General features: G+C 55.9%; 42 protein-coding genes and 1 tRNA gene. 21 read left to right on the top strand and 22 right to left on the bottom strand.

Going from position 1 to position 57,671, the window contains the following annotated elements; all coding sequences use genetic code 11:
- Positions 1-485: 485 nt before the first annotated feature.
- Complete coding sequence (locus PSR63_RS03095; RefSeq protein ID WP_274330650.1) at positions 486-1,742, top strand: DUF4912 domain-containing protein; 1,257 nt, start codon at positions 486-488, stop codon at positions 1,740-1,742.
- A gap of 99 nt (positions 1,743-1,841) precedes the next feature.
- Positions 1,842-2,783 carry a sugar phosphate isomerase/epimerase family protein gene (locus tag PSR63_RS03090; protein ID WP_274330649.1) on the top strand — a complete coding sequence of 314 codons (942 nt, stop codon included), beginning with the start codon at positions 1,842-1,844 and terminating at the stop codon, positions 2,781-2,783.
- Positions 2,784-2,876: 93 nt separating this feature from the next.
- Here the strand turns inward: PSR63_RS03090 and larE are convergent, their stop codons facing one another.
- The 10 genes from larE to PSR63_RS03040 all read right to left on the bottom strand — a co-directional run bounded on the left by larE (position 2,877) and on the right by PSR63_RS03040 (position 19,498).
- Positions 2,877-3,713: an ATP-dependent sacrificial sulfur transferase LarE gene (gene larE, locus PSR63_RS03085; protein ID WP_274330648.1), complete on the bottom strand. Its 837-nt coding sequence runs from the start codon at positions 3,711-3,713 to the stop codon at positions 2,877-2,879.
- Between the two features lie 90 nt (positions 3,714-3,803).
- Positions 3,804-4,736, bottom strand: a complete 933-nt coding sequence (locus PSR63_RS03080; RefSeq protein ID WP_274330646.1) for an ADP-ribosylglycohydrolase family protein — start codon at positions 4,734-4,736, stop codon at positions 3,804-3,806.
- A gap of 120 nt (positions 4,737-4,856) precedes the next feature.
- Positions 4,857-4,930: transfer RNA gene (locus PSR63_RS03075), tRNA-Arg, on the bottom strand.
- A gap of 190 nt (positions 4,931-5,120) precedes the next feature.
- Positions 5,121-6,911, bottom strand: a complete 1,791-nt coding sequence (locus PSR63_RS03070) for a DUF4340 domain-containing protein (RefSeq protein WP_274330644.1) — start codon at positions 6,909-6,911, stop codon at positions 5,121-5,123.
- 62 nt (positions 6,912-6,973) lie between these two features.
- Positions 6,974-9,934 (bottom strand): Gldg family protein, encoded by a 2,961-nt coding sequence (locus PSR63_RS03065; protein ID WP_274330642.1) that lies wholly within the window; start codon positions 9,932-9,934, stop codon positions 6,974-6,976.
- Between the two features lie 71 nt (positions 9,935-10,005).
- The gene (locus PSR63_RS03060; protein WP_274330640.1) at positions 10,006-10,788 is read right to left on the bottom strand and encodes an ABC transporter ATP-binding protein; all 783 of its coding nucleotides are present in this window, start codon (positions 10,786-10,788) and stop codon (positions 10,006-10,008) included.
- 180 nt (positions 10,789-10,968) lie between these two features.
- Positions 10,969-12,606, bottom strand: a complete 1,638-nt coding sequence (gene nadB, locus PSR63_RS03055) for an L-aspartate oxidase (protein ID WP_274330638.1) — start codon at positions 12,604-12,606, stop codon at positions 10,969-10,971.
- A gap of 108 nt (positions 12,607-12,714) precedes the next feature.
- On the bottom strand, positions 12,715-16,575 hold the full coding sequence (locus PSR63_RS03050) for a hypothetical protein (RefSeq protein ID WP_274330636.1): 3,861 nt from the start codon (positions 16,573-16,575) through the stop codon (positions 12,715-12,717).
- Between the two features lie 224 nt (positions 16,576-16,799).
- Positions 16,800-18,194, bottom strand: coding sequence for a leucine-rich repeat domain-containing protein (locus tag PSR63_RS03045; protein WP_274330634.1), 1,395 nt, complete (start codon positions 18,192-18,194; stop codon positions 16,800-16,802).
- Between the two features lie 218 nt (positions 18,195-18,412).
- On the bottom strand, positions 18,413-19,498 hold the full coding sequence (locus tag PSR63_RS03040; RefSeq protein WP_274330632.1) for a hypothetical protein: 1,086 nt from the start codon (positions 19,496-19,498) through the stop codon (positions 18,413-18,415).
- 148 nt (positions 19,499-19,646) lie between these two features.
- Between PSR63_RS03040 and PSR63_RS03035 the strand changes: the two genes are divergently transcribed.
- On the top strand, positions 19,647-21,203 hold the full coding sequence (locus PSR63_RS03035) for a UxaA family hydrolase (protein ID WP_274330630.1): 1,557 nt from the start codon (positions 19,647-19,649) through the stop codon (positions 21,201-21,203).
- Between the two features lie 111 nt (positions 21,204-21,314).
- Positions 21,315-22,631 carry a hypothetical protein gene (locus PSR63_RS03030; RefSeq protein WP_274330628.1) on the top strand — a complete coding sequence of 439 codons (1,317 nt, stop codon included), beginning with the start codon at positions 21,315-21,317 and terminating at the stop codon, positions 22,629-22,631.
- 9 nt (positions 22,632-22,640) lie between these two features.
- Here the strand turns inward: PSR63_RS03030 and PSR63_RS03025 are convergent, their stop codons facing one another.
- From PSR63_RS03025 to PSR63_RS03010, 4 genes are all read right to left on the bottom strand, one after another.
- A complete protein-coding gene (locus PSR63_RS03025; RefSeq protein WP_274330626.1) occupies positions 22,641-23,129 on the bottom strand; it encodes an MEKHLA domain-containing protein in 489 nt (162 codons plus the stop codon).
- Between the two features lie 9 nt (positions 23,130-23,138).
- On the bottom strand, positions 23,139-24,254 hold the full coding sequence (locus PSR63_RS03020) for a leucine-rich repeat domain-containing protein (protein WP_274330624.1): 1,116 nt from the start codon (positions 24,252-24,254) through the stop codon (positions 23,139-23,141).
- Between the two features lie 99 nt (positions 24,255-24,353).
- Complete coding sequence (locus tag PSR63_RS03015; RefSeq protein WP_274330622.1) at positions 24,354-25,472, bottom strand: leucine-rich repeat domain-containing protein; 1,119 nt, start codon at positions 25,470-25,472, stop codon at positions 24,354-24,356.
- 355 nt (positions 25,473-25,827) lie between these two features.
- Positions 25,828-26,523, bottom strand: coding sequence for a zinc metallopeptidase (locus PSR63_RS03010; RefSeq protein WP_274330620.1), 696 nt, complete (start codon positions 26,521-26,523; stop codon positions 25,828-25,830).
- A gap of 287 nt (positions 26,524-26,810) precedes the next feature.
- Between PSR63_RS03010 and PSR63_RS03005 the strand changes: the two genes are divergently transcribed.
- Complete coding sequence (locus PSR63_RS03005) at positions 26,811-27,929, top strand: ADP-ribosylation factor-directed GTPase activating protein isoform b (RefSeq protein ID WP_274330619.1); 1,119 nt, start codon at positions 26,811-26,813, stop codon at positions 27,927-27,929.
- Positions 27,930-27,937: 8 nt separating this feature from the next.
- Here PSR63_RS03005 and PSR63_RS03000 read toward each other — a convergent pair whose 3' ends face one another.
- Positions 27,938-28,405, bottom strand: coding sequence for a hypothetical protein (locus PSR63_RS03000; RefSeq protein ID WP_274330617.1), 468 nt, complete (start codon positions 28,403-28,405; stop codon positions 27,938-27,940).
- 233 nt (positions 28,406-28,638) lie between these two features.
- On the opposite strand from PSR63_RS03000, the gene PSR63_RS02995 reads away from it, so the two are divergent.
- The 11 genes from PSR63_RS02995 to PSR63_RS02945 all read left to right on the top strand — a co-directional run bounded on the left by PSR63_RS02995 (position 28,639) and on the right by PSR63_RS02945 (position 41,142).
- Entirely contained in the window at positions 28,639-29,232 is a 594-nt protein-coding gene (locus PSR63_RS02995; RefSeq protein WP_274330615.1) for a peroxiredoxin, read from the top strand.
- Between the two features lie 387 nt (positions 29,233-29,619).
- Entirely contained in the window at positions 29,620-30,852 is a 1,233-nt protein-coding gene (locus PSR63_RS02990; RefSeq protein ID WP_274330614.1) for a cytochrome-c peroxidase, read from the top strand.
- Positions 30,853-31,371: 519 nt separating this feature from the next.
- The gene (locus PSR63_RS02985) at positions 31,372-32,250 is read left to right on the top strand and encodes a DUF1559 domain-containing protein (RefSeq protein WP_274330613.1); all 879 of its coding nucleotides are present in this window, start codon (positions 31,372-31,374) and stop codon (positions 32,248-32,250) included.
- Between the two features lie 605 nt (positions 32,251-32,855).
- Positions 32,856-33,743 (top strand): DUF1559 domain-containing protein, encoded by an 888-nt coding sequence (locus PSR63_RS02980; RefSeq protein WP_274330612.1) that lies wholly within the window; start codon positions 32,856-32,858, stop codon positions 33,741-33,743.
- 111 nt (positions 33,744-33,854) lie between these two features.
- The gene (locus PSR63_RS02975) at positions 33,855-34,259 is read left to right on the top strand and encodes a hypothetical protein (protein ID WP_274330610.1); all 405 of its coding nucleotides are present in this window, start codon (positions 33,855-33,857) and stop codon (positions 34,257-34,259) included.
- 252 nt (positions 34,260-34,511) lie between these two features.
- Positions 34,512-35,174, top strand: coding sequence for a hypothetical protein (locus tag PSR63_RS02970; protein ID WP_274330608.1), 663 nt, complete (start codon positions 34,512-34,514; stop codon positions 35,172-35,174).
- A 184-nt stretch (positions 35,175-35,358) separates the two neighbouring features.
- Entirely contained in the window at positions 35,359-36,630 is a 1,272-nt protein-coding gene (locus tag PSR63_RS02965; RefSeq protein ID WP_274330606.1) for a polysaccharide pyruvyl transferase family protein, read from the top strand.
- A 133-nt stretch (positions 36,631-36,763) separates the two neighbouring features.
- Entirely contained in the window at positions 36,764-37,975 is a 1,212-nt protein-coding gene (locus PSR63_RS02960) for an SHD1 domain-containing protein (protein WP_274330604.1), read from the top strand.
- Positions 37,976-38,024: 49 nt separating this feature from the next.
- On the top strand, positions 38,025-39,812 hold the full coding sequence (locus PSR63_RS02955) for a S1C family serine protease (RefSeq protein WP_274330602.1): 1,788 nt from the start codon (positions 38,025-38,027) through the stop codon (positions 39,810-39,812).
- Between the two features lie 113 nt (positions 39,813-39,925).
- Positions 39,926-40,534, top strand: a complete 609-nt coding sequence (locus PSR63_RS02950; protein ID WP_274330601.1) for a hypothetical protein — start codon at positions 39,926-39,928, stop codon at positions 40,532-40,534.
- 68 nt (positions 40,535-40,602) lie between these two features.
- Entirely contained in the window at positions 40,603-41,142 is a 540-nt protein-coding gene (locus PSR63_RS02945) for a nuclear transport factor 2 family protein (RefSeq protein WP_274330599.1), read from the top strand.
- A 6-nt stretch (positions 41,143-41,148) separates the two neighbouring features.
- Here the strand turns inward: PSR63_RS02945 and PSR63_RS02940 are convergent, their stop codons facing one another.
- Complete coding sequence (locus PSR63_RS02940) at positions 41,149-42,126, bottom strand: c-type cytochrome domain-containing protein (RefSeq protein WP_274330597.1); 978 nt, start codon at positions 42,124-42,126, stop codon at positions 41,149-41,151.
- An 808-nt stretch (positions 42,127-42,934) separates the two neighbouring features.
- Here PSR63_RS02940 and PSR63_RS02935 point away from each other — a divergent pair.
- Positions 42,935-44,419, top strand: coding sequence for an aminopeptidase C (locus tag PSR63_RS02935; RefSeq protein ID WP_274330595.1), 1,485 nt, complete (start codon positions 42,935-42,937; stop codon positions 44,417-44,419).
- Between the two features lie 117 nt (positions 44,420-44,536).
- On the opposite strand, the gene PSR63_RS02930 is transcribed toward PSR63_RS02935, so the two are convergent.
- The gene (locus tag PSR63_RS02930; protein WP_274330593.1) at positions 44,537-44,938 is read right to left on the bottom strand and encodes a hypothetical protein; all 402 of its coding nucleotides are present in this window, start codon (positions 44,936-44,938) and stop codon (positions 44,537-44,539) included.
- 230 nt (positions 44,939-45,168) lie between these two features.
- Positions 45,169-45,882, bottom strand: a complete 714-nt coding sequence (locus PSR63_RS02925) for a hypothetical protein (protein ID WP_274330592.1) — start codon at positions 45,880-45,882, stop codon at positions 45,169-45,171.
- A 250-nt stretch (positions 45,883-46,132) separates the two neighbouring features.
- Here PSR63_RS02925 and PSR63_RS02920 point away from each other — a divergent pair, with 250 nt between their 5' ends.
- A complete protein-coding gene (locus PSR63_RS02920) occupies positions 46,133-48,742 on the top strand; it encodes a hypothetical protein (protein WP_274330590.1) in 2,610 nt (869 codons plus the stop codon).
- Positions 48,743-48,942: 200 nt separating this feature from the next.
- Here the strand turns inward: PSR63_RS02920 and PSR63_RS02915 are convergent, their stop codons facing one another.
- Positions 48,943-49,173: a hypothetical protein gene (locus tag PSR63_RS02915; protein ID WP_274330588.1), complete on the bottom strand. Its 231-nt coding sequence runs from the start codon at positions 49,171-49,173 to the stop codon at positions 48,943-48,945.
- 274 nt (positions 49,174-49,447) lie between these two features.
- Between PSR63_RS02915 and PSR63_RS02910 the strand changes: the two genes are divergently transcribed.
- Genes PSR63_RS02910 through PSR63_RS02900 form a run of 3 tightly spaced genes read left to right on the top strand, consistent with a single transcriptional unit; the run spans position 49,448 to position 53,618 of the window.
- Positions 49,448-50,401, top strand: coding sequence for an ABC transporter ATP-binding protein (locus tag PSR63_RS02910; protein WP_274330586.1), 954 nt, complete (start codon positions 49,448-49,450; stop codon positions 50,399-50,401).
- A gap of 42 nt (positions 50,402-50,443) precedes the next feature.
- Positions 50,444-52,720 carry an ABC transporter permease subunit gene (locus tag PSR63_RS02905; RefSeq protein WP_274330584.1) on the top strand — a complete coding sequence of 759 codons (2,277 nt, stop codon included), beginning with the start codon at positions 50,444-50,446 and terminating at the stop codon, positions 52,718-52,720.
- Between the two features lie 28 nt (positions 52,721-52,748).
- Entirely contained in the window at positions 52,749-53,618 is an 870-nt protein-coding gene (locus PSR63_RS02900; protein ID WP_274330582.1) for a hypothetical protein, read from the top strand.
- A 37-nt stretch (positions 53,619-53,655) separates the two neighbouring features.
- On the opposite strand, the gene PSR63_RS02895 is transcribed toward PSR63_RS02900, so the two are convergent.
- The 3 genes from PSR63_RS02895 to PSR63_RS02885 all read right to left on the bottom strand — a co-directional run bounded on the left by PSR63_RS02895 (position 53,656) and on the right by PSR63_RS02885 (position 57,378).
- Positions 53,656-55,101, bottom strand: a complete 1,446-nt coding sequence (locus PSR63_RS02895; protein WP_274330580.1) for a DUF11 domain-containing protein — start codon at positions 55,099-55,101, stop codon at positions 53,656-53,658.
- A 19-nt stretch (positions 55,102-55,120) separates the two neighbouring features.
- The gene (locus tag PSR63_RS02890; RefSeq protein WP_274330578.1) at positions 55,121-56,002 is read right to left on the bottom strand and encodes a hypothetical protein; all 882 of its coding nucleotides are present in this window, start codon (positions 56,000-56,002) and stop codon (positions 55,121-55,123) included.
- A 182-nt stretch (positions 56,003-56,184) separates the two neighbouring features.
- On the bottom strand, positions 56,185-57,378 hold the full coding sequence (locus PSR63_RS02885) for a hypothetical protein (protein ID WP_274330576.1): 1,194 nt from the start codon (positions 57,376-57,378) through the stop codon (positions 56,185-56,187).
- Positions 57,379-57,671: the final 293 nt, after the last annotated feature.

Here is a 57,671-nt window from a genome sequence, read left to right as displayed (position 1 = left end):
ATCGACTCTGGGCCAAGGCGTGGGCATCCAGCGAAAAATCTTCTGTAGAGCGCACATCTTCTGGAAAAATGCAAAACCAGAACCACTTTCGCGGCGTATCACCTGGGAGTGGTACGTTGCATTTCTACCTCAGTTTAGCTACAATCGAAATCTGTCGGCACATTTAGAAAGCCACCCTGCAGAGCTGTTTCCGAGTCGCTCGGGAGTAGTGTTCGGCATTCCTCCATAAAATTCGCTAATAGCGGTTTAATGGAGTCAAATTCGGCTTTCCGGAAGTCGCCGTCGGCTGGTTGCCAGCAATGAGAACAGCCTACCCAACAACTATTAGCCAGTTGCATCCCCGTAATTGGCCTTTTCGCAAGTTCATTTCACTTCCCTTTTCACTTGCGTTTCAGGTGAAGCTTCTGCTCAGGGATCGAGCGGGGCGTGTCGAGTGACCACTGTCATGGACGACGACCCCCAAATTCGTTTTGCCTCGGGGCGATGTGAACACTCCCCCAGTCGACGTAAGCCTCACATCCTTTGAGCCAGGAGGACTAATCTTGATCACCGCCGCTTCACTCAAGGAATATACAGCAAAGGATTTAGCTCAAATGGCGAAGCGTCGCGGTGTGACCGGTTGGCACGCGATGCGTAAGGATGAACTCGTCAAGGCGTTGATCAAAGCCGCCAAGTCGAGTGGCACCTCGGCCAAGAGCAAGTCCAACGGCAAGCCCAAAAAGGCCAAGGCAGCTCCTGCCAAGCCGGCAGCATCGGCCAAGAAGCCTCCCGTTGCCAAGGCCAAGCCGGCGGCAACCACTAAACGCCGCACTGCGAAGGCTAAGCCGGTTAAGAAGTCGGATCCAAAAGTGGTCGAGTCGATCCGTACGATGTACGAACAACGCCAGGCCGCTAAGGACTTAGGGACCAACCCATCCGATCAACAAGGTGCGGATCGCTTGGTCTTAATGGTTCGCGACTCTTATTGGCTTCATGCCTGCTGGGAAGTTTCCCGCAAGGCAATCGATCGTGCCAAGGCCGCTCTGGCCCAAGACTGGCATACGTCGATTCCTGTACTTCGCGTGACGGAAGTCGATGGCGAAGTCATGACCAGTGGTTCCGAGCGATTGGTCAAGCAGATCGAGATTCATGGTGGCGTTAAGAATTGGTACATCGACGTCGTCGATCCTCCCAAGAGTTATCGCTGTCACCTGGGTTACCTGGCCACCAACGGACGATTCCACGCGATTGCTCGTAGTAATGTCGTTACCACGCCACGACCTGGCTCCTGCGAAGAGATCGACGGGAACTGGGACGATGTGGCTGACAACGTCGAGAAGATCTACGCCCTCAGTGGTGGTGCCGACGAAGAACATTCCGACGGCGAACTGCGTGAAATGCTCGAGCAGCGTTTCCGTCGCCCTGTTGGAATGCCGATGGCTGCCCGGTTGGGTTTGGTGGGCGATCAGTTCTCCAATGGCAAGCCGAATCATGACTTCGATCTCAACATCGAAGTCGAAATGATTGTTGTTGGCTCGACCAAAGCCGGTTCTTACGTCACCCTCTCCGGTGAGCCTGTCAAGGTTCGCGAGGATGGCACCTTCATGGTGAAGATGGACTTCCCCGACAAGCGTCAGATCTTCCCGATCGTCGCTCGCTCGAAGGATGGTCTGGAACAGCGAACGATCGCTTTGGCGGTTGAGCGAAACACGAAGGCCATGGATCCAATTTCCCACGATCCACGCGAGTCGAACGGTAGCTAGTCGATTCGTCACTTTGGGGGGCGAAAGAAGGATTTTGCTAGGAATTCCTTCTTATTTATTCCCCTGCCAAGCATTCAAATTCGCGCAAGGGTTGGTACGATGAAGACCGTACCAACCCTTCTTTATTTCTTGTTCGAGGTCCTGCCGATGTCCACTTCCCGCCGAGAATTCCTGGCCAACTGTTCCGCCGCCGCAGCAGCAGGCCTTGCGCTTTCAACCCCGGCATCCTTGTTGGCGGCAGACAATACAACGGCCTCCGGCGAGAAGCGAATCAAGAAGGCGGTCAAGATTGGGATGGTTGGCGTGAAGGGTACGCTGGCCGAGAAGATGACCGTCTTAAAGGAACTGGGGTTTGACGGCGTCGAACTGAACTCGCCGGGTGGTCCTGAAGCGGAAGAAGTTCAAAAGGCGGTTGAGGTCTCGGGAATACCCGTGCATGGTGTGGTCGATTCCATTCACTGGAATACGCGTCTTTCCGACCCAGATGAAGAAGTGCGTCAGAAGGGGCTTGAGGGGCTGTTCACGGCGATCAATGCCAGCAAGTCGTACGGTGGAACCAGCGTGTTGCTGGTCCCAGGCGTTGTCAACAAGGATGTCACTTACGACCAGTGCTGGGACCGCTCGATCGAGCAAATCAAGAAGGCCCTGCCACTTGCCGAAGAGCTCAACATTCAGATTCTGATGGAAAACGTCTGGAACAACTTCCTGACCGATCCGAAAGAGACCGCTCGCTTCATCGACGAAATCGATAGCGATATGGTGGGCGCCTACTTCGACGTCGGTAACACCGTGAAGTACTCGCCACCGCACGAGTGGGTACCGATCCTCGGTCCACGCATCAAGAAGCTCGACATCAAAGACTTCGGCAAGGGGAAAGGCTTCGGTGCCAAGCTCTTGGAAGGGGATGTCGACTGGCCGAAGGTTATGGCCAACCTACGCGAGATTGATTACCAAGGCTGGGCCACCGCAGAAATCTCCGGCGGCGGACGCGAGCGTCTCACGGAAATCGCCGATCGAATGGATCGCATCTTCGCCAGCTAGTTGGCACATACAAGAATTCACGCTCGTTCGTCATTTCGGCGAACGAGCTTTTTTTATGCACTGCGAAAGAAGTTAGCTGACGCGGCTGCGTATTTAAGTCTCGTTGAGCGATACCTGAATCAATTGATTCAAGCTGCCAGACTTCAGGCCACCCAGGTCGAGCGTGACGAACTTGAAGCCGATTTCGGTTAGACGCTGCTCAAGCGTTTCACGCGTCTCTGGCTTGGCGAGCCACTCGATTGCTTCAATGGGCACTTCCAGGCGGGCCAAATCACCCTCGTGGTAACGCACGCGGAGATCGCGAAGGCCGAGCGAACGAAGCGTTTCTTCTGCCAGTTCCACCATCTTCAGACGCTCGGGCGTGACTTCAACGCCGTACGCGATCCGACTTGCCAGGCACGGCGAAGCAGGGCGATCCCAAACCGGGATATCCCACAGCTTGGCAATTTCGCGGAGCGTGGCTTTGTCGATCTCGCACTCCAAAAGGGGAGAGCGGACGCCGGCGTTGGTTGCGGCGATCATTCCTGGGCGATGGTCACCCCGGTCATCGAGGTTCGCCCCATTCACGATCACGGCCGTTTCGTACTTTGCACGAATCGCCGAAAGGTGATCGTACAATTCCGACTTACAGTGGAAGCAGCGATCAGGAGCGTTGGCCACATAGCCTGGTCGATTCAGTTCGGCCGTCTCGATCACCTCGTGCCGAATGCCAATGGCCTCGGCTGTCTCCTTGGCGATTCGCAGATCACGCTCAGCAACACTCGGGCTCTTGGCCGTTACCGCAAACGACTCGTCCCCCAACGCGAGCGCGGCGGCCTTGGCCACGACACTACTATCGACACCACCTGAGAAAGCAACCAGGCAGGAATCGAGGTCGTGAAACCAGTTGAGCAGTCGCTCGCTGGCCGAAAGTGAAGGATCGCAAGTCATGGGCAGAGCGGCGCGTGAGCGTGAATGGTGCAGGGTAGTGGGTCAGAACCGATCTACTATTTTAGACAAATTCCCTCTGGCGGAAAACGCTTAGCCGGTGATACTCGCCAAGGCTTTCTCAAGCATGTCAGGCTTATCGAGTCCGTTTCGTAGTGATTCCGGAATGCCACTTTCACCCCAGTAGGCCCCGGCCAACTGACCACAGACCGCGCCTGTTGTATCGGCATCATCCCCGAGGTTCACAGCGTCCAGCACGGCGTCCTCAAAGTTATCCGAGCGAGCAAACGCCCACAGGGATGCCTCGAGGCTTTTGACGACGTAACCGCTGCCTACAATCTCAGGCGGCTCTCGTCGGCGAAAGCTACCGTCGGCAATCTCGTTGATCTCAGGGGCGAGCGGGGCAAGTGATTTCAGCTGCTCGAGTGCTTCCCACTTCGGATCAAGAACGACATCTCGCTCTAAGCCATAAATAAAACCGGCAAGCACCAGTGCCATGTAACGGCACGCCGACAGGCAAATTGGACTGGCGTGTGTGGGAATACTGGACTGCTCAGCATGGGTGGCGAGCTCATTGATTCGATCCGGAAAGCATTCAGCGTAATGAATCGGCACGGGCGCCAGACGCATGATCGATCCATTGCCGCTGGCGCGTATTGAGGGATCTCCGGACGAGTAGGCATCCTGCGAAGCTTCAAAGCGAAGCAGGGCACCTCGCGTCGCGATGCCGACGTCGAAGCAAATGCCATTCACGGAATAGGCTCCGCCTTGCATCCAGGAAAGGTAGCGTGATGCCTGATCGTTAAGGTCCCAGCCAGCCTGGCCGATACTGTCGGCCAACGCCAGGGCCATGCTGGTATCGTCAGTCCACTGACCTGCATCCAGACGATGAGGACCACCATCGCGGTAGCCTGTCACCGGTGGAAATGAGCCCGGCGGTTTGAATTCGACGGCAGCCCCGAGCGCATCCCCCACGGCCAAGCCAATGAGGCACCCTCTTTTTCGATCTGTTACCGATTCATTCACAGCAAGATGCCCTCCAAGATTGATCGTTCAGCCTACCGGCAATTGCCGACAAATGCATCGTAAGGCGGATAGAAAGTATCCTGGCGAAGAGTGACGCCCCAGCGCCCGCAGAAAGAAAAGCACGCCCAGCAGGATTCGAACCTGCGACCTGCGGTTTAGAAGACCGCTGCTCTATCCGGCTGAGCTATGGGCGCAAAAGCTTGGGGGAAACCAAGTTCCCTAGATTCTAGCTGATGTAACGCGAACGCCAAGGCGAAGTGTTCGCGGAAACCGGCAAATCACTCGCGTCCATTCTCGGCAGGGTATCAGGTTGTCCTCGTTGAAACGACACAGCCTGAGCGGAAAGGATCGCGATGGAGTTGGTCTTCGCGAAACTTTTATCGCTTATTCCGCAGATTCCTCGGCCGGCGTGTCGCTTTCTGGCGTTGCGTCTGGGGTTTCTTCGGTTTCGGCCGGTTTCTCCTCAGTTGCTGGTTCGGCCATATCTTCGGCTGGCTTCATTGGCTCGCTTGGAGTTTCAGCCGGCTCTTCTTTGGTAGCAGCCTCTTCCTTAGGAGTTTCGTCGCCGGCTGGTTTGTCGCCCGCTGGCGGTTGATCGGCTGGCGGTTGATCGGCTGGCTCCTCAGAAGCCGGCTTATCCATTGGTTCCGATTGAGGCATTGGCTGAGTCATCGGCTGCTGGGCAGCAGGTGGTCGCATCATGCCCGTGCCTGGACCGCCTGGGAAGACGCGTCCTGGTACTCCGCTGGGCTGGTTGGTGGGTTGATTGATTGGGACGCCCAACTGATCACGATTGAGCAAGATCTTGGCAACGTCCTCGGCTTTCACCACGTAATACCAGTCGGCAAAACGTGTGTTCAGCTCGTAGATCTTTCGCGTGGCCAGGTTCTTCATTTCACGATACTCGGTCATCTTGGCATCGTTGTCTTGCAAAATCTTCTCGCGGGCCTTGGCTTGGGCTTCGATGTCTTGGTCTTCCCCTTCCTTGATCTCGGGAACCTCTTGCAGCATCGGCGGCGGCAACATCTCGTCGACTAGTTCGGTTTGGACGAAGAGGTACTGCTGCTTCTGGTCTTTGTTATCACCCCCAAGCTTTTCGAGACCGAATAAAAGTCGGTAACGAATCGCGTCTTGGGTTTCGATGACCAGTTCGCCGTTCAGGCCCACCAACTGCGGTTCGGTTTCGCCTGGCATCAGGTATGGGAAGAAGCCGTTGGAAACCAGCGTCGGAAGGTCTTCCTGCTTGAGGCCTTTAAGCCCTTCGCCCTGCTTGAGAACTTCCGCTAATTGTTCCGGCTTGCGAAAAACGTCGACAATCGTCAAGTCATCCAGGGAGTTGCGAATCTCGTCGAGCTTTTCCGTGTTCAGCTTTTCATCGGCAGGCAACTCGGCGGCGGCCAATTGCGTTTGATCGCCAGGGGCTGCCTCTTTCAGGTTGAGAAGGCTCCAACTGCTTCGCTCTGCGTCGAAGGCCACGGTGGCATCCATTTGCGGCAACGCTTGAATCTGGTTGTTGGCAACCTGCATCGTGTAGTTGCGGAAACGCAAGGAAGCGACATCGAATGGATTGAGCTGCAACAGGTCCTTGTCGATCCAGTCGGAAAACTCCGTCGAGAAGACGGTTGGGTCCAAGCGAACCAGGTAGATTCGGTCGCGGCCTGGAACACGCACGTACCGCAATTGTGGATCTTCTTTATCGGCCGCACCCACAATCAGGTTGGCGAGTGTCTTGTCGGTTTTGTCTTCGATGGTGACCATCTGGCCCACCCCTTCGTCGGCGGCCGAAATAGCGTTGGCGTTGGGTTCCACGACACCATATTCCGCTTGCTGACCGGGAAGATCGCTGACGATCCGCAGCACCTTCAAGTCGACCAGGCTGTTAGCGGCCTTGGTCATGTGCTCGGTCGCGTTGGCCGGGTAGCCTCCTTTGGACTTGATCTGCCAACCGTCGCTGGTGTTGGCGACTTCAAAGCGGCGGATCTGACCACGCTCGGAATCGAAGCGGGTAATCTGCATCGACTCGGCTTGCAACGGATCGGTAAAAGTCGGGAAGAGGGGCTGATTGACTTCCTCCTCCGGTGCACTGGTTGCCGGTGCAGGGCGCGAGACGTAGGCCAAGCCTCCCATGACGACAGCCACGGCCAGAAAGATCAACGTTTTAACGGCTTCACTCATGACAAATTGCTTTGCAACTAGTGCGTAAAAATGTTCGCGGATATCTGGGGTAGTAGCTGGAGCTACTTGATAATTCGGTCTTTCGACAATCCCTCACGTTCCTTCAAGCGTCGAATGACAAAGACGACGATGCCGATCACGATCGGTGGGATTGGCGGAAGGGCAACGGCCAAGGTTTTGACCTGGTTCTGGTAGTACAGAATCCTACGATTCAACTCACGCGTGATACGCTCTTGTTCACGCTCGAGATTGGCTTCGATCTTTTGAACGGCGGCACGCTGCTTGTTCTGAACGTCTGCCTGACGCTGGGCCAGTTCCAACTGCAGTGCCTGAACTTCACGCAGGTCTTCAGGACGAATCTCGCCCCCTTGGTTGGCTCGAGCGTTGAGCGTGTTGATCTTCATGTTCAGATCTTCCAGCGGCTTCTGAAGTTCTTTCTCCAGTTGTTCTTGCTGTGCCTGAGCGTTGAGTGCCGCTTCTCGCAGAGCCTTGTCCCCTTCGGTCTTGGCCGATTCCGTTAAGCGTTCCATCAGCCCAAGGCGAGCGATTGGTTCACTTCGGCTACGGATGGGAATGTACTCGTCGTCACCGGCCAGCTTGTCGATCAGGTTCAAGAGGAAGTTCGTGTTATCGATCTGCATTTCAGAGCTGTCGGCACTTTGAGCACGCAGTTGCACGAAGACCGAATGAAGCAGGTCGATATCGCTGACCATGGCCACATTGATTGAGCCATCGGACTTTTCTGGCTTATCCGTTTCTGCTTCGTCGCCTTCCTTCTTTTCGGCGTCAGCAGCATCTTCCGCCTTGGTGGCGTTCTTGGCGACCGAAGGAGGTGTGCCTTGGATGAGGGCTGCTAAGACAAACGGATCAGGTGCACCTCCGTTGGGGCCATAAACCGGTTGCCGCTTTGCTTCGATGCGTCGCTGATCCTGCCGGGCGCTACTTAGGTCTTGAAACGTGATTGTCCCGATCTTCGTACCGGTGGTGACCAGCGGGGTAAAGGTCATTGTTTTCGGGTAGCCTGGCTGCTTCTTGATGGCCCCTGCGAACAGGAAGAGCATCTGGCGAAGATCCTGCGTCACGTCGACCTCGTTGTTCAACGCTTCGTATTCAGGCGCACCGGGAGTGAAGCGATCGGCGAAGACGTACTCTTTGGTGATCGCCCCCAGGTTGCGTAGACGAACTTCCGGATTGTAATCCTGCCAGACGATGTACGGTTGATAGTAGCGATCGGTTGGCAATTGCTTGCCAGGCATCGAAATGTGCAGCAGGTCCCACAGCTGTCGAATGTCTCCCTTTTGTTCGGGCGGACGTCGGCCGGGGAATGGGTTGCGCTTGTCCTGGCCGATTGGCGTGGCTTGTCCCATGAGGGTCGGAGCCGGGTCGTCGAAGACGGCGGTCGGAATGCCTGCTTTGATTGCGTCGACGAAGTTCTTCATCGCCGGAGGCGACAGGCTCGACGGCTGAACGGCAAGCAGCACGTCGTACGAGCTTGGATCGATCGCTGACGAGGCATCAACTTCAATCACGTCGTATTGCTTCTCCAATTCCGTAATGATCTGCTGAGGTGGAATGTTCTGGTAGCCGCCCAGTGGGTTCTGTTGAATCCCGCCGAATAATTGAGCATCGGTTTGCAGAACGCCCAAGCGTTTACGTTTCTTCTCTGAAACGGTACCAATCGAACGAACCAGTTCGTACTCGACGGGAACACCATTGTCGAAGAATGGAATCACTACTTTCTCTAGGCCACGCTGAACGGCGGCACCCAGGATGACTTCTTCCTGAGCCAACGCTCCACGTTCCTGCGAGATCAACTCGCGGGGCTGAATGCCGTAGGTCTCGCGAGCGATGTCGGCCGTTTCGCTGAACGGTTCCAGGCCGTCGTGAATCACCACGTTGATCTTCGAGCCACTCAACGCACGGAACTCGTTTAGGTAGTTAATCAAGTCGAGCTTGGTTTGGGCGTAGTTCTTCGGAACGCTGCCGCTGACAAACGCTTCGATACGCACGGGCTGGTCGGTCGAGAGGTTACGAACCAACTGCTTGGTTTGAGGAAGCAGGCTGCTGGTACCGTTCTCGGTATAGTCCCAGCGGATGTCATTCATCACAAAGAACAGCGTGGCTGCGAACGCGATCGCCAGCAGACAGGTCGAGCGGATCAGGTAATGCCCCAAGAGGGACTCGCCATCTTTACCCCCCAGCCAGTGACGTCGACCGATGAGGACCATTGCCAGGTAAATACCGACGACCGTCATCATCAGGAAGTACGCCAGCGAGCTGATCGAGATCACCCCGCGACCGAAGTCCGCGAACTGCTTGCCCATACTCGCTTCGCTCAGGAAGCCAACCCATTCGTTTTGCGTGACAAACGCGTCCGAGTATTGCAAAAGAACAAAAGGAGCGTTCACCAAAATACCCAGCACAAAGCCCAGGGTCAGGTTGTTCGTCATGAACGAAGCCACCATCCCCAAAGCAATCATCGTCAAGCCGATGAACCAGTAGCCGATGTAAGTGGTGATAAAGAGGCCTGCGTCGAGCGAGCCGAGCGACAGCGCGTCCAGCACCAGAAAGTTACAGAGCTGCGAGAAGACCAACGAGACGCTAAACACCGATACCGCCGCCAAGTACTTACCGATCACGATGTCAAAGTCGGTGGCCGGTAGTGTTAACAGTAATTCGTCGGTCCCCAGTCGCTTTTCATCCGCCCACAAACCCATGGTGATGGTCGGGATGAAGATCAGCATGATGAGCGTGATCTGGGAATTGAGTTCGTTGAGATTCGCCAGGTTCGCGTTAAAGAACTCATGGGGCCAGAACGCCGCCATCGAGGTCAGCAAAACGAAGATCGCGAGAAAGACGTACCCGGTTGGGTTGCTGAAGTACGACTTGAAGTTCCGCTTCATCACGGCATACGAAGCCTTCTTGGCTACCGAAAGCGGAATGAGCAGGATGAAGAACGCCAACATGAACAATAGATCGAACAGTACGAGCGTTGCTAACTTGGCGTAAAACTCGACGGACATGTCTTGTTACCGTGTTGTTATTTCAGTTGGGAAAATGTTTCGTTCAAACGGGCCGCTGATGTTAGGCCGGTTTAGCTATCCGGGGTCGCTTCTTCACCTTCTGGGGTCGTCAATGCGTTTACCCCTTTGGTCATCCGATAGAAAGCGTCGTCCAGGGTTTCGCCTGGTTGCTTCATTCCATCAATGCTTCCGTCGTAGATGAGTCGACCTTCGTTGATCACGATGGCCCGGGTCGCCAGTGCGTCGACTTCCTGGAAGATGTGTGTCGAGAGCAGAATCGTCTTCTCTTGTCCCAGGCGACGAATCATGTCACGCACGCCACGGATTTGATTCGGGTCGAGTCCGGACGTTGGTTCGTCCAGGATCAGCACTTCTGGTTCATGCAAAATGGCTTGAGCCATGCCGACACGCTGCTTGTAACCCTTGGAAAGCTTCGAGATCGGCTTGTACAGCACGGTATGCAGGTTACACAGGTCCACCACGGCATCGATGCGTTCGGTGCGTTTGGCCGGGCTCATGCCGCGGGCCTCGCCGATGAACCAGAGCAAGCTGTGCGGAGTGGCATCCGGGTAGAGCGGACCGTTTTCGGGAAGGTATCCCAGCACCGACGAGCCCTGCAATCGCTGGGTGGCCATGTTGTAGCCGGCGATCCGGGCAACCCCTTCGCTTGGTGATAGATACCCGGTAAGCAGCTTCATGGTCGTGCTTTTGCCGGCACCATTGGGGCCGAGAAACGCCACCACCTCGCCACGATGGACCTTGAAGCTGATTTCTCGGGAGGCGGCAAAGATTCCATAGAATTTGGAAAGCCGGTCGGCCTCGATCATCGGCAGATCGGAGTTGTGATCAACCATAGCAGTTCGTTTTTCTCAGGCTGTCCGAAAAGGCAGGGGAGGGGCCGCCGTGAACATGGGGCACCTCGCTAACCAGGATCAAAACACGTAGTGTAACGTAAGCGCCGGATGACATAAACTCCGGTCTGATTAAGACTTGCCGAAGTTCGTTCGTATCCCGGTAGGATTGATGAAAAGTCCCTACGGAAGGTCTGATAACCGTAGCGGAAGGTGATGGTTCCAGTTGGCGTCGTCGGTCTGGGGGAAATCCATTCGCAAATGAACGCCTCGCGATTCCTCTCGCAAGAAGGCTGCCCGGGCCATAACTTGGGCCACGACCAGCATGTTTTGCAGTTCCCAGCCGCTAGGGTGGTCAAACTGCTGGGGCAGGACGTACCGGCACCAGGCTTCGATCGTATCGATGGCATCCTCGAGCCCGCGGGCATCACGCCGTACGCCCACGTTTCGCCACATCAAGCTTTTAAGCGAGTTGCGAATGTCGCCCAAGTCGAGCGGTTCGCTCGGCTCGGCCACGGGATGCTGAATATTGATCGCCTCGAAGCGGTCCGGCATCGCAAGTGCCCCTAGGGACGCATTGCGACCGGCCCTCTTACCGTATACGAGCCCTTCCAGCAAACTGTTCGATGCCAAACGATTGGCCCCGTGCAGCCCACTGCTGGTGACTTCCCCTGCCGCCCAAAGGTTGGGAATCGTGGTGGCTCCGTTGTTATCGACCGAGATGCCGCCGATCATGTAGTGCGCACCTGGGCGAACAGGAATGCGATCGGAAGTGATATCGATGCCAAACTTCTTGCATCCGGCATAGATGCTGGGGAAACGATTGCGGACGAAATCGGCATCCAGATGATCGAGCCGCAGATACACATTGGGATGCTTGGTCAGTTCCATCTGCGAAACGATTGCCTGCGAAACGACATCGCGGGGAGCCAACTCGCCACGCGGGTCGTAGTCTTTCATGAACCGATAGCCGTTGCGGTCGACCAGGTGCCCCCCTTCGCCACGCACTGCTTCGGTAATCAAGCTACGGCTACTACCGGCAATGTAGAGAACGGTCGGATGGAACTGCATGAATTCCATATCACGCATTTCGGCACCGGCACGCAGTGCCATGGCAATGCCGTCGCCGGTCGCCACGCTGGGATTGGTTGATTCGCGATAGATCTGACCGACGCCGCCGGCAGCCAGGATCGTATGCTTGGCCCAGATCAGGGTTCGACCATGCTTTTCATCCGAAGCAAGTGCCCCGCGGCAGACGCCATCATGCACGATCAGGTCCTGGGTGAACTCGTTCTGCCAGATTTGAATGTTGCGACGTGAACGCACCATCTCGACGATCGAGCGAATGACCTCTTTGCCGGTGGCATCACCCAACGCATGGACAATGCGATCTCGACCGTGCCCACCTTCTCGCGTGAGTGCCAGACGCCCGTCGACTCGGTCGAACTCGGTTCCCCAGCGAATCAGCTCGCGGATACACTCTGGCCCTTCGTGCACGACAAGGTCAACGACCTCCTTATCGCACAGACTTCCGCCGGCCGTGATCGTATCGGCGACGTGATCTTCAAACCGGTCGTCATCATCCAGGACGCCGGCAATTCCACCTTGGGCATAGTTGCTGTTCGATTCCTGGATCTGTTCTTTCGACAGAATCAGAGCAGAGAGCTTCGGATCAATTTCCAAAGCGGCCCGCAGGCCAGCGATACCACCACCGATGATCAGAACGTCCGTGAAGTAATGCGAGACGCTCTTGGGATGAAAGGGAACGAGGTAGCGAGGGACATGAGGTGCCATGCGGCTGACGATGTTTGTATCGTGCATGGCAGGGAGGACGCGGCCTGCATGGGCAAGCCGAAAGACGAATCCCTGCGAAGTATGCTCGGCGAGGTGGAAAATACGGGAATTCTCTATTTTGCCCTAACGAGGGCTTTATTGAGAAGCCCCCTTGAGATAAGCCCGATATTGTTCCATGAACGACGGAGGCGGGCTGCTGCGCTGCGTATCGCTTGAACCACCTGCGGCTGCTTCGCGCGATTCCACACGACGCGTTGTGTCTTCACCGCGCGACAATCCCAGGCTACGCAGGGCGTCGTTGAGATCTTGCTGGGCCTGAGCATCTTCGCTGCTGGCAGCTTGCTTCATTTGCTTCCAGCGCTGAACAAAGCGAGCGAAGTCATCTTTCGACCAGCCCAAGTCGTCGAGCATTTCCTGGTCGGGCGTATCTTGGTGTTGCAGTTCGTCCAGGACCATATCGGTCGCTTTCTTGGCGTATTCCAGATTGGCGGCGTCTTCGCCAGGCTCAACACGTGGACCGTCGTAGTTCTGCGGTGTGTTGTTCCCTTCCAAGCCGCCTCCTTGAGGAATCGCCGAATTGCCCGGACCTCGTCCACTTTGCTGTGGATCGTTTGATTGCTGGGAATCGCTCGGGCCTTTTTCCGATTCAGCGCCTTGCATCCCGGCCTCTTGGCCAGCGGGCGAATTCGTTTTGCTCGAACCTTCTCCTTGCTGATCGCTACTGGAACCGGTTTGCTGATCGGCTTGAGGACCATCGCCTCCTTCTTTGCCTGTTTCCCCTTCGCCTTGTTGATTGGCTGCACCGGCACCCTGGTCGGCAGCACTGGTGCTGCCGGCGCTGTCGTTGCCGGCCTGCTTAGCTGCTTGGCCGCCGCCGGAGCCGCCGCCACCACTTTGATCGCCGCGGGTTTCTCCCTTGCTGTCCGACTGTTTGTCGCTGTTGGAAGGAGACTTCGGTTGATCGCCTTGCTCGTCGCTGGGGCGATCGTCCGGCTTCATATTGTTCTCGCCTTGCTTGTTGGCCTTCTCGCTGGACTCAGGGCTTCCCTTGTCACCTTCGCTGGCTTCCGAGCCAGCTCCGGAGTTGGTGTTGTCTCCCTTGCCCGTATCACCGGGACGCTCGGAGTCGCTCGATGGATTGGCCTCTTGATCTTCTTGCTTGGCGCCCCCTTGGTTGTCGCTGGCACCTTGTTCGTCATTCTGCGTGTTGCGTTCCGACGACATGCCGTCGTTCTGGTCGGTGGTGCCGGGCTCGCCTTCTTGTTTTTGCTCGCCGGTTGCGTTCTCGCCGCCGGTGGAGTTCTCGGGCTTCATGCCGTTGTCGATACCACCCTCGTTGGGCTCTGATCCCTTTTGCTCGCCGGTCGACTGTTCGTCGGAACCTTGCTTGCTTCCCTGGCCTTGGTTCTTCTGACCGTCGCTTGGTTGCCCTTGCGCGTCCGCCGGGTTCTTTTGACTGTCACCACCTGCACCGTCTTGCATTCCCTCTTCGGGCTTCTGACCCGTGCCGGAACCTTCTCCTTCGCCTTGTTGTTGAGGATTAGGCTGACCACTGTTTTCAGGCGAGGGTTGCTGCCCCTGTTGTTTCTGTTTCTCGTTCAGATAGTCCTGGATTCGCTCGAAGGCATCACCATCTTGCGAACCATCCGAAGCGACCGGATCTTGTTGTCGCTCGACGGTCGAGTTCTCGTTCGGCTGCGTGGAAGCGTCACCTTGTTGCAGTTCGCCACCCTTGTTCGGGTCACCTGCCTTGCCGGTGCCGCTACCATTGGGTTGGCCTGTTTGATCGGATTGGTTCTGTTCACGCTGTTGGTCGTCGGAGGCCTGAGAGGCTTCGCCCCCTTTGCCGCCATTGGCTTGGGCTTGCGAATCTTGGTCGCCACCTTCCTGCTGCGATTGGCCCATTCCTCCTTCGCCGGATTGCGGATCCCCTTCCTGGGGCTCGCCTGACTGCTGGTCGCCTTCTTGCGGCTGCGAACCCTTACCCTGTTGAGGCTCTTGGTTCTCGTCGCCTTGTTCTTTCTTCGACGAACTTCCGCTGCCTTGGCCTTCCTGCTGATCTTCCGACTCGCCGTTGTTCTCGCCTTCCTGGGGTTTGTCGGATTTGCCCTTCATACCCTCTTGGTTCGAGTCGCCACCGGAGTTGCCTTCGCTTTGGTTCTCTTCGTTGCCTTTCTCGCCTTCCGACATGTCGCCGGAGTCGCCTGACTCGGAACCCTTGCCTTGTTGGTCTCCTTGCTCGCCGGAGTCATCGGACTTGTTCTGTTCGTCCGACTGTTTGCCTTCGTCGTCGGTCGAGCCTTCTTCTTCCGACTTGCCTTGTTGCTGGTCGGCGACAGGCTCGACGATGCGAATCGTGCGTGGATTGGTATTTGCGATATTCGGCTTCAGGTTGCCAGCGAAATCGGTTCGCGTATCTTCGGCCACGCCGATCAGCTTGACGACATCGCCGACTTCCAGCTTGTGCTCTTTGGGAACCAGCTTCCAGTTCTCGATCACCTGGCCTGACTTGGGCTGTTCGAGGATCGATGCGTTGATCGTCTTTTTCAGCCGTGGGCCACCTTCTTGGCTGATAGTGCCGTCGACCCGGATTTGCCGGATGCCGTAGTCCGGATCAATGGCCCGCAGACGAACATCCAGGCTGCGGTTCAGTGGCAGCTCGACTTCCGAAGCGGTTGGTTCCAGGAATTCGATCTCCGGCGGCAGGTCACGCACCACGTCGATGTGGTACAGCACCGGGTGCGGATTGAGCACGCCGTCGTCGGTTCGGAAGCGAATCTGATACGAGCGGAACTTGCCGGCGGTACCAGCGTCGTTCATTTCCAAGGGGAAGCGGACGGAAGCTTTATTCGGTTCTTCGGAGCTGACTTGCAGTGGAATCGTATTGAGCGAAACGATCGGGGAATCGGCCACCGGATCGAATTCGATATACGCCTTCTTGATTGGGCGATTGCTGATTGCGCGGATGGTTACCATCGTTCCTTCGAGGGCGCGAATATGACCATCGCCTTGCTGTTCCCACGAGGCTTCCTGGGTGTAAGAGGGGAAGTCGTAACGCAGCGAGGCCACGTCAATCGAGGGTGCTTCCAGCGTGGTGACTTCAAAGTCACGCGTCGATGCGTCGCCGGCTTCAATGCGGTAGGTCAGGTCTTGCTGAATGCCCGACTCCGAGGTGCTCAGCTTGGCTCGATAGTCGAATCCATCATCGCTCAGCACGAGTGGAATCGCCTGATCGACAAGTTGTCCGTCTTTGGTCGAGTAGATGACCTCCAGGCGGTCTCCATCGGAAACGTCATGCAGCTTGACGATGACATCAATTTCCTGCCCTTGGTAGATGCTCGCATCACCTGGCTGGACGTCGACAATCTTCACTCTCGAAGGCCGGGCAATGTCGTTCCATGGCATCGCGATTCTGGCAGCCGTCTGCAGCGGATTCTTCGGCGACAGAACGGTATAAAGGCCAAACAGCACCGCCAATGTCGCCAGGACGTAACCGATGCGGATCGCTTTCGAGTAGTCGACCAGATGTTCCAGCGACAGCGACGAGATGTCGGAAGCTGCCTGGGTTTCTACCGCATCGAGAACGGCCTTGTGCGTTCCCTGGTTGTTCTGACTGAGGAACATGAAATTGAGCAGGCTGTTCTTCAACGTCGGTTGACCTTGCTCGATCATCTTGGCCGCGTAAAGCGGATTGATGGAATGGAAGAGCAGGGGGGCCACGTAGATCCATAGGAATCCAACCGCCGCGACTACGTAGACCAAAAAGGCCATCAAACGAGCTACGAAGTTGAGACCGATGATCCAATGATCGATGACGGCCAGCGTTAAAAGAAACAGCAGCGAACCGGCGGCGAACAAAAGGATACCCGCAACCAGTTCGGCCAGTTTGACACTCCGCCGGGTGCGATTGATCTTCCGACGGATCGAGTCTGTGCCAACCGATTTAGTTGGGACTGCCTTGGCCGTGGTCATGCTGGATGAAGCGTCTGTCGACATAGGATCGTTGGCGATTGCCTGAAATGAGTCCGCCCGGATTGGACGCGCACACAATGAGGAAAAGTAGGACCTTTCCTATTATAGGAGACGATTAACGATCCGCGGGGGATTTTGGTCAAAAACGAATTACCTCGCCCCCCGACATCGGAGGGGGAGGCATCATTTTCCCTGAAATTGCCTTAGAAGGCCTCGAAAGTCGCCTATTTAAGCGTCCGAGGGCCAACCTATCGCGAAAGTCGTGTCTTGGCCGTCGCGTAGAACTCGCGAAGCTGTTGCTGCTCGGCGACCGTCAGTTGGCTGCCGTCGACATAGACTTCGTCCACGTGCGAAAGCTTTCGCAGGTAGGGGAGGTCGCTGGTGTTGATCGGCGTGTTGAACAGGGCCACGCCGCGCAGATTGGGCAGTTCGGCCAGCTTGGAAATCTTCTCACCACTAACGTTGGTATTGCTCAGGTCGATCCATTCGAGCGTCTTAACGGTAGTAAGATGATCGAGCACGTCCCCGTTCAACTTTGTGCCGTGCAAGTGAATCTCGCGGAGACTGGGAAGGCTTGCGATCGAAGCCAGTCCGCCACTGGTAATCTCAGTGTTGTTGAGACGCAGCGTTTCGAGCGACTTCAAGTTGCGAAGATTCGAGACACCTGCATCGGTGATTTTTGCACCGGAAAGGTTCAATTCGGCCAGCGAAGGGAAGTTCGTCATCGAGCTGAGGAACTGGTCACCCGTTTTGGTGCTGCTCAAGTCGAGCGATTGAAGCTTGGCCGCCGGCCGCGCCATCGGACAGGGAGCATCTTCCAAGGTCGAGTTGGTGGCCGAGATCTGCTCGATGTTCGGCATGCCAGCCAACTGGGCGAGTCCGGTCATTGTGAGATTGCTGCGATCGAAATGGACTTCGACCAGGCCTTTCATCTGCGAAACCTGTTCCGCGACCTCGTCGGTGATCTTCTCGCCTTCGAGGGTCAGCTTACCCAGGCTCGGGAAGTCTCCAGTTTTCAAGTACCACGGTCCGCTCAAATCGGCGTCAACCACCGAAAGGGTATTGAGCCGTGGAAGCTGTTTCAGGTAGTGAAAGCTTTGATTGGTTACCGGCAACTGCTCGAGTTCGACGTGCTTCAGATTTTGCAGTTCTTCGAGATACCAGATGCCGTGGTCCGAGATCTTCGTTTCCGCGATCCGAATCGCTTGCAGGCTGGGCAACTCAGCGATGGTCGACATGCCGCTATCGTCGAGGCTGTTGTGCAGTTGAAGTTCCGCCAATTCCGACATCTGTCGCAGGCAATTTCGCACATTGCCGGCCGGTGGCGTGTTATGAAGCGAGAGGAGTTTCACCGAGGGAAGCTGCAACAGTAAATCCCAGTGGTCATCTTGCATTTTCGTCCCATCCACTCGGATGCAGCCGTATTCCGGCCAGTTGACGATTTCATCGGAAAGAGAAGCACCGTAACCAAACAGACAGCCGCTTTGTTCCAGCGTGGCAACTATGCGTTCGATCTCGGGATCCATCGGGCCGCCGACATCGATCGGCACCGGTGGAAAAGCAACGGGAGCCTGGGCAGATAGACTGCCAAAGGTAGTTAGAGTTGCCGCGACAACCAATAATGATAAAACCCCGCGCCGCATTGATTACCCTCCTGATAGTCGGGAAACTCGCCGCTGCGACTCCCGAATCGATCCGTCCATGCTTACCCCTGACGTATTGATCATTGAACGCCACGAGCGGGGAAGTTTCAATATCGGAAGGCACCTAATCCGCAGAATTCGCGGAACCCGCATATTTCAACACGCAGGAATGCGAATTTCGCAACCGTTAAATTCAAATTCACTCAGGAATCATTCGCTCAATTGTTGAGCGGGGCAATGACGCGAAGATTGGGAAGTTCGGCTGATAGCCAATCGACTCCGTCTTGAGTCACATCGGTACTGCGCAAATGAAGCGTTTCCAATCCCTTGGCGTCTTTCAGGTTCTTCAGGCCGGTGTCGGTTATCGGCGTCAGATTGAGATACAGATAGTTGAGCGACGGCAGGCCACCAAGCGTTGTCATCGCATCATCGATCAAATTGGAATGGGAAATCGTCATGTGCTGGACATTTTCCAGCCCGGACAACGCCGTGAAGTTGTCAGATGGGAATTCGCAGTGGTGCAGATTCAAGTGCTCTAACTGCTTAAGCTTACGGAAGATATCCATGTCTTTCCCATGGAACGAAACATTGGTCAGCGTCAGCGCTCTCAGACTGGCAATCTGCGGGAGCGTCTTCAATGCACTTCCATCGATGTGCCCGAAATTGATCGACAACGTCCGCAATGCCGTGAAATTCTCGATCCCTTTCAGCGAGACTTGTTTCGAGTTGGGATCATAAATCGAAAGCTGATTCAGGTTCGGCAGCCGGGCAAGGTATCCGAAGTAAGGCTCGCAGTTTCCGTCGATTCTGAGCGTCAGCTGCTCCAATTGGGTCAGCTCTTCCAGGTACCACAGCCCCGCAGGCGAGAAGTTATTGCCCCCTAATTGCAGCGACACGAGATTCGACAGTTGGGCTATCTGCATCAGGTCGGCATCGGTCGCACTGCCGAAAACGTGCAAATGCTGAAGCTCGCCTAGCTGGGTGATCGTGTTCCAGGTCAGCGGGCTTAGCTCGAAGTTGCCACCCAGCCACAGACGTTCGATCTTGGGCAGTACCAAAAGTGCCTGCAGGTTATCGGGATTGGCTTTGGTGGCGTAAAGATTGACGTAGTAGGAAGTTTGATCGTCGTAGTTCTGATAAAATTGAACGTGAGCCCCATTCTTTTCCAGCGTTTGGATCGCTTTGCGGATCTCGGGAGACTCGTACTCTCGATCATCGGCAAACGTAGAAGTGACGCCGACAGCCAGCAAGGCCAGGGAAAACGCCAAGATGAACTTACGAGAAGCGTTCGACCATAGGTTCATCGAGGGTTCCTTGACGTGAAGGTAGGCTCAATTGCGGAGGATTTTCACCGGCCGACGAATCCGATACGATTCGTGCGTTGGAGAAAAAGGCATTTCGACGCTGGCTCGAAACGCATTGCACATGAAAGCTAATTATAGGGTAACGGACATGCTTGACGAGAAAATTTCCAACTCACTCGTCATGCTGGACTCTTTCGACAACGTCGCCGTCGCCAGAACATCCATTTCGGCAGGGACTTACTTGAAATGCCCGGAAGGGGAGTTTTCAGCCGCAGATCCGATACCAGCTGGCCATAAGATTGCCGTCGTCCCCATTGCCAAGGGAAATTCAGTCTACAAATACGGCCAGATCATTGGTCAGGCAACCGCCGACATCGTACCCGGACAACACGTCCATTCCCACAATCTGGCCATGGTCGATGTCCATGCTGATTACGCTCCGTGTTCTCAGATCCCGGAGCCTCCCGCGCCGATCGAAGGAAGAACGTTCCAAGGGTACGTGCGCGGCAAGGACAAAGTCGGAACGCGAAACTATCTGGCCGTCATCAGCACGGTGAATTGTTCCGCGAGTGTCGCCAAGTTCATTGCTCAGCGATTTCCGGCGGAAGAACTGGCCAAGTATCCGAATGTGGATGGCGTCATTGCGATGAAGCATGAGGCTGGCTGCGGTATGCAGTTCGGCGGCGACGCGCATCACACGCTCAACCGGTTGATGGCCGGCATCGCCAATCACCCCAACGTCGGTGGCTTTCTGTTGGTGGGTCTCGGCTGCGAGACCGGCGCGATGGGTTACCTGCTTCAGCAGCAGAACCTGGTACAGATTGAAGGAGTCAGTGGTCCCAATGGGCCTGGGCCGCTCGTGCTTTCGATGCAAGACGAAGGGGGCACGCTCAAGACAGTTGAAGCCGGCATTGCTCAGGTTGCCAAGATGCTGCCAAAGGTCAACGCGATCCAGCGGCAGACTGTTTCAGCAAGTCATCTTTCGGTAGGGCTCGAGTGCGGCGGCAGCGATGGCAACTCCGGCGTGACGGCCAACCCAGCATTGGGCGTTGCCAGCGACCGCGTCGTTGCCTGTGGCGGCACGGCGATCTTGAGTGAGACCTCCGAGGTGTACGGCGCCGAGCATCTGCTCACGCGGCGGGCCGTCTCGCCGGAAGTCGCCGCGAAACTGATCGAGCGGATCGAGTGGTGGAAGGGTTACGTTGCGATGTTCGGTGCGCAGCTCGACAACAATCCTTCCCCAGGCAACAAAGCCGGCGGGCTGACTACGATCGCTGAGAAGTCGCTCGGAGCGGTGGCCAAAGCTGGCAGCACTGCCTTGGTCGATGTCTACCAATATGCCGAACCGGTCACGGCCAAGGGGTTGGTCTTGATGGATACGCCTGGCTACGACCCGGCAAGCGTCACCGGGATGGTGGCCGGCGGGGCGAACATCGTCTGCTTCACGACCGGGCGGGGTAGCTGTTTCGGCTGCAAGCCGACTCCATCGATCAAGATCGCGACCAACACGCCCATGTACGACCGCATGATTGCCGACATGGATGTGAACGCTGGCACCGTCCTGGAAGGGGAATCGATCGTTTCCGCTGGCGAGCGGATCTTCGACGAGATCCTGGAAGTGGCCAGCGGCAAGAAGACCAAGAGCGAGCAGCAGGGGATCGGCGACGAGGAATTCGTGCCGTGGCTGGTCGGTCCGACGCTTTAGGGGAAATGCGGCAGTTTTTGCATTCCGGGTCGGCCTCATTTACTATGCGAAGAAGACTCCGCTCACTTTAGCTGCTTGATTTCACTCCATTGATTTTCGGAGAGTCGGTCCGTGCGCTGCTTTCTATTCTTGCTTCTCGCTTGCGTCCTATCGTTTGCCCTGGTCGATTCAGCGGTCGCTGCTGAGTTCCTGACTGGTAAGGAGGTGACCATTGCCGCCGACGAAACCTGGGAAGGAGATGTCTACATCTGCGCCCAATCGGCCAAGGTCGAAGGAACTATCAACGGCGACCTGGTCGTCTATGCCCAGAGCCTGCATGTTTCGGGGACGGTCGAAGGAGGCTTGATTGCCGCCGGACAAGAAATCTTGCTCGAAGGCACCTACGGTCGTAGCAGTCGCATTGCCTGTCAGGCCGCGAAGGTCGGTGCCGGTACTCAGATGCAGCGCGACCTGGTGGCGGCGTGTTACTCGCTGGAAGTCGAAAAGGGAACGGCGATCGATGGCGACCTGGTCTACGCCGGCTATCAAGCAATGCTGGGAGGCACCATCAAGGAAGACGTGTGGGCAGCCGTGAACCGTGCGGAAGTGATGGGGAAGATTGGTCGCGAGTTGAGTATCACAACCGATTCCAACCAACAGCCAGGACCTCCGCCTAATCAGTTCTGGCAAAACCTGAAACTGGTTAACATTCCGATGGTGTCGCCGGGGCTGACCATTCATGAAGATGCGACCATCGGTGGCAAGCTCACCTATCATTCGCCTAGCGAAGTCACGATCGAAGACGGGGCCAAGGTAACCGGGCCGATCGAGTGGATCGAGCCTGAGCGACCTGCCAAGCAAGGTCCCAAGGATAAGACCAACTACTTCTGGGGCCAGCTCAAGCGTTATGTCACGCTGCTGGTCATGGGCATCTTGATGGTCTTGTGCTGTCCGGCCACTTGCGGAGGGACGGTCGATCAGATCGTGCAGCGTCCGATTGTCAGCTTTCTGGCCGGCATCCTAGCGGTTCCCCTTTCGATCATTGCCCTTGGCGTGGCGGCCGGGCTCATCGTGATGGTGCCGATGGCGTTTGGCTGGCTGACCCTTGATGGCCTGGCCGCTGCCGGCGCCTATATTGCGGCCTTCGCGATGGTGCTTTACGTGGGCAGCCTGGGGTACTTCTTTGTCTTTGGAGCCGCCGCCGTCACGAGCATCACGCTGGGACGCATTGTCTTTTCCGATCATCCGATCACCTCGCGTGGACGGTTGATCCTGTCGCTGGCATTCGGACTGGTCTTCTATGTCGTGCTGACGTGCGTTCCCTACTTGCGTGTCGGGGTGTTTGTCGCCGCGATTCTGTTCGCGTTTGGCGGCATTTTTGTCTGGATGATGCGAGGGCTGTTTGGCTCTTCGTCCGAGAAGGCAGCACCTGCTCCGAAGGCGAGCTAGAAGCCACGACTACGCATCGAGAAACGTCCACTGATCGAACGTCGCAGCCTGGCCGACGTAGTCGCCGGCGGCATTGGTTAGATTCCAGACGATCGCTTGCTCGATCCGAAATCTGCGACCGGTCGTGGCGATGCGAATGCCTTGGTAGTCGTCGACATAGCCGTCGCGCGTGGTGCGTTCCAACAACTGAGCGCGTTCATCACGATGCATCGGTTCGGCCGTCATGCGGGAGGGAGTTTGCATCAAGGTCTCGATGTCGATTTCCCACAGCCCGAGTGCCGTCTGGTTGCCGAAGTTAAGGATCGGATCGCTGGCCGCCGTATGCGAAACGACGACAAAAGGGGCCTCAAAGACGCGCCGGGCATCTTCCTCGGCAGAGCCACTGCGAGGAACGAGTTGTTCGCCAAGAAGCTGGTAGTACGAATCGAGCAGAATCTGAAGATGATCGGGCCAGCCATGTTCTTGCCATGGCTGCAGGGCAGGGTGGTCCTGGGGCAACTTGGTGACTCACTTCTTGATCGGGGCAATCACATGCGTTGTGGGACGTGCGTCTTGCAGGGCCTTCACGCCGGCTTCAGTAACGTCCGTGACACTCAGCTGAAGTGTCCGCAGGACAGGCGCTTTGTGCAAGTACTTCAGCCCATCATCGGTTATGGGGGAACTGCGAATATAGAGGTATTGCAATCTCGGCAGCTTGCCCAGCGGCTGCAGGATGTCGTCGTTCATTTCGTTGTTGGAAAGCTGCACGCGCTGCAGTGAGGTCATGCCAGAGATCGCATCGACGGGAAGCTTCTTGAAGTGGCAGCGGTACAGATGCAAATAGGAAACCTCATCGAGTTCGCGAAACATCTCCATCTCTTCTTCGCTCAATTTGGTGCGCATGATACTCAGCGATTGTAGCTCCTTCAGCTTGCCGATCGCCTGGATGTTGCTTTCCTGCACCTCTTGGCAATCGACACTCAGGGTACGCAGTCCGGCGAGCTGTTCGATACCATCGAGCGAAATCGGTTCACTCGAATTGACGCGAATCGTCAGGCTGTCGAGCTTGGGGAGTCGCGCCAGGTAATCGAAGTAAGGCTGACAATCGCCAGAGATCAGCAGCGTGAGATGTTTTAGCTCCGTCAACTCTTCCAGGTACCAGAGGTCTTCTGGTTTCAGGTTGCTGGAAAGCAGCGTCAGGTTCTTCAGGTTGGTGAACTGGGCCAGGTTCGGCAGGTCATGCTCTTGCAGTTCGCCCGAGATCGTCAACGATGCCAGTTCACTCATCTGGATCAACGTGTTCCAGGCAGTTTGGTCGCGCTGAAAACTCTGGCTGAGCGTCAAACGATCGACGCGCGGAATGACCAACAGTGGTGCCAGATTCTCGGGTGTCGGTTTCAGCGTATGGATGTTGATGTTGTAGGAAACGGGCCCTCGCTTTGCTTGGGGCATGCCTACTTGAAAGAACTGCGACGAATAGAAGTGAACCGAAGCCCCGTTCTGCTGAAGGTATTCGATCGCTTCGCCAATCTCGCGAGACTCATACTTCTTGTCGACGGCTTGCCCAAGCAGGGGCGAAAGCATCACCAGCGACACGCTGAGAAGACCAAGAAGCAAAGCGGATGTTCGATTGTGAGAAGTCATCGCCGGATCCTCGTGCCAGTTCACGTTCATCCCCAAGAGCAGAAAATCAGCTTCTATCCTACGAGATCTGGCGGCACAGGGCGAGAATTCTATTCCGAATTACTTCTTTTTGATCGGTGCCGAAACCCGCATATCCGGACGTTCCTTCGTGAGCCAGCTCACTCCATCTGCCGTGATATCGGTTGTATAGAGATAAACTCGCTGGAGGTTGGGAATCTTGGCCAGGTGCTTCAGGCCTTCGTCGGTGATGTTGGCTCCGCGGATGTACAGGTAGTTGAGCTTGGGTAGATCAGAAAATGCGGCCAGCGAATTGTCCGTAATTTCCGTGTTGTAGATCTGCAGCCGTTCGACATTCTCGAGCTCGGACAGCGGCGAGAGGTCATCGGTGGCCAGCTTGCTGTTGGTCAGGTTGAGCGACTTCAGGCTCTTCATCTTGCGGAACATCTCCAGTTCGCCTGCCTCGAACGTGGCATTCGCGATGGTCAGCATCTCCAGATTTTCCAGACCGGCGATCCCTTGCAGCTCTTTTCCTTTGATCGCCCGGGAATTGATGTTCAGGGTTTTCAGTTCGGTCAGGTTCTCGATGCCGTCGAGTTCGACTTCCTTCTCACCCCGCAGGTTCAACACCAACTGCGAGAGGTGCGGCATGTTCGGCAACGCTTTGAACGACGTTTCGTCGTCTCCGTCGACATGGATCGAAAGCCGCTGAAGATTGACCAGCGCTTCCAGGTACCACAGGTAATCGGCATCGACATCGCCGATGCGGACTTCAAGCGATTCGAGATTCGCGAACTCGGCGATGTACTGCATGTCCTCGTTCTTGAGGTTGTCCATGATGTACAAGTGTTCGAGTTCACCAAACTGCGAAAGGGTCTTCCACGACTTTTCGGTGCGCTCGAATTCGCTGGCCAGGTATAAACGTTCGACCTGAGGAAGCACCAGCAAGGCCGCGAGGTTCTCTTCGGTTGCTTTCATCGCGAACAGATTGACCGTGTAAGGAATCGGTCGCGAGTCATCCACCGCCGGACCACGAACGCCAGGGCGTGGGATGTTGAAATGGACCCGCGCGCCGTTCTCTTGCAGGTGCAAAATGGCTTCCCGGATCTCGGGTGATTCGTAGCGGCGATCGTCCGCATTTGCCCACTGCGAAGGGAGCATCAGAGCAACGAGACTGAGGCAGAACGTCCAGTGGCGAAGCACGGATATGGGCAATTTCATCGCAAGGCCTTAAAGGCAGCTAGGGATCGGGCAGTGAGTAGCTGTGTGTATCGTAAGCCATTCTGCTCAAATATGCGATATTTCCCCGGTATAGAACTTACCAGGAAAACGCATCAAAACCCGGCGGACGCTACCTGGTTCGCGGAATCAGCAGCTGCGAAGGGCAAAGATAAGTACGATGAAGAGGACGAATCCCCCCACATACATCCACAGGGGAGGTGGATCTCCAGAGTTGTAGTCGGCGTCAGGCATCCCCCCAGTGTGGACCAAGCGGATGTGCTACTCAAGACGCGATTGGGGGAGGGAAGGGGGATCGACGTAAAGTTCCCCCTTCCAAGCTCGACTTGGGCAGGCCTTAGTCGCGGCGGGCCGAGGCCAGCATCAAGTAGTACATCAAGGTCATGACCGACTGCAGCGTTCCGGCCACATAGGTCAAAGCGGCCGCGTTGAGCACGCCTCGCACGGCGGGCATTTCGTCGCGGGGAACGATGTTCATATCGATCAAGATCCCCCGGGCACGGCTACTGGCGTCGAACTCGACCGGCAAGTTAATCAGCTGGAAGAACACCACGCAGCTGAACAGTGCGATACCACCCCAGATCATCCCCTGACCGAGCACCGGAATCGAACCCGAAATGACCAAACCAATAAATAGCAGAATGAAGCTGAAATTCCCGCCGAACTGTGCCGCCGGGACGGCCATGTTACGGATGATCAGCGGGTAGTAATTCCGGGCATCCTGGATCGCATGTCCAGCTTCGTGCGCGGCGATACCCACCGACGCGGCGGTTCGCTCGGCGTAGACCTCCGGGCTCAGACGCAGCACCTTGGCACGCGGATCGTAGTGGTCAGACAGGTGTCCACTGACGCGTTCGATAGCGACATTCTGCAGACCGGCAGAATCCAGGATATGACGTGCGGCAGCTGCTCCGGAAAGGGGAGCAGCCTGTTTCATGGCCTTGGCATAGGCAGACCGCAACCAAAGCTGAGCGATCATGCCTAAGATGATCGCCGGGGCAATGAACAGCAGGTAACGGAAGTCGAAAATCACGGTTTATCACTCCAAAAATGGACTGTTTTAAAGCGAATTGGGGCGAAATGCCTGCAATTTTGGCAGGCATGAAATTGCCAGAACCTTAATACGCAAACATCGGGCCAACGCATAATTATAGAGCTTCGCTCGCGGGGGGCTATTTCTTTTGGATTCCCATCTCAGAAGTTGCTCAATTCGCGTGATTCCCCGTTGGTTAGGGCAGGTTCTGAGTTAAAGTAGAGAGTCTGGACCGTATTTGATTGTTATTCGATATTCCCCGCCTAGCATTTTCCCCTGTCGAGTCTATGCCACCCATTTGTCAGCGTTTTTTGGGACTTCTCTTCATTCTGTCGCTCGCCAGTTGCCGGCCGATGCCGCCCGAGATCTCGCAGGGTGCTTTGCCGATCTCCGCTGACGAGAAGATCGAACCTGAGAAGCTTCGCGAGCGGATCGATCAGGTCCTCGACTTCACGCTGAAACATCGCCATCTGAATACTTCGGACCACGCGGCTTGGCAGATCCTACACGGTAGCCTGGCCTATGGTCGTGCATTTCCAGTCCTGCACGAAGGCGAGCCGATTCCCGTGGTCGACTACCTGGCCGAAGGTGGCCGGATGAATGGATGGACCATTGAACGCGGCAACAAGCTGGAATCGAAAGAGGAAGACGCCGACAACTTCGGCATGCGGGCGATCACCGAGCCTGGCACCCGGGCAGGGCAGGGGCACTACGATCAGTGGCTGGCCGTTCTCTCGCAGTGTGATGTTCCTCCCGACGCAACGTTCATTGTGGGGCCAGACACCTTCACGATGACCAACTTCGTGCAACAGGTTCAGCTCGACACGTCTCGCAATCACCTCCGCGAATTCAGTTGGACCTTGATCGGCCTGACCAAGTACTTCCCGACGGATCACTCGTGGACTGATAGCTCGGGCAAAAAGTGGAGCATCGGCGATCTGGCTCAGATCGAAATCGAGCAAGGTCTGAGCAATGGTGCTTGCGGGGGAACGCATCGCTTGATCGGCCTGACGATGGCCCTCAATCGCCGCAAGAAAGCAGGCCTTCCCATCGAAGGCGTCTGGGCCGACGCGGACAAGCTGATTCAAGAAAGCATCGTCAACGCGCGCCAATATCAAAACCCCAACGGAGCGTTGAGCGTTAACTACTTCCAGCGTCCCGGAAGTTCGCCTGACCTGGCCGAGAACCTCGGAACCACGGGGCACACACTCGAGTTCCTCTCGCTGGCGCTGGAAGACGAGCAGCTCCAAGAAGAATGGGTCCGTCGTGCCGCTTCGTATCTGTGCGAAGTGTTTGAACGGACCGAAAAGGTTTCGCTGGAGTGTGGTGCCCTCTACCATGCGGCCCACGGGCTGGTGCTCTATCGCGAACGCGTTTACGGAGCGCGTGAGTACTCCGCCGAGTAAACGATCCGCTACAACTGATCGACGCGGGTCATCTTCACCGGCAACAGACGCACGTCGGTGCCCGCTTCGCTGACGGTCATCGTTTCCCGGTTGGCAAACCGCAACTGCAAGAACCGCACGCGGTCTTCGTCGAGCAGCTTCAAGCGAATCTGATCAGGCAAGGCTTCGGCAATCTCGAATGTCAGGTGCTTTTCGGCCGGGGCGAGAATCGTTTGGGCATCGATCGGTTCGGTTTGAATTCTTAGCTCGTTTGGTCCGACGAACTCGATCGTCAGCTGGGCGACATCGGTGTGGGGCGGCTCCTGCGAGACATCCCGATCGTTGGCGACCTTGGGCGCCACCGATGCATGGTTGACCGGCCCCGAAATCTGCATGGTTCCCTGCCAGGTCCCTTCCAAGGGGCTGTCTGCCGATTGGCAGCCCATTAGCGGTGCGATACAGGTAATTAAAATGCCTATGGAAAATAATTTATCCATGGCTATTGCCTATCGTTGAGGGATGTGAATAATAGTTTCCAAGTCACCTGAGGTCGCTGCGGAAAGTTCACCGGCAGCCGGCTTTATCTCCCACACAGTGACCATTGAGAACCGATCGCGAACCGCCCCTTGCGAGGTGATGCGGAAATTGGCACCATGGATGATGGTCCCGATCAAATCCGGTTCTCCAGCTACCATAATTTCTGCAGTACCCCAACACCAGGGAGAGTTTGATGAGTGTTTTAGTTCAACAGCCAGCTCCGGATTTTTCCGCCGAAGCAGTGATGGAAGATGGCTCGTTCAAGAAGATCAATCTGTCGGACTACCGCGGCCAGTACGTCCTGCTGTTCTTCTACCCGCTAGACTTCACCTTCGTTTGCCCAACCGAAATCATCGCGTTCTCGGAAGCAATCGAAAGCTTCAAGCAGCTGAACGTACAGGTTCTGGGCTGCTCGATCGACAGCCATTTCTCGCACCTGGCATGGCGTAACACGCCACGTAGCCAAGGCGGTATCGGCGAAATCAAGTACCCGCTGGTCGCCGACCTCGACAAGTCCATCGCTCAGAACTATGACGTCTTGCTTCCAGGCGGGATCGCTCTGCGTGGCTTGTTCCTGATCGACAAAGAAGGCACCGTCCGTCACCAGGTCGTCAACGATCTGCCGCTGGGCCGTAGCGTTGAGGAAGCCCTCCGCATGGTTCAGGCTCTGCAGTTCTTTGAAGCCAATGGCGAAGTTTGCCCAGCTAACTGGAAAGAGGGTTCCCGCAGCATCAAGGCCTCGCCCGATGCTTCCAAGGAATTCTTCGAAGCAGAATACTCCAGCTAAGACGCTTCGTCGCGATTCACTCACCAGAAGGCCCCAAGCAAATGTTTGGGGCCTTTTTTGTGCGCTCTTACTTTCAGCCAACACGCAGGCCATATCTTGTCCCCTCTCCACCGTCTTCGGGGGAAAGGGGGAAGTTTTTTGTGGCTGCCCGCACCTAATTCCCCGGAATTCCCAGAACCGATTTCACCCACGCGGCTTGGTCTGCCATAATAGATGTAGGCATTGTCAGCCTCCCACAAACTGGCAATCGCCGCCAACAACAACCTACCTACCCCTAAACCCCCGCCAACCATCTCAGCGGGGCGTGCCGCTCTCGCCAGGAAACCACCCGAGCAAAGTCACCTTGCCCCTGGGCGACGGCCTAAACACCATTGGAGAGACAACACCATGAAGTCGACACGCCTTGTCGTGGCGATCGCCGCCGCTTCGTTTGCCCTGGCCGGTAGTTTGCTGGCCGCTGAAAAGTCAGACACGGTCACCCTGGGCGATCCGGCCCTGACCGCCGGCATCCCCGGCGAGGGCCCGCTCAAGCTGGAAGAGATCAACCAGTGGCTGGCCGATCCCAAGAATCATGAAGAATTGAAGGTCGAACTGCCTTACGGCCTGAACGCCGCTGCCGGCCAGGTTACCGGCCTCGACGAAAACCCAATGACCCGAGCCAAGATTGAACTCGGTCGTCAGCTCTACTTCGACCCACGTCTTTCTTCCGACAGCACCATCAGCTGCGCAAGCTGTCACCATCCTGATTACGGTTGGGCGTTCGAGTCGCAGTTCGGAATTGGTGTCGACGGTCAGGAAGGTGGCCGTAACTCACCTGTTTCTTTCAATCGTATTCTCAGCGGTCCGCAGTTCTGGGATGGCCGTGCGGCCACCTTGGAAGACCAGGCCGTCGGTCCGATCGCCAACCCAATCGAAATGGCGAACACTCACGAAGTGTGCGTGAAGACCTTAAGCGAGATCCCAGGCTACAAAGCTCAGTTCGAGAAGATCTTCGACGACGGTGTGAACATCGACAACGTCGGCAAGGCGATCGCCACCTTCGAGCGAACGATCGTTACCGGTCCGGCTCCGTACGACTACTACGAAGTGGTCCGCAGCTTCGAGAAGCAGTTCCCCGCCGATGAACTTGAGTTCCTCGAAGAAGATGATCCCGAACTGTACGCCAAGTATGCCGAAGCGAAGAAGAACGCTGCCAGCATGTCGGAAAGTGCCCGTCGCGGCCGCGAAATCTTCTTCAGCGAGAAGGGGAACTGCACCGCCTGTCACGCCGGTGCTAACTTCACCGACGAGCTGTACCACAACCTGGGCGTCGGTATGGACGCGGAAACGCCAGACCTGGGTCGCTACGAAGTGACCAAGCAGGAAAAGGACAAGGGTGCCTTCAAAACGCCTACCATCCGCAACATTGTCCAAACGGCCCCGTACATGCACGACGGCAGCCAGAAGACCCTGGAAGAAGTTGTCGAGTGGTACACCAAAGGCGGTCATCCCAACCCGCACCTTTCCGACAAGATGAAGAAGCTGAACCTGACCCAACAGGACAAGGAAGACCTGGTCAACTTCATGAAGGCTTGCACCGGCGAGTTCCCCAAGATCGAACCGGGCCGTTTACCTCAGTAAGTCTTGCTGACGGAACAATTTAAGAAATCATCAAAAGCCTCGGGCGTGCTTACGCTTGAGGCTTTTTTTATGCCCGATCAATCTGTCCTTTATTGGAACCGCTTTTCTCTTTGAGTATCCCAGCGATGAAACCAAGCGGGCCGGTGAAATACCTGTTTAGCCCTGTTTCAGGGATGCATAGCGTTTTATCACGAAAAATTGACAAAAATAGCATTGCACTGTATTCTGGTGGTATCCCATGCGTGATGGCTCACGCATTTGTCTTGAAAGCAGCAGCACAAGGCGACATGAACGTGAGCATATCCCTTACCTAAACAGGTCTCATCGGGCAATTCGTCCATCGCCGGTTTGTTGGGTAGGCAATTTTCCTCATCGCTCAGAAATTCCACTCCTTATCTCCTCAATGAAGTCCTTTCTGTCGGCAACGACCGAGAGGGACTCCATTTCACTTTCCTTTTCACATCTAGAGCTCATTGGCTCTCAATCTCCTGTCACTCTTTACGAAAGCGGTAACTTCGTATGAAAGTCTCGCCCCGCGCTCGCGGCTTCACCCTTGTTGAACTTCTGGTCGTGATTGCGATCATCGGTGTTCTGATTGCCCTGCTATTGCCCGCCGTACAACAAGCCCGCGAAGCGGCTCGTCGTATGCAGTGCACCAACGGTATGAAACAGATGGGTATCGCCACGCACAACTTCCACGATACCTACCGGAAGTTTCCTTTCGCTTACCAAGACCAGACTTTGAACGGTAAGAAGACTCGTGGCACGTTGTTCTTCTGGATTCTCCCTTACATGGAACAAACCTCGCTCTACGATCAGGCCGACCTCGACAGTTACGCCAACAATCGAATTACCAGCGGCCGCGGTAATAAAGCCGCCCGTGGTCAAGTCGTGGAAGCCTACGTCTGTCCTTCCGATGCGACAGATCCCGATCACATTCACAGCAACGACTGGACGTTCGGTTCCTATGAATTCAATTACCACGTTTTCGTTGGCAATAGCTCCACTTCGACGTCGACCGGAAATGTCGCTCAAAAGAATCTGGCAGACGTCACCGACGGTACCTCCAACACGTTGATGTTTGCTGAATCGCTGCAGCGATGTGGTAGCCAGGGCACCATCTGGTCGCATGGAAACTGGAACGTGCGATGGATGCCGATGTTCGGTGGTGGCAAGAGTGGTAGCGATCAGTTGGCTTACGGTACCACGTCAGTACCGCAGAGCGTGAGAAAGCAATCGGGCTGTAACTCGCTGCGAACCACGGCCTCGGGGCATCCTGGTGGTGTTAACGTCACCTTGGCCGATGCCAGTTGCCACTTTATCCCGACCACCATCGACGGCACCGTCTGGTGGAACCTGGTTCGACACAACGATGGCAACGTCGTTGGGGAATACTAATCCAGGTTCGGCTGGGGTGGCACACACGTTGATCGGTCGTGCCACCCGGTCGTTCACGGTTCTTTAAATAGCACAAGCGCGAGGCAAAGCTTTCTTCGTTCGCCTCGCGCATGATTCTGAAAAGCAATAGGTAACCCGACGCTGAAATACGGGTAATTGGTTCGCACGAGATTCAGAGTATGCCCCCTAAAGGTGTGGCAAGAGTAGAAGGATTCATTGTTTCAATCTGTCGAGATATTTGCGTAAGAAATGTTGTCACGGGAGTGTAACATTTTGTCATTAATTAATTGACGAAAATACTATGACAGTGTAATCTGGCGAGAAGCCGAGATTTCGTGCTCACGCACCTACATTGAAAGCAGCACCAAGGATTTGAAAGTGAGCATTTTTCCTGCGTAAACAGGCTCCAAAGACATTTCTGCCTGTCTTTGACTTGTTTCTAGGCAACCTTCCTCACCTCATAAATTCCTTCCCTTTTCACTTCCAATGACAGTCCATTTTTGTCGGTAACGACATTGATTGACGCCATTGGTCTGTCTTTTTGACACCTGAAACTCGTTTGTTACCTATTCCCCATCTCATTTTTACGAAAGCGGTATTTTCGTATGAAAGCATCGTTCCGCGCTCGCGGCTTCACGCTCGTTGAACTCCTGGTCGTGATTGCGATCATCGGTGTTCTGATTGCTCTCCTTTTGCCCGCCGTACAACAAGCCCGCGAAGCAGCTCGTCGTATGCAGTGCACCAACCAGATGAAACAACTGGGTCTCGCCACGCACAACTTCCACGACACTTACCGCAAGTTTCCATTTGCCTACCAGGAACAGACCTTGGGCGGCAAAATGAATCGTGGCACGCTCTTCTACTACATCCTTCCTTACATGGAACAGGCAGCACTCTACGATCAGTCTGACCTCGACAGTTACGCCAACAATCGCATTACCAACGGCCGAGGCAACCGAGCCGCTCGTGGTCAAATTGTGGAAGCCTACATCTGTCCTTCGGACGCAACCAGCAGCAGCCATACGCATAACAATGACTGGACGTACGCATCGTACGAATTCAACTACAACGTTTTCGTAGGCAAGGCTTCGACCTCGGATGCGACCCAGAACGCCACTCAGCAGAACATGGCCAATGTTACCGACGGTACCTCCAACACGTTGATGTTTGCTGAATCGCTGCAGCGTTGCGGTGGCGAAGGCACCATCTGGTCGCACGGCGTGTGGAACGTGAAGTGGATGCCGATGTTCGGTGGTGGTAAGGATCGACCAAGCGGTACCGGCCAGTTGGAATACGGCATCACGTCGGTTCCTCAGACCGGTAAGAATCAAGCAAGCTGCAACTCTCTGCGAACCACAGCCTCGGGTCACCCTGGTGGTGTCAACGTGGCCCTGGTCGATGCAAGTTGCCACTTCATTCCTAACACGATCGACGGCACCGTTTGGTGGAATCTGACCCTGCACAACGATGGCAACGTCGTTGGTGACTACTAACCCAGATTTGCGGAAACGCTTGCCTATAAGATTTGCATTCCCGAGACCCTTAGAAACAGCTCTGAGGGTCTCTTTGCTTTCAAGCTTCTTTACCTCGAGGAATCTAGTCAGATGATCTCCTATCGTATCGTTGTCGCTTGCTGCTGCTTACTCCCACTTTTGATTGGATGTGCCGAGTCCAAGTCCGAATTAAAAGGGAAGGTGACCTACAAAGGCACGCCGTTGAATTCGGGTTCCATCCTGTTCCAATGCGAAGCGGGGCCTGTCGAGAATGCCGAGATCCAGGGAGACGGAACCTATATGATTTCCGGTTTGCCCAAGGGTAAGGCAAAGGTCTCGGTTCAAGTCTCCGCGCCACCTCAACCTGGCCCCGACGGTGTGATCACCAGTGAACCAGGTACCTACGAACCCAATCCGGTCATGATTCCGCAGAAATACGCCAGTGTGGATTCGTCTGGATTGACCGTCGATATCCAAGAGGCGGAGCAAACCTTTGATATTGAATTGCCTGAGTAATTACTCAACGCAACAAAATGAATGATCACGAAACGCGGCGCTGCAAGACGCCGCGTTTTTTTTTATTGCTTTGGCCTGCTCAGCTTGCAACTGAAGTCGACTTCCGCACGAAGTCTCTTCTTTCCGCGCGCACTATCTTCCGGCACCCTCAGGCTGGTATACCTAAGACTCGCACGGGGACTCTTTCCCCAAACCAATCGTTTTCCTCTGTATGTCCCAGGCCAATGTCACCCAACCGTCGTGAGAATTGTCATGAACCCAGCAACACAGCAGACCGCAGCCAACGCGCCGCAGGTGGTCGTGCGCGCTGGGAAGACCTTTCTTTGCTCGGCCTGCGGCACGCTGGTGCAGATACCGGACGATGTCGTCAGCCAGTTGGGCATCGCGGTCGATCATTCCGTCCAAGATCAGCCTGAGAGAGAATCACCTGCTCAGGAGACATCTACCCAGGCAGAGTCCGGTCCGAAGGAGCCTGCTGCGAATCGTGAGCCGACCACAGTGGTGGCGGTCCCAGATTCGCCACCAGCGCGTACGCCGCAGAAGCATCGACCACCGAGGCCACGACGCCCGATACATGCTCGGCCAGAGCGTTTCACCGGCCAGCTTATCGATGGGCTCCGCGTGCCGTCCGCGCACGAACTGGATCGTGCGCTGGCGTGGGTCTCATTTCACTTGAAGGTACTCGACCGGCAAGGCAGTGAAGTGAAGCGGCTACAGAAGCTGCTCAAAGCACGCTCGACCCACGTTGTGTCCCCACAGCGATCTCACGCAGACGCGAAGATGGCACCGGTGGAACATCGAGCCGAGCCACTTGCCTACGCGGAGCGAGAACACCCGCAAGCAGATTTGGCCGTGGCACCTGACCTGGAGGATCAGACCCAACGCGGACCGCCCTCAAGACGCGGCCCTCCCTAAAATCTTGTCCGTTCTCCCCATAGGGGCGAGGGGACTGAAACGCGGCGTGGATTCATGCCGTCGGTGCTTTCGGCTGCGCATATGTGTAAGTGTGCAGCGACTCGTCACAGTAGCTATAATCGCACTTCTGTTCTTTGCCCCTCATTTCTTGTTGTTCGAGCCCCACCTTTAGGTATCTTCCTTCATGCACCGACGCACCTTTTTGCACGCTTCTAGTTTATCGGCTCTCGGTCTTGCGCTTCGCTCGAGTTTGGGGGCCGAACCCAATCGCCCGCCGCGGATCCTGCTCCGATCTTCGTGGCAGACGGTGAACATCGGGGACATCGCCCATACGCCTGGTGTCCTGCGGATCTTGAAGCAACATCTGCCGGAAGCGGAAGTCACGTTGTGGCCGTCGAGTGTTGATAATGGTGTCGACGAGCTGCTCGTGCGTGAGTTCCCCGGACTGAAGATTGCCAAGAAGGGGAGCAAGGAACTCGACCAGGCTTTCCAGGAGTGTGACTTCTTGCTCCACGGATCAGGGGCATCGATTGTCGCGCAGAACGATTTGATTCACTGGCACGAGAAGACCGGCAAGCCCTACGGCATCTATGGGATCACGTTCCCACGAAAGAAGTCTTCCTCGACTTCGGCGCAAAGCGAAGAGGCAATGCGGAAGTCGGTTGAAGTGCTCAACAAGGCGAGCTTCGTTTACTTTCGCGATAGCAAGTCGTTGGAACTGGCCAAGAGCCTGGGGGCCAAGTCGCCGGTCATGGAGTTCGGTCCCGATGGTGCGTTTGCCTGCGACCTGCGTGACCCTGATCTCGCCAAGGCCTTTCTCGCCCAGCATGACCTTGAGGAAGGCAAGTTCCTGTGCTGCATCCCGCGGCTGCGTTACACGCCCTACTGGACGATCAAAGAGGGCAGGGCATTCGACGCCAAGAAACATGCTCGTAACGAAGAGATGAAAGAACACGATCATGCTCCGCTGCGCGAGGCGATTATCGAGGTCGTGAAGAACACCGATCTTAAAGTGCTGGTCTGCCCCGAAGATCGCACGCAGATGAAGGTCGGCAAGGAAATGATTGTCGACAAACTGCCGGCCGACGTGCTCAAGCGTGTGGTATGGCGGCCCGACTATTGGCTCACCGGCGAAGCGGTCAGCGTTTACGTTCGCAGCGCCGGCCTCTTCGGGAACGAGATGCATTCGCCCATCATGTGCATCGGCCACGGCGTGCCGGCGGTCGTGTGTCGTTTTGACGAGCAGACGACCAAAGGCTTCATGTGGGAAGACATCGGCCTGGGCGAGTGGCTGTTCGATCATGACTCGGCCGATGAGCAACAGCGGATCGCTTCGACTGTGCTGGATATCGCTCAGAATCCCGAGGCGGCCAAGGCCAAGGCCGCCCAGGCAAAAGCGTTTGTCGAGAAGCGACAATTGGCCACGATGAAGACGCTACGCAGCGTGCTTGCGTGAAACGAGCAGTCGCCGATTGGTAGGCAACCGTTATGACGTTTGTCGTGAAACGTGGACTCCGGATTGATCGTGCTATCGTAGGCAAGTACGATCTCATCGTTACTTATCTTGAAAGACTCGAGGGTTAGGCTCGATGAAGCATCCCATTACTTCTGCCATTGCCGTCTGCGCTTGTCTGATGGCGAGTGTTGTCGTTGCCCGGGAATGGACCGATATCACCGGCAAATTCAGAACGGAAGCCGAGTACGTATCGTTCCAGGATGGAACGGTCGAGCTTCGTAAACCGGACGGAAACCCCATCAAGGTTCCCCTGGAAAAGCTGTCCGACGACGACCTGAAGATACTACGCGACCGACCTGAGATCGCTGCGTTTTTGGAAGATCACCCAGAGCTCAAAAAGCGGGCCTCGGACTTTGTCCATATCCCGGCGCCAGCCGGATTGGAGAGCGGGGTCGTGTGTCGATTCAAACGGATCGATCATGGGGCGAATTCCTTGGCCTTCTCACCCAATGGACGTTTTCTGGCGGCCGGTCGTGGAAACAATGGCATCGACATGTTCGATCTGACCGTCGGTAACCGGGTCAGCCAAGCGAACGATGTCTCGGACCTCAGCCATGTCGATATTTGTCAGTTTACGCCGAATGGGAAAAGGCTCGTTGCCACAGGCGGCTATGACGGGGTCATCCATGTTTGGGACGTATCTCCTGGCGGCGAACTCAAGCCTAAGCAGCGGCTGGTAGGGCACGGACGTGAGGTGAGTTGCTTGGCGATTTCGTCCAACTCGGTCCGAGCGGTTTCTGGCGACCATTACGGCAGACTCATTTACTGGGAGCTCGACTCCGGACGGAAGTTATCTGACCTGACCAAGTTTACTACAAAGGTGCTGGCCTGCTGCATCACGCCCAATGGACAACAGGCGGTGGCAACCGATGGCAGGGAGGTGAAGTTATTTGATTTACCATCCTCAACTGAAATTGAATCGATCAAACTGGGCAGTTTCGGGTCTTCCGATGTGTTGTTTTCTCCGCTTTGTCGCCTTCTTGTCACTTACAGTACGGCGAATATTGATATCCGAGAGATCGCGACGGGCGAAGGAACCCGAATCAAAATTTACGGTACGAAGTACGATACGAAGATTTCGCCCAATGAGTCTGAGTTGTTTACGTTTGAATCAAAATTTATCCGTCGCTGGGATGTGGCGACGGGAGAGTTAATCTCGCAGATAGATCCGACCATTCCAGCTGGACCGCTTGTATCCGCGATTTCACCGGATGGCCGGCATATCGCGGTCACGAGAATGGGGTTTTATAAAGAACTAGTCGTAATTCGTTTAGCCGATAAGTAACCAAGCGATTTTCTCTTTCGATTTCTCTTCGCCTTTTGAGTGACCTGTCATGAACGTTTGCCTGCTTTGGCCTCGTCGCATTTCGCTGCTGCTCGCCATGGTGTGCTTTGCTGTGGTTGGCTGTAGTGAGGACCTTTCCAGCCCGATTGCTTCGGGAGCAGGGCAGGGGGGCAGGTGGACTCCTCCTACGCAAGGAGAATCTCCGCATGCGCCGGTTTCCGTCGATACCAGCACCGGCAAGGTGGTTTCGTTTGCCGAACAACGAAGCTACGAGGTGAGAGCGACCCAACTGCAGTACCAACTGAAACCTGGCAGCAAGTTTACGTACCGGGTCGAGTCATCGATCAAACTGCCGGGCAAAGAGAAGATGATGAATGGCTTCCTCAACTACGATGTCTTGACGCCGACGCCTGAGCAGATCGAGAAGTATGTTGGCGCCATCGAAGAGTCTAAGTCGACCGGGACTGGCTTTGCGGTGCACCCCGATGGCTTTATGGTCACGTGCGCGCATGTTGTCGAAGGGGCGATCGAGATCGAAGCAAAGCTGGATGGCCGTGTCTACGCAGCCAAGGTGATCGATATCGACCGGAAGCACGACCTGGCACTCGTGCGGATTGATTCGCCCCCACTCACTCCCATTCCGCTGATGGATTCCAACGAAGTACAACTGGCCGAGGAGGTCCGTGTGGTGGGTTACCCGCTGACCGACGTTTTGGGCGACAGTTTAAAGATTTCTCGCGGGACCGTTTCCGGCATCGATAAGGACCAAACGGATCGCGTCTTTCAATTGGATGCACAGATCAATCCTGGCAACAGTGGCGGGCCAGTGGTGACCGAGAAGGGACATCTCGCGGGCGTGGCAACTTCGCTGCTCTCGGGCGATGGGCTTTCCAATGTCGGCTTTGCGGTGCCTGCCAATCGTGTCGCCAACATGCTCGACAAGCAGAAGCTTCCTTATCAGAAAGCCGATCCGAACGAGCCGTATTTGCGCGGTCCTGAACTTGCCAAGCGGGTTACACCGTCGGTTGCTTTGTTGAGTGTTACCGTGGGAGCCAACGGCGTTGGGATCGCGGGGGATGGCCTGCTTTCCTTTTACGGCAAGTTGGAATTGTTTGAAAAGAGGGAAGGCTGGAGCGGTATCTTTAAGATCAGCGACGCAGAGCCCGCCGTTGATAGGGGGCACCTTCTGATCAAGCCTTTTGGCGAAGTTTCGTTCAACGATGGCGAACACTTTGTGCCGCCGTTCGTGGCGATGCTGAGCACCGTCGGCCTTGAGCGACTTCCAGATAGTGACGTCGAGGAATGGGACTTTACCGACGTGAGGATCGTCCCGCAGAAGAAAGACTCGAAGCTGGTGGTCGAAGAAGATGAATTCGCCAGCTTTTTGAAGAATGATCCCTATCTTGGAAATCGCTTTCGTTTCGGACTGAGGCCGAAGGTGAAGGAAGTTGCCTCGTACGTGTATCATCCGGCGATCGAACATGCCAGCTACCGAATTACCGGCCGCAACGGTGACGAGGTCGAGATCAAAAAGACGTCTGAGCTGACGACGGTGCACGAAGGTCAACACGCTCCGTTTTATCACCTCGAAGGCGAATCGAAGATTGTGTTCGATAAGAAGGCCGGACGCGTCAAGTCGATCGAGTTTGAAGGGACGGTCGACATCGCTGCCGATGGGGAAACGGCCAGCCTGCCGGTTAGTTATACGTGCACGCTTGGTCGCAACTACGTTCCGGCAACCAGCACAGGGCGGCCAACAATTGATCGGGACGCACCACCAAGCACCGAGCCGGCTCCTAAGATCGATGGCCTGACGAAGCTGGACCTGAGCAGCTAACCGAAGACTTCCCGCACGCAATTGGCAAGATCGATTCGACGACGCCGTGCAAGCCCGGTATGTTGAAGCTTGTTGCTCTGATCGTATCTCCCGTCAACGAGGAGTTTCGTGCGATGAACCGCCTTGTCTTCAGTTTCGTCCTGCTCGTGCTGTTGTCGGTTTCGCTTTCCGCGTCGGCCCAGGATTTCACAACGCAAGATCCTCGCTACACGACGACTCCGGAAGAGTACACAACCACACCTGAGCAATACACGACGACGCCGGAACAGTACACGACCACGCCGCCGGAGTATATCCCGCAGGCCGACACCGTACCAAGCAACGGTGGTACGACGCCGACGATTCCTACTACTTTGCCGGGAACCGGTACGACCGTGACGCCGACCACTTCGCTAAGCAGTACCACGGTCAGTAGTGTGGCGTCGACGACGGTCGAAGAAACCCCGCTTCCCGAAACATCGGCCCTGCAGTTCGAAGAGGAGAGTGTCGAAGTTGTCGAGTCGGAATCGACCAGCGAAACTGAAAGCCTGGTCGAACTATTTGCCCAGCGGGTTCTCAATCTGGATGAAGAGGAAACCCAACAGTTTGTCAGCGACTACAACGAGATCGTAGACCAACTGGGACTCGACGCAAGCGATGTCAGTTGCGGTATGCGATTCCAAGTCGTGTTGTATCTAACGCTGAGGCATCTGTTGGGGCTCGACACCGACGTGCCCGAATGACTTGGTGTTGGGCTAGACCTGTCCCGCAAAATCGACAGCTTTCTCGTTACTGTTAGGAGAGTCATTCGATGTCGCAGTTCACCGACGCCCAACAGCAGTTAATCGATGTCTGGGAAGAGCACACGGCCGCCGAGTTCGAGCTCAAGGATGCCGGTGCCGCCGTGGCGACGATGACCGACGACGTGTGCCTGGTGCATGTGCCGGTGGGGACCGGGGCGTTCGGCAAGGAAGCCTTGCGAGCGTTCTATCGCGACATCTTCATCCCGCAGTCTCCGCCTGACTTTACCCTGGAACTGCTGTCGCGAAGCGTTGGACAAGATCGCGTGATCGACGAATTTATCGTCCACTTTACGCACACGGTCCGCATGGATTGGTTCGCACCGGGGATTGAGCCGACCGGACGAAAGCTTTCGATTCCGCATGTCGGCATCATTGGATTCCGCGGAACGAAGATGTGCTCCGAGCATATCTACTGGGATCAGGCGACTGTCCTGACGCAGCTTGGGCTTCTCGATCCGGCGCTGCCGGTCATGGGAGCCAGCCAGTGCGAACCGCTCGTCCGGCGCGATGTGGTCATGAACCAGTTGATCGACCGGACTGAGGGCTGATCGGCTTTATTCCGAAGGCTCGGTTTCGGACTCTTCTTCGACTTCCACGGCGACCGCTTCGGTTTCCTCTGGCGTGTTCTCGGTGAGGAAGAGGTGGTCGAATTCCTTTTCGTAGTGACCTTCGCCGTAGACGAGTTCACCCCCTTGGAAGCCAACGATCGAAACGACCATGGCGATCACCAGGGAACCCAGGAACCAGCCCAGCTTCATCTTGCCGCTACCTTCTTCGCCCTTCACGGCTTTGTAGGCGACCGGAATGAGGATCAGCGCCCCAACGGCCAGGACGACACCCAGCCAGCGATGGCGATCGATATTGCTGTCGAATGAAAAGCTCATGCCGTAGCCTTCGTGGACGGCATACGACCAACCAGAAACGCAGGCCACGCAGGCACCCAACGCTCCGACCCACAGGCAATGAAATGCGGCCGACTCGAAGGACTGGCCAGCGAATTTAGAGAGCACCAGGAAGACTAGCGAGATCGATAACAGACCGACCGGCAGGTGGGTCATAGCCGGATGGAACAGCCCCTGGAAGAGCCAAACCTTGTAGGGCGTGCTCAGTTCGGTGACAGGCGTAGCGGCTTCTTCGACGACCACTTCCGTTTCGGTCGCATCGGTGGGAATCGACCAATCAAAATCTGCGCCTTCTTCAATCCACAACTTGATGATGGCCAACTCCGCAGCCGTCATCCCTTCATGGTGGGTGGAATTGGCCGGAGGCATTTTCAAGTCGGGATCGTCGGTAATCAGGTAGTCGTTCCACAGCGAACTCGATTCCAGATCGCCTGGCTCGATGTAGTATCCCATCGTCTCTTCATCGTCGACTCGGAAATCGTTCTTCGCCTTTTCCGGGCCGTGGCATTCCAGACAGCGTGCTTCGAGCACCGGCTGAACGTCGCGGCGAAAGTCGACGAGCTTCTCGGCACTGACAAAACTCGAGGCGGTCAGACTAAGCGAAATTCCAAGTAATATGCGAACGTACATCGAAGCTTCCTGATTGATGGTTTGCTGCCATGATTGGGAAGGGGGGCAGGCTGGCAACAGTGCTGGCTACAAGCGATTTTACGCAAGGGTAAGAACTTACCAAGTAGGCTTCGCATTGGGAGACCACTGCCGAACTCATGCGTCCAGATCGCTTTTCGTCGCTTGCTCTCACTTTGCGGCTTGGGGCCAGTGAGAGAAACGAGGGGTTAAGTTGTAGGCGGGGAGGTGAAAGGTGGGAATGGCATATCAGGTAAGACCTGCTGCCATAGTTCTATTTTTTCATCGATGCGCGCTCATGGCAAGCGCGATTTGCTTGGGAAGTCCGAAAGTTAAGATTGATTGCCAAAGCGACTCAATCAGTTTGCTAACCTTAACTTACGACTCGTGAAATCAAACCCGTTGTGTTGTTTGCGACCTCGGATCGTAAGATTCTGACAGCCCGGTTGGACTGGCCTGGAACCTTAAAAACGAGATCCCTTCTTACGAACGCGCCCCATCATGTTCGCCGAAGCTTGTGCCGAGAAATCCTCTGCCGCGTACTTAAGCACAAGCCGATCGGCTGCGCCCGCGCTTCTGGCAGACGTCACGGACGTCGCGTGGCAGCTCTACGAAGAGCACCGACAGGCAGCCACTGCGTATGGGATGAGCTGGGAAAACTGTGTACGATAAATGTATACTTATACGCGTGGGGCCGACGGGCAACGCTCGTGGCTTCCTGGTTTTTGGGAATCGAATCCTCGAATTTTCCTGCCTGGCTCAATCATCCCAAGCGATGGATATCTCGCATCGTCGTTAAGGATCCAACTCTATGCAACGTAACCAACACCTCAAGATAGCTCTGCTGCTGATCACCATGACCATACCAAACCTATCGTACAGCGAAGATGTTTCTCTCGATTCAGGGGCTCTTTCGCCGGAGCTACTTCACGAAATTCGTGAATCGTTCCAGATGGATGACCAGACGCGCGTGCGTCACAACGCGGTCACCAACAATAAGATCAACGATCTTGCGCTGAATCGTGGTGTTGTTGCCGGCACCGACGGGCACTTTAGCCACAAGATCGACTTCAAGGGGATCACCAATCAGGAGGCGAGCGGTCGCTGTTGGATGTTCGCAGGGCTCAACACCATGCGACCGCGAGTCATTCGTGAAAAGCAGCTGCCTGACTTTGAGTTCTCGACGGCCTACCTGCAGTTTTGGGACAAGATGGAGAAGTCCAATCTTTTTCTCGAAGCCATGATCGAAATGCGTGATACCGATTACCTCGACCGCGAGTGGGAATCGGTTCACGAGTGGACCATGAGCGATGGCGGTTGGTGGAATTTCGTCGTCGACTTGATTGAAAAGTATGGCGTCGTCCCCAAGGACGTCATGCCGGAAACGCAAAGCAGCGAAAACACGAAGGCGATGAATACGATCCTGGATCGCAAGCTGCGTGCCGACGCGGTAACCATCCGCAAGATGCACGTCGAGGGCGCCGGCGTGAAAGAGTTACGAACGTTCAAGAAGGAGGCACTTCGCGAAGTCTATCGCTTTCTGGTTATCAATCTTGGCGAACCACCAACCGAGTTCGAATGGCGCTACGTCGTCAAAGGCAAAGAGAACGACGAAAAAGAAACGTCGAGTGAGTCGGAATTCGAGGTGCCAGAGGCGGACTCGAAAGCGGATAATTTGACGTCGCTTGAGATCTATACTCCGAAATCGTTTTACGAAAAGTTCGTGGGTGTCTCCTTAAGTGATTACGTCTGTCTCTATCACGACCCACTTAACGAGTTCAACAAACACTTTCAGTTTAAGCGCGCCAAGAACATTTATGGCCAGGCCGACATGCACTTCGTCAACCTGCCAATCAACCAGCTGAAAATGGCTGCGATGCGATCGATTGTTGAAAATGAACCAGTCTGGTTCGCCGCAGATGTTGGCAAAGATCAGTCAACCGAACTGGGGCTCATGGCTCACCGCTTATTCGACTATGACCCATTGTTTGGAATCGACACCCAGGTCAGTCGGGCTGATCGTTTGAAGATGCGTGATGGCGGATCGAATCACGCCATGGTGCTTATGGGCGTGGACGTTCGCGATGGAAAGCCACTGAAATGGCTGGTTGAAAACAGCTGGGGTGAAAAGAAGGGGGATAAGGGGACGTGGACGCTTTACGACGACTGGTTCGAGCACCACGTCTATACGATCATCATCAACAAGCGACACGTCGACCAAGACGTGCTAAACGTGTTTGATGAGGAAGCGACCGAGTTGCCTCCCTGGTACCCAGGTGCTCCCGGCGTTCGCTAACGAGCAAACGCTTGAGCGGCCGACGTTGAGAATTCGCCCGATCGAACCACCGAGACGCACGCAATACAATACGCCAATCGTGTTGCATTGCGGCGGGTTCTTGTTCGGCTTGCCGCGTTAGGGCTGGTCGATCTGCTCAACATGCGGACGTTTCTCACTCGTCGATCGCACTAGCGCGATGATGGCAATCAGCATGGGGATCAAAGTCGCCAGCAGTCCACAGAACCCCGAGGCAAGCGCCTGGCTGATGACTCGGGCGAATTCGGTTGGCTCGGGTGCTGCCTGCGAGCTTGCCAAAGCCGAGAACTCAGCAGCCGCCCAGTAGACCAGCCCAAGAGCCAGCACGCCTGGTAGAAACGAGACAAAGACCAGAATGATGCTCGCAATGCGATTGGGAATGAAGCAGAGAAAAAGCCCTACCAGCGAAATCAAGATGGCCATTAGCAGCAGCATCAGGCTGTAATTGTTCTGCAGAAACCAAAGAAAAAACGGTTGTTGTTGTACTTGGGAAAAAATCAAGGGGCATCTCCTATGGGGAATTTCGGAGTGAGGCAGACTCTCTAGAAGAAACGCAAGCGCGTAGAACCGTTAACTGTCAGAACGATTCAGCTTTGCTTCTCCAGCGAGAAGACCACGGCGTTCTTCTTTAGTTTCTCGTCCAGGCTTGGGAACATCTGGTAGGCCTCGCGGCTGAACTTAGATGGATTCATCTCTTCCTGTTCCAGATCGTGGTGCGGTTGGCCCGTTGGCTACTCGTCTAGGCCACCGATGACAAACTCTCCATCGAACAAGGCCATCTTCAGCTTGGGGTGTTCGAGAACGCCGGTCGTTCTGTCGATCTTGGAAGAGGTCGTTGTCAGAAGCTTTTGAAGATTCGGAGCGATGCGCGGTAGTGCTGAAAGATCCGACAGGTTTCGGCACCGATGAAGCTGTAACTCTTTCAGTTTCTTCATCACCGGCAAGCCTTCCAGGCTGGCTGGATTGGCCCAGGTGATTTCCAGGCGTTTCACTCCGCTGGGGATTTCGAGACCTTCGAACGACTTAGACGTCGGCTTGTAGTGCCACAGGTCGTACTCGGTGATTTTGGACTGGGTAATTCCGACGTCCTTCTTAATCCAATGATTGAACACGGTCTTCAGAGAAGGGAGACGCTGGAAGTCGATGCCGGGCCGCTTGGGATGGATGCCCATGTAATGAATCTGGTCGAGCTCGTACAACGCGTCGATGTTTTTCAGGTTGATATCCCAGAACCACAGCCACTGAACGTCTTTCGCCAGCGTCAGGAAATCGAGATTGTCTTGCTGAAAGCCAAACTCTGGGTGGCCGAACAGTCCTCGGAAGCCGCCTTCGCGGTAGTAGGTCATGCAGGCCTCGAGCCGGTCGCTGGCGACACCCAAGCCTGGGGCGTTGCGATGGTGGTCTCGCCAGACATGAAATCCGGTGTCTTCTTCTTGGACTATCATTGGGGGCGATCTCGAAGGGATGAGGAGTATTGCTTCAGCATACCGTCGGCTGGCTGCACTGCTAGCGATTTCGGTGGCCGTTGGTGGCATAAATTCTCTAAAAACTCTGACTGGACGGACACGCAAAATCGTCAATCTTTCACCAGGTTGCCGATAAGGAAGGTAGGACAATAGGTTTCGCGCCACCGCAGGCGTGCAAGCAGCAGGGCAGGGGGCCTTGTTGGAGATTCAAGGAAGGGGAGTAGGCAGGATGTCCCAGAAGCGGCAGGGTTATTCGCGGCAGCAACTCGCAGACTTTTTCAACTTCTCGAGCGGATGTCGTTTCTCGATCGGCGCGTTGGTCTTGTTGTTGACCATCGTTCCCGTGTCGCGATTTGGTCTGCCGCTGTTGATGGAAAACGGTCTGCTGATCGACAGCTTCTCGCAGGCGATCTTGGGTTCGTTCTCCTGGTATGTGACCGCTGCACTGCTCATCTTGCAGATCCGCATCGGCTTGGCTCATGGGCCTGAACGCTTTACCTGGTGGAATCAACTCTCCGGCGAACGCTCCGATCGCCAGCCGCGGGAACTGAGTGACTTGATGGAATCGTCACGACGACGCGGGGCAGGCTGGCCTGGCTGGCTGTGGCTACTGTGGGTCTTATTACCGATGCCGGCACTCACGATGGTGGCCGACTTGAACCTGCGGGTAAACACGGCTCTGATTACCGCGGAAGAGCTCTACGGCGGATTCATCGTCGGTGGGCTTATCGCAACCGTCGTGCTGCTGCTTCTAAGCTTTCTCCGCAAGTACGTTCTACCAGGCGTCGTACCACTAAGAGGGATCTTCCCGTTCGAATGCCTGCATCACGTCCATGACGAGCTTTTGAACGACCCGCACGAGGTCGCCAAGCTACCTAAGGGAATCGCCGTGTTTCTTGCCCGCATCGGAATGGTGCGCGGGCCAGGCTACTCGATCAAAGATCCCAGAGGAGTCGAGCGTCCGCTGGCCGGTCACTTGGAGTTGGCTCTCTTGTTGTTCCTGTTGCTGGTGATGACCTTCGCATTGGGGATCTTCGATCACGTCGTGTTTCCCGGTAGCAACTTGGCCAAGGTGATTCCGACGCTGGGGCACTTTGCTTTGGTTGTAGCGATCCTTTCCACGTTCGCTTCCGGTATGGCTTTCTGGCTGGATCGTTTTCGCGTGTCGACCTTGCTGGCGGCATCTGCATTTGCGTTGGCCTTGTTCCTTTCACGCGACTACGAGTTTCAAGTTGAAATGGCGCGTTGGAAGAGCCCAACCCTCGTCGAAGCGATTCAAGCGAAGCATATCCCGGTCAGCCGATCGCACGACCCGCGGCAGCGTGACCAACGCACGTTGATTGTAGTGACCGCGCCAGGTGGTGGTATCCATGCGGCGGCCTGGTCGGCGGAAGTCTTAACGCGATTGGACCAGCGCTGGCCTGATACGTTTCGACAATCGCTGGGAATGATCAGTTCGGTCTCCGGCGGAAGCGTCGGTTCGATGTATTACATGGATGCGATTAGTTCCCCCAGGAGCAAGGTCTCGATGGACGAAGTTCGCGAGCGAGCCAAGCTTTCGTGCTTGGAGCCGATCTTCTTTGCGGCCACGTTTCATGATCTCTTGCCACTGACCCCGTACGATCGAGGAACGGCTATCGAACGTTTCTGGGACTTCACACTCCGCACCGGCGAGCGAGGTTCGCCGAGTCTGAGCGACTGGGGCATTCAGGCGCGTAATGGTCAGATGCCGGTGATGGTGTTCAACGCGACCGATGTGAAGTCGGGCCGACGTGTGCTGTTGGGGTCGACGGCGATTCGTAATGATTCGCAGGACACACACTCGAGCGACCTGATCTGCAACGAGCATACGTGTGCGTTCGACTTGCGTCAGAACGACTTGGATATGAACATCTCCACGGCCGTTCGCCTGTCGGCTTCCTTTCCTTACGTCACGCCGATTAGCCGACCTGGTCTGAGCGAAGAGGGACACGGCATCATGCCGTCGGTCCGGATGGGCGATGGGGCTTACGCCGACAACGACGGCATCATGACCGCGCTGGAATCGATCAGCCAACTGATCGATCGCTTCAGCACGCTGCCGCCGAGCCAGCGTCCCTTCGATCGAATTCTGATGATCAACATCGACAACTACGGCACGAGTGACGGCCACCCGGAAATCGAAGAATCGGGCGGGCAGATCGAAGCACTGAGCTATGCCACGATTGGTCCCTTGCTGGGACTGAGCAACGTCCGCGGTGCTTCGCAGGCCGAGCGTGGTCGTTTAGAAGTCGGTCTGCTTCAAGATCGTACATTGACCGAACAAGAAGTGATGTGGGTGATTCGCCAACTGAAGAAGAAGGGAGATCGTCGGGGAGCGAGCGATCCGGATCAGCCGGCGTTTGCCAGTAACTCGCCGATCAGCATGCAGGCCCAACGCAATGCCTGGCACCGCATGTCGAAGTACAACGAAGTACCACTGACCTCTCCGACTAGTAGCGAAGCTTGCCCGCCTACGCCCGCAGATCATGCCGACCACCATGATTCGTTTAGTTCGCCACGGAGCACAGGCCCGGGGCTGTATCCGATTCAGTTCAAGGTCGTGTCGATTCCTTACCGAGGGGACAGCGATCCGCCCCTTTCGTGGAAGCTGAGCAGCGATCAGATGCGAACTTACAGCGAAGCCTGGCAAGAGCTGGACGAAGAAGCCAGTGCGTGGACGGTCAGTAGTGATCAAGATTGGGACGACCTGAACGATGTACCGCCACTGAAAGTGATCGAGCAGTGGTTGGGCCCACCAGGCGAGGAAGCTGCCCACTGGACCATCGCCGGTCGGCCGGCGAGCTCCCAGACGAGGTAGTCGCATCGACCCCTGAACGAATGCCGACAACATTGGTCGAAGTTAGACCAATTGTCCGGTACTGATGATTAATAAAAAAAGGCCTGCACGAGGGTTAATCGTGCAGGCCTTTTTTGTGAGGGTGAGCCAAGCTGGACGCTCGAGCTGATCCCTCTTATCGCGATCGCACACCGGGAGAGGTGGGCGGTTATTTTTCGAACTTAGTTGTCGACCGTAATCGTAGGCAGGTCGACGGTGAATCCTTCAAAGCCATTCACCATGCCCATCACCAGCAGGACGACCAGTCCAATGAGCAAAAGGCTTGCCAAACCGCCAAGTGGTGCGGTGTAGACAGGGTAGGGGCCATCCGCTGGCCGCGACGCGTAGCCATAGCTTGCTCCACTCAAGGCGACCAACATTACGACAACCAAAAGGATGATCCACAAAGTCATTTTCAGTACCTCATATTTTGTTCCAACTTCTCGGCCAGTGGATCGAGGGTTTGCTCGATCCACTGGGCCTGGAAGCATTACCACAATTTGCCGAATCAGGCAGTTGCAAGTGGCGTGCCATTTCGGTCCGGACTTATTTCTGAGAAACTATCTGAATTCACGCACATGACGTGAAGCTAATGTGAAATCGAATTGGTATACCCCTGTAAAGCGGTTACCATCGATGTCTTTCGTTCCTTATCTGTTGGTCGTTTTCCGGCCGCTACGGCACCCCATGTCTGACTCCATCATCGAAGTCCACGACCTTCATAAGACGTATCGTGAAGGTCTTTTCGTACGCAAACAGGTCAACGCGCTCCGCGGGGTAACGCTCGAAGTGCCGCGCGGTTGCATCTTCGGTTTGCTCGGTCCCAACGGAGCCGGCAAGACCACGCTCATCAAGGTGCTTCTGGGCCTGGTGAAGCGATCCTCTGGTGGCGGCAACATGTTGGGAAGGCCATTAGGTGATCGCGCCGGCCGCATGAAGGTCGGTTACCTGCCAGAGCACCATCGCTTTCCACGTCACCTGACCGGCAATGCGGCGATGGTCTACTACGGCGGCCTGAGTGGTTTGAGCCGGCGCGAAGTGCTCCAAAAGCGACCATCCCTGCTGGAGCGAGTCGGCCTGTCGAAATGGGGGCAGACGCCGGTTCATAAGTATTCCAAAGGGATGCAGCAGCGACTCGGGATCGCTCAGGCCTTACTGCATGACCCGGAACTGCTCATCCTGGACGAACCAACGGACGGCGTCGACCCGGTAGGCCGTGCCGATGTTCGCCGGCTACTGAAAGAACTGCAGCAGGAAGGGACGACCATCTTTCTCAATAGTCATCAATTGCAAGAGATCGAAATGGTCTGCGATCAGGCCGCGATCTTGGCGGCGGGTCGCGTTCAGAAGCTCGGTACCATTGAAGAGATCACCAAACATCCTAATGCCAGGATTGAGTTCGTTCTGCAAGGTTCGCTCGACGACATGCAGTACGCATTGACCTTCGCCGAAACCGAGCCGTGGCAAACCGATGGCGATCACCTCGCTCGCGTGATCGTATCGGCCGAAGATCAGAACGCACTGAATCGCTGCGTCGATGCCTTGCGAAACAAGAACATCGACATCTTAGAAATGCGCCGGCTTCGCACGACCTTGGAAGATGCCTTCCTGAATATTGTCTCTTCCGAATCGGTCGAGTAATCACGCTTCGCACTAATTTCAAACCCTGAGCTGACTTCCCTGATGCGACCTTATTTGACGGTTATCTACGATTCCTTTCACGAAGCGTTTGTTTCCCGCGTGCTGTACATTCTGCTGCTCGCCTTGACGCTGGTGCTTCTGGCGATCGCCCCACTAGGTTACGAAACCAAGCGGATGGTCACGCTGCACCGCATGAGTATCCGCGACGTTCCTTCCTTCGTGAACGAGCTGCGCCGCCAAGACAATGCCGCAGGAGAGAACCCCGGCAAACGCATCGTCTCGCTGGCCGGCGGACCGCTTAAAGAGTTGGTCAATGCAAAGGAAGACGCAAGGTTTACCGGTGGCCAGGTGAATGACGTGGTCGATGGGTTGAACGATGTGCTCACCAAAAAGGACTTCTACAGCGAGGTAGCCTGGAAGGATGTTCGGCTGGGTGAAGAGACCAAGGTGCTGCTCAAGCAGGGGCCTGACAAGCTGACCGGCGACGATCTTTCGTACTTCAATCGCCTGTTGATGCGCGACGCGTATCCGGTTTACCTGGGTAACGTACCGGCCGAGCAGCTTTACTTAACCTATCCACTGCTGTGGGAGCCGCTGCCGCTGCCAATCACCCAAGACATGTTTGCCATGACGGTGAAGTACATGCTCACGGGCTTCATCGACGTGTTCGTCGGGATGTTTGCGATCTTCGTGGCGATCCTGGTCACCGCGCCAATCATGCCGCGGACGTTTGAGCCGGGGGCGATCGATCTTCTGCTGAGCAAGCCGATCTCGCGTTCGCTGTTGATTCTGGCCAAGTACCTGGGTGGGTGTGCGTTTGTGCTGTTAAGCGTGACCTACTTCCTGGTAGGGTTGTGGCTGATTGTCGGTTGGCGATTTGATATATGGAGCAATTCGCTGCTGCTGTGCATCCCTGTGTTTTTGTTTCAGTTCGCAATCTACTACTGCGTGTCGGTATTGGCCGGCGTGATGTGGCGAAACTCGATCGTTTCGATCGTGGTGACGGTACTCTTCTTTTATGCCTGTTTCGGAATTGGCTTCTTGAAGACATCGGTTTTCGAGCCCTTCATTATCAACCCGACGCGGCTGGTGCGATTGGTCGAGACGGACGAAGGGCTGGTCGGCGTGACCCAGGTAGGGCAGTTCGTGCAGTGGAACGAAAGCCAGGATGCGTGGGAGGTAGTGCTGCAAAGCGAACGGCGCGGGCCTGAGAACTTCGCCATGCAGTCGATCTTGATCGGTCCGATCTACCATGCGCCTTCCAAGAGCATGATGTACCTTCAGCAGCCGACCGGAGGCGGACCACGTCGCCGCATGGGTGGCGGTGGTGCATCGTTCCTGACGGCGAAGTGGTCTGGCAACTGGGTCCCTGAAGAAGGGCCCGGCCCGCCGACCGGTGCCTCGTGGATCTTGCAGGATGCGAAAGATAACGTCCTGGTCGTCAGCTCGGCAGGTGTCTTTCTGTACGAAGGAGACGGTACGCAGAAGAAGGCCAACTTCCTGGGTTTTGATATTCCGCTCGGAGGCAACAATGCGTTCAAACGACTCGGTCCCAATGAAGGCGTACCGTACTTTCCGCCGTTTGCCGCCGCGATCGATCCGGCGTCCGGTCGGCTGCTGATCGAGAACCAAGGATCGCTTTACCTTCTCCAGCGTGATCCGAAAAAAGGATACGTCGTCGCGACTGAGGTCAAACGAGAGGGGGAAGGGGGAACGGTGGTGGGCCTGACCGGTAAGCTGGCTGTAGTGGCCGACGAGCAAGGTCACATCGAGCTGCGCGACGCCCAGACGCTTGAAGTTCAAAAGAGCTTTCGGCCTGCTGGCGATACGCCGCCGAGCGCGCTGGAAACTAGTCCCGATGGTAAATTCATTGCGGTGCTGTTTCATGACGGAGCATTGTGGCTGTATGACGTCGAGGCAGGGGAGGGGAGTCGCATCGATAGCGACTCCTCGGCGATTGCCTTCGATGAGGATAAGCTCGCCTTTGCCGACAACAAGACACGTGTCCGCGTGCGTTCCTTGTCTACCGGCGAAACGCTCGAGACCTATTGGCCGGCCTCCGACTGGTGGCGATTCAGTTACGACTGGGTGATTCAGCCGATCTATTACGTCTTTCCCAAGCCAGGCGAACTCAATAACCTGCTGAAATACCTGGTCACTGACGAATCGACCAGTTCGTTCCAAGGTCCCCAATCGACAGGTGACCTGCGCGAAGTCCGCATGGCCGACAACATCGTCATGCCAGTCGTGCACAATTTGATTTTCATCTGCGTGATGCTGGGGATAACCTGCTTCTATGTGAGCCGGTTAGATTTGTAGTGGTGATTGATCGTGGAGCAAGGCCGTCGTGAAGTTGGTTCAGGCAACGTGTGAGTGCGGGTACCAAACCCGGAAAGCTCGCTCTGGTTACCACTTTCATCAATGGTGGTTCCCGGTCTTCTCAAGTGCCAAATCACAACTGTCCGACATTCAGCTGACCCTGCCCGAAGAAGATCGAGAACGCATCGACCATTTCAGCCACCAGGCCTATATGAACTTGCCTGATCGATCGGCCGAATCGAAACGCGTGATGCACGAAGAGTGCAAGGCGTTCACGCAGTCGGTTCACGATGCGTTTGTCAACGCGATGCTGGAAGAAGTACAAGAGTCGCATGTGGATGCGGAAGAGTCCGTCTTTGACCCACCGCCGGGCGAGGTGTTTACCTGTCCCGGTTGTAAGAAGAGATCTCTGGTACTTGGCCAAGTCGAAGTCTTGGCGTATTGCCAAAAGGAATGTGGGCATGAGTATCGCTGGGACGACTCCGAAGTGAAGGGGTGTCCGCAATGCAACTATCGGCCCCATCGCTTCAAGATCATGTCACACCAAACCGAGAAGTCGGGAGTGCCGACACTGGGGGCCTGTGAGTGCAGTTCGATGACGGAGTCGGAGTCATACGTCGATGGCTTCTGTCCCAAGTGCGGCGCTTTGCCCTATGCCTATAGCACTGGCCCTAGGCATTTTTGCGGAATGCATCACGAAAGGATGCTCCCCTACCGGGTCCCCTCGAACCTGTTTTTCGTAGAACCTTCGGCTCGATGGGTTGAGAGATTGTTTCCCAATGCGAAGTTCTGGGGAGACGCTGCACCTGAGGAAGATAGCTTCTCGGGACGGTTTTGCCCCTCATGCGAAGCCCACCATCAACGCTGGCTGCAAGAAAACAAAGAAGACGACACTTAGCGTCGTCTTCCTGGTTGAACATTTCAAACTGGCTTAACTATCGCACGCGACACTTGAAGCGGATGATACCGCCACCTTGGACTGCCAGCGGGTCTTGGATTTCCCAGCGGAGAACTTCGCTGCCGGCTTCGTTGGCCTGCTTGAGGAACTGGGCATCGATGTTGCACTGAGCCGAGCCTTCGACGTATTCCAGACGCGGAGTCAGGTTGTCGATGATCGTCACGTTGCCCATGACCTGCGTGCCGACGTTATCGAATCGCAAGGTGAACTCAACGATCTCGCCGATTTCAGCAGCACCCTTGTCGGCGACTTTGATCACCCGCAGGCGAGGTTCGCCAGGAACTTCCGACCAGACGAACTCGTGCGGTAGGTCTCCTTCGATCAACTCGGAAGCCTTGCGGCCTTCCAGGATGACTTGAACTTGCTGATTCTCTGTCCAGGTGACGGCGTTCTGCAGACTCTGCGACAGACGCGGCTTTTCGCCTTGTTCGAGGATGCCGTAACGGATCAGGCTGAGGTTTTCGTAGACTTTGAACTCTTCGATGAATTCATGTGGCTTCTGCCAGTTGTGGGCCATCAGCGGCGGCAGGTCTTCGGTCAAAGCGTTCGCATTCTTGCCGCCGATCTGGCCGCGAAGTGCCAACGGTTGAACCATGCCAACCGGCGTGCCGTTTTGCTGTTGGTTGATCAGCTGCAGATCAGCATCGATACCGGCGATCTGTCGACCGAGGACTTCCTGGTTTACCCCAGCGACTTTACGCACAGCAGCAAAGCGAGGCGAGTAAATGCAGACGCGGTTACTAGGCGTGACGATACGCTTGCCGTCGAGGGTGTCGTAATGGCCGATGGTGTCTTCGATGTCGAGGCCGTGCACGCCGAACTCGCCGTCGATCTCGGCATGGATGTTACGATCGCCACCGTCGTACAGGTACTCGTCTTCGGGCCAGCAAGGTCCTGCTTGAAAAGGCATGCCTGCGGCGCCGCAAGCCTGACAGTTGCCGAGCGTTTCACCATATTGATTGATCGAACGAGGATGTCGGCAGCCAGGTCCGCACGGAGGCATCATTCGACCACGCGGAAAAGCGTAGTTCACCTGCTGGATGGGAGCTTGAGCGGCAGCCAGTTGGCCTTCGATCGGCATTTCAGCGGAAGTCCGCTGGATAGTGTTCGGTGTGTTGTACTGCGGTGCGGTCGCGGTGTTGGTCGGGGCCTGGTAAGGCTGACCCTGGTAACGCGATTGGAATTCCGGCACGCCGTTCAGCCCCGTGTTTTCTGCCGATTGAACCGGGGCAGGGGAGGGGGCCGAAGCATAGTCGTATTCTGGCACGTGCGGCTCGTTGAACGTGACGCCGGCTTCGGGCTTGAGCGGGGCCTCTTCCTGCTGCTTGGCTTGTCGGTTAAGCGAGCAAGCAGAAAAAACAGAACCACATGCGACCAGCAAGGTCAGCGTGACGAATTGTCGAAAGGCAAAGTTGTGTTTCATCGATCGTGGTTCCGTCGGTCTATCGCTGCGAAGGATATCCGGGCTGTGCCATGTACTGTGGCTGCATAGGCCAGGGAGCCGTATTGCGGCGAACGTTTTCTTCCCGCTGTTGAAATGCCGTGCGAGGCTGTGGCTTGGGAGCCAACGCGTTTACGGGGACGCCTGCCATGGGGCCTGGTCCCAGAGGAATTTCAACGCCGCCTTGTGGGGCAGGGGGAGGATTGCCGAACAATTGGATCGGCGGTGATTGGTAAGTGAACTCGCCAGGAACGTCTTCGACGGTTGGTCGTCGCGATCCAAGTCTCAAGATGGCGACCGGTCGACCAAGCGAATCGGCAGTGACAACCGGGTCGGTGCCAGGCTCGACTTCAAACCACGGCTGGAAGCCAGGTTCGTAAGCATTGGGAATCGCGGTGCGTGGGTTTTCCAAGTAGATCACACGCGTAACGAACTTGCCTTCGAGTGCGAACTGAAGTTCTTCCTGCGTGATATGAATCGGAATCGGGAATTGCAGTTCCATGCCGGCCGGCGGATAGGTGCGGTCGATCACTTCCACGCTGGGAAACAGCTCGGCACCAGGGCGGAAGGGGATCTGCGTAATGCGAAAGCGATACACGGCCCCGATCAGACAGCCGTAGGTTTGTGGAGCCGGTTGATCATCGGCGAATACACCGCCAACGACAGGGGCCACGTGGGCTCCTTCAGGCAGCACCATCTTGATGGGCTGCGAGTAACCCGGGATGCCGCGTCCCTTGAGGTTCTGAAACTGGCCAATCGTGCCAGGATTCAGGCGCTCGGTATACAGAGGCACCAGGCCCGATTGAGCCTTGGCGATGTTCGCGGCGGCCAGCACCACGAAGGCGGCGATGAGCAAGAGCTTTTGCAGTTGATTTCGTTTCACGGCGATCTTCTTCCCTGAAGGTCTGCGTGAGGTCGGGGGGACTTAATGATTGGGGCCTTGGAATGATGTTGGCTGAATGCCTTCCGGGCCTGGTTGATCTTCTTCTCCGGCATGGAAGTAGGGTCGCGGAATCATGTCCGCGACCCTGTTCCATTGCCATGGAGATTTGGTCACTAGGCGGCTTACTGAGCCGGGCACCACTGACCGTTAGCGTCGTAGTAGCCACCGCCTGCTGGTGGAACATGCTGATGCATGTCGCCGTAAGGCTGCTTCAGATTAGGCGAAGGATGAATGTTCTCTTCGGTAATCCAAGCACGGTTTGGCGGCTGTGGGTAGCTGATGCCAGGACGCTGCTTGACGTGAACAGCAACCTTTGGCGTTGGGCCAGGGATGTGCATGTGCGTGTGATTCTTGATCACGTGCTTCTGCAATCCAGCAGGACCACCCAGTGGAATGTGTGGTGGGCCAGGCAGACCGATTGGCGTACCCGTAGTTGGCATGCCGTACATCGGAGCCGTGACACCGGCAACGTATGGGCCAGGACCAGCACCAGGGCCGGCAGCGGCGGCGGCACCAGGACCCATGCCAGGAGCAGGACCACAGTAAGCACCGGCAGCTGGGATACCGACAGGCATTCCACCAGCCATCATGCCTTCGAAGTCTTCTCCTGGAACTTCCAGGTCTTTGTTACCGAGGCGAACGATAGCCATGATCGAGCCACGACGGTCAGCTTCGACGATCGGGTCGACGCCTGGGTCCAAGCGAGTCGAGACAAGCGTTTCGACATTGGCCAGGGCCAGCTCTTGGTAGTTCGGATCTGGCAGGTAGATGACCTTGGTCACGTAAGTGCCGCTACGAACTTGAGCGAAGTCGTCTTCGGTGAATTGAACAGGAATGGCGTTGTGAGCCAGGAAGGCTTCGGTACGCGGCGTGGCGAAACCGATTTCCAACGTCGGGTAAAGCTCGACGCCTGGTTGGCCTTCGATGTTGGTGATCTTCAGGCGATAGATACCGCCTTGTGGGAAGTTCTTGGAGAACGGCACGATCCGTGGGTCGGAGTCATACATGCCGATTCCACCAATGTCCCAGCTAACCTGCATGCCGTCTGGCGAGACGAACAGCACTTGGCTGGTCCAGCTTGGAGCTGGCATCGGTGGGATTCCACCTTCCAGTGGCATCATGGCAGAAACCGGAGCAATTGCCGGAGGTGCCAGAACACCTGGGCCAGGGCCATCGACGCCTGGGCCAGGATGACGCAGTTGCTGAGCCGGTGGCAAGTTGTAACCACCAGCAGCCTGGTGTCCAACATGCTGACAGCCGGTACCGGCAACAGCAGTCAGAAGCATCAAGGTCCACATCCACAAAGTTTGTTTCATGATTTCCCCCTCACTAAACCCTTGCTGCCGCGCCATCGCGGCATTCTCCATGGCAAGAGCGGAGATCCTCTCAGGTATTCGTAAGTGACCAATGGTTGCGAGCGGTTAAGGGCAACGCCGCCAACGGTTCCAAAGAACCTCACCGACTGACGTGGACCCGGCCTCAAGGAAATCCTTACAATCGCAGCCGTCAATTTGGCATCCATGCCACGCACGACTCGAGCGCAAGACTATCCCTGTTGCCATTTATGTTCGGCGCGGCAGGACAGGATTCTTTGGGAAAACCGGCAAAT

This window comes from Bremerella sp. P1, assembly GCF_028748185.1.
In the GTDB taxonomy this organism is placed as follows: domain Bacteria; phylum Planctomycetota; class Planctomycetia; order Pirellulales; family Pirellulaceae; genus Bremerella.
Note: the sequence above shows the minus strand (reverse complement) of the source record. Positions and strands in the feature narration are given on the sequence as shown.

Bases quoted from the DNA above. Each gene is read 5' to 3' on its own strand.
- PSR63_RS02995 (WP_274330615.1), top strand. From the start codon at position 28,639: ATGAGTGTTTTAGTTCAACAGCCAGCTCCGGATTTTTCCGCCGAAGCA.
- PSR63_RS02940 (WP_274330597.1), bottom strand. From the start codon at position 42,126: ATGTACGTTCGCATATTACTTGGAATTTCGCTTAGTCTGACCGCCTCG.
- PSR63_RS03045 (WP_274330634.1), bottom strand. From the start codon at position 18,194: ATGCGGCGCGGGGTTTTATCATTATTGGTTGTCGCGGCAACTCTAACT.
- PSR63_RS02945 (WP_274330599.1), top strand. From the start codon at position 40,603: ATGTCGCAGTTCACCGACGCCCAACAGCAGTTAATCGATGTCTGGGAA.
- PSR63_RS02970 (WP_274330608.1), top strand. From the start codon at position 34,512: ATGAACCCAGCAACACAGCAGACCGCAGCCAACGCGCCGCAGGTGGTC.
- PSR63_RS03000 (WP_274330617.1), bottom strand. From the start codon at position 28,405: ATGGATAAATTATTTTCCATAGGCATTTTAATTACCTGTATCGCACCG.
- PSR63_RS02965 (WP_274330606.1), top strand. From the start codon at position 35,359: ATGCACCGACGCACCTTTTTGCACGCTTCTAGTTTATCGGCTCTCGGT.
- PSR63_RS03065 (WP_274330642.1), bottom strand. From the start codon at position 9,934: ATGTCCGTCGAGTTTTACGCCAAGTTAGCAACGCTCGTACTGTTCGAT.
- PSR63_RS02885 (WP_274330576.1), bottom strand. From the start codon at position 57,378: ATGAAACAAACTTTGTGGATGTGGACCTTGATGCTTCTGACTGCTGTT.
- nadB (WP_274330638.1), bottom strand. From the start codon at position 12,606: ATGCACGATACAAACATCGTCAGCCGCATGGCACCTCATGTCCCTCGC.
- larE (WP_274330648.1), bottom strand. From the start codon at position 3,713: ATGACTTGCGATCCTTCACTTTCGGCCAGCGAGCGACTGCTCAACTGG.
- PSR63_RS02920 (WP_274330590.1), top strand. From the start codon at position 46,133: ATGTCCCAGAAGCGGCAGGGTTATTCGCGGCAGCAACTCGCAGACTTT.
- PSR63_RS02990 (WP_274330614.1), top strand. From the start codon at position 29,620: ATGAAGTCGACACGCCTTGTCGTGGCGATCGCCGCCGCTTCGTTTGCC.
- PSR63_RS02975 (WP_274330610.1), top strand. From the start codon at position 33,855: ATGATCTCCTATCGTATCGTTGTCGCTTGCTGCTGCTTACTCCCACTT.
- PSR63_RS03020 (WP_274330624.1), bottom strand. From the start codon at position 24,254: ATGACTTCTCACAATCGAACATCCGCTTTGCTTCTTGGTCTTCTCAGC.
- PSR63_RS02960 (WP_274330604.1), top strand. From the start codon at position 36,764: ATGAAGCATCCCATTACTTCTGCCATTGCCGTCTGCGCTTGTCTGATG.
- PSR63_RS02905 (WP_274330584.1), top strand. From the start codon at position 50,444: ATGCGACCTTATTTGACGGTTATCTACGATTCCTTTCACGAAGCGTTT.
- PSR63_RS03035 (WP_274330630.1), top strand. From the start codon at position 19,647: ATGCTTGACGAGAAAATTTCCAACTCACTCGTCATGCTGGACTCTTTC.
- PSR63_RS02950 (WP_274330601.1), top strand. From the start codon at position 39,926: ATGAACCGCCTTGTCTTCAGTTTCGTCCTGCTCGTGCTGTTGTCGGTT.
- PSR63_RS02955 (WP_274330602.1), top strand. From the start codon at position 38,025: ATGAACGTTTGCCTGCTTTGGCCTCGTCGCATTTCGCTGCTGCTCGCC.
- PSR63_RS02915 (WP_274330588.1), bottom strand. From the start codon at position 49,173: ATGACTTTGTGGATCATCCTTTTGGTTGTCGTAATGTTGGTCGCCTTG.
- PSR63_RS03090 (WP_274330649.1), top strand. From the start codon at position 1,842: ATGAAGACCGTACCAACCCTTCTTTATTTCTTGTTCGAGGTCCTGCCG.
- PSR63_RS03015 (WP_274330622.1), bottom strand. From the start codon at position 25,472: ATGAAATTGCCCATATCCGTGCTTCGCCACTGGACGTTCTGCCTCAGT.
- PSR63_RS02935 (WP_274330595.1), top strand. From the start codon at position 42,935: ATGCAACGTAACCAACACCTCAAGATAGCTCTGCTGCTGATCACCATG.
- PSR63_RS03005 (WP_274330619.1), top strand. From the start codon at position 26,811: ATGCCACCCATTTGTCAGCGTTTTTTGGGACTTCTCTTCATTCTGTCG.
- PSR63_RS02980 (WP_274330612.1), top strand. From the start codon at position 32,856: ATGAAAGCATCGTTCCGCGCTCGCGGCTTCACGCTCGTTGAACTCCTG.
- PSR63_RS03070 (WP_274330644.1), bottom strand. From the start codon at position 6,911: ATGAGTGAAGCCGTTAAAACGTTGATCTTTCTGGCCGTGGCTGTCGTC.
- PSR63_RS02895 (WP_274330580.1), bottom strand. From the start codon at position 55,101: ATGAAACACAACTTTGCCTTTCGACAATTCGTCACGCTGACCTTGCTG.
- PSR63_RS02910 (WP_274330586.1), top strand. From the start codon at position 49,448: ATGTCTGACTCCATCATCGAAGTCCACGACCTTCATAAGACGTATCGT.
- PSR63_RS02925 (WP_274330592.1), bottom strand. From the start codon at position 45,882: ATGATAGTCCAAGAAGAAGACACCGGATTTCATGTCTGGCGAGACCAC.
- PSR63_RS02985 (WP_274330613.1), top strand. From the start codon at position 31,372: ATGAAAGTCTCGCCCCGCGCTCGCGGCTTCACCCTTGTTGAACTTCTG.
- PSR63_RS03060 (WP_274330640.1), bottom strand. From the start codon at position 10,788: ATGGTTGATCACAACTCCGATCTGCCGATGATCGAGGCCGACCGGCTT.
- PSR63_RS03040 (WP_274330632.1), bottom strand. From the start codon at position 19,498: ATGAACCTATGGTCGAACGCTTCTCGTAAGTTCATCTTGGCGTTTTCC.
- PSR63_RS03050 (WP_274330636.1), bottom strand. From the start codon at position 16,575: ATGTCGACAGACGCTTCATCCAGCATGACCACGGCCAAGGCAGTCCCA.